Genomic DNA, 57671 nt, shown 5'->3' with positions numbered 1-57671 from the left:
GTACCGGTCACGCATCGCCGAGGTGAGCGACCAGTGGGTCGTGCACGCCCTGCCGTCCAGCAGCCCCGCCTCCCCCAGGACGACCGCACCGCTGCACACGGACGCCACCCGGGCACCCGCGTCGTAGGCCTCACGCACCCAGCGCACGACGGCGGGCGCCACCAGCCGGTCGGATCCGGTCAGCCGGGGGCCCGGCACGAGCACCAGGTCACCGGCTGCCGCCCGGCTCGCGTCCAGCGGCGCCAGCCCCGCCAGCCGCAGGCCCTGGGCGGACCGCAGAGTGTCCGCCTCGGCGACGTACTCCAGCCGGTAACCGCCGCCGAGCTGCGCCGCGGCGTCGAACACCTGCACAGGACCGCCGAGGTCCAGCAGATTCACCTCGGGCAGCACCAGGACCAGCACCCGCCCGGTACACCCGTCCGTCTCCTCGCTCACCCCGCCACGGTAGGCCGCGAGGACCGCCCGCACGAGGTCTCCCGGGGGCGGACGGCGGACGGATCTGGCACTGGACGCGGCGGACGCCGGCCCGGCGCACCGGCCTCAGCACCGGCCGGTCAGGACGGCCGCCCGCCGAACTGCCAGTCGTGCACCTCGATGTCGGCGTACCGCTCCCGGGTCAGGACGGCGCCCGCCGCATCCCGGTCCGACGCCCGGAGCAGCGCGGCCGTGCCCAGCCAGGCGGTGCCGTCGTCGGACAGCAGCGGACCGTAGGCGATCAGCCCGTCCCGGTCGGCCGGCACGGCGAGGTCGACGGCCGGCCCCGAGCCGAGGCCGAGCACCAGGTACCGGTTGCCGCCGGTCCGGCCGCCGGGGAAGTCCCACATGGTGCGCCCCAGCGTGTTACTCCACCGCCGCAGCAGCACGTCCCGGTAGACGCCCGCCTGGTAACCCGGCTCGGCGAAGGCGAACGCCCGGGCCGCGGCGGCATCGGGCAGGTCGATGATGTGCACGCTGCCGGTGGGGGCGTCGCGGTCCTCGGTGAGGGTCGGGCCCCGGGCGATCAACTCCTCCGCGTACCCGTCCATGTACGACCAGTGCTGTTCCAGCAGTTCGCGGCGCAACGTCCCGGAGCCGGGCCGGTCGCGGTGGTAGCAGAAGAACTCCATGCCCGTAGGGTCCCCTGAAGGAGGCGGCCAGGTCCAGGGCCCGCGTCGACGGCGGATTCCGACCGCATGCCTCCGTGACGGCCGCACAAGGGCGGTGGCCCGGGAGGACTTCCTCCCGGGCCACCGCCCTCGGCCCGTCAGGACCGTTCCGGCCTTGTCAGGCTCACTCGCTCACCCCGCCCACCCGGCGCCTGCGCGCCCGGACCAGGAGGGCCAGCACCGAACCGAGACCGGCCAGCGCCGCACCGGTCGCGGCGTAGGGCCGGACCGACGAGCCGGTGTCCGGCAGCGGCCCACCCTCGTGGTGCTGCTGGTGCCCGCCCTGCGGGTGCTCGCCGGGACCGGTGCTGCCGTGCTCCGGCCCCTGGCCGTTGCCGTTCCCATTCCCGTTCCCGTTGCCGTGGCCACTGCCGTTCCCGTTGCCGTTCTCATGGCCGGGCTTGTGCTCGTGGCACTCCTCCTTCTCGCACGGCGGCGTGCACCGGGCGAGCGCGGAGGACGGCGGAGTGGTCACCGGCTCGGTCCCGGGCGGCGAGTTCGGCGGCACGTAGGAGGCGGTGACCGTGTTGACGGTGTCCTCACTGATTAGGCTGGAGCAGTAGAACTTCTTCGTCTGCCCCGCGGCCAGATCGAACGTCCCGGCCGCCACCGTGCAGGACACCTCCTGGCGGTCGTTCAGCGTGATCCCGGTCAGGTCCACCGTGCCGGTGTTGGTCACCGTGATCTGCCAGAACGCCTGGCACTTGTCCGGCGCACACGGCTCCTCGGACGCCCCACCCTTGTGCAGCGTCACCTCCTTGCCCCACGGCCCGGCGCCGCCCTCACCGCAGTCGCCGGACTTGTCCGACTGGCAGACCTCCTTGTCGACGCTCAGCGACGGGATGTTGGTGCCGCTCACGTCCACGCGCGCCTCGGAGGGCGGTGTGGTGATCGGGGTGCCGCCGGGGCCGGGGAAGGACGCCGTGACCGTGTTCGTCGTCGGCTGGGTGACGCCCGGCAGGTTGCAGAAGACCTGCTTGGAGGCACCTGCCGCGAGGTCGAATGTCCCCGCAGCCGTCACGCACGAGGGTGTGACGGAGTCGGTGAGGGTGATGCCGGTCAGGTTGACCGTGCCGTTGTTGGAGACGGTGATCCGCCAGTAGGCGGTGCCGTTCGGGGCGACGGTGGTGGTCTTCGCCCAGGGGCCGGGGCCGCCGTCACCGCAGTCAGCGGCGTTTGCGGAGGTGCAGACCTCCTTGTTGATAGCCAAGGACGGGACGTCGGCACTGGCCTCGGACGGGGGTGTGGTGATCGGGGTGCCGCCGGGGCCAGGGAAGGACGCTGTCACCGTGTTCGTCGTCAACTTGGTGACGCCCGGCAGGTTGCAGAAGACCTGCTTGGAGGCACCTGCCGCCAGATCGAATGTCCCCGCAGCCGTGACACAAGCCGGCGTCACGGAGTCGGCGAGGGTGATGCCGGTCAGGTTCACCGTGCCGTTGTTGGTGACGGTGATGCGCCAGTAGGCGGTGCTGTTCGGCGCGATGGTGGTGGTTTTGGCCCAGGGGCCGGGTCCGCCGTCACCGCAGTCGGCGGCGTTGGCCGAGGTGCAGACCTCCTTGTTGATCGCCAAGGACGGAACGTCAACGCTCGCCTCGGAGGGCGGCGTGGTGATCGGGGTGCCACCAGGGCCAGGGAAGGACGCTGTCACCGTGTTCGTCGTCAACTTGGTGACGCCCGGCAGATTGCAGAACACCTGCTTGGAGGCACCTGCCGCGAGGTCGAACGATCCGGCAGCCGTGACACAAGCCGGTGTGACGGTGTCGGTGAGGGTGATGCCGGTGATGTTGACCGTGCCGTTGTTGGTGACGGTGATCCGCCAGTAGGCGGTGCCGTTCGGCGCGACGGTGGTGGTCTTGGCCCAGGGGCCGGGTCCGCCGTCACCGCAGTCGGCCGGGTTGGTGCTGGTGCAGACCTCCTTGTTGATCGTCAACGAGGGGACGTCGACGCTCGCTTCGGAGGGCGGTGTGGTGATCGGTGTGCCGCCGGGGCCGGGGAAGGACGCCGTCACCGTGTTCGTCGTTGACTGCGTGACGTCCGGCAGGTTGCAGAACACCTGATGGGACGCGCCCGCCGCCAGGTCGAAGGTGCCAGCAGCTGTGACGCACGATGGTGTGACCGTGTCGGTGAGGGTGATGCCGGTCAGGTTGACCGTGCCGTTGTTGGTGACGGTGATCCGCCAGTAGGCGGTGCCGTTCGGCGCGACAGTGGTGGTCTTGGCCCACGGTCCCGCGCCGCCCCCACTGCAGTCAGCGGCGTTCGCGGAGATGCAGACCTCCTTGTTGATCGTCAGCGACGGAACGTCGACGCTCGCTTCGGAGGGCGGTGTGGTGATCGGGGTGCCACCGGGCCCTGGGAAGGAGGCCGTCACCGTGTTCGTCGTCAGCTTGGTGATGTCTGGCAGGTTGCAGAACACCTGATGGGACGCGCCTGCGGCGAGGTCAAAGGAGCCGGCGGCCGTCACGCACGACGGTGTGACGGAGTCGGTGAGGGTGATGCCGGTCAGGTTGACCGTGCCGTTGTTGGAGACGGTGATCCGCCAGTAGGCGGTGCCGTTCGGGGCGACGGTGGTGGTCTTCGCCCAGGGGCCGGGGCCGCCGTCACCGCAGTCGGCGGCGTTTGCGGAGGTGCAGACCTCCTTGTTGATGGCCAGGGACGGAACGTCGGCACTGGCCTCGGACGGGGGCGTGGTGATGGGTGTTCCGCCGGGGCCGGGGAAGGAGGCGGTGACGGTGTTGGTCGTCAGCTTGGTGATGTCTGGCAGGTTGCAGAAGATCTGCTGTGACGCGCCTGCGGCGAGGTCGAAGGTGCCGGCGGCCGTGACGCACGAGGGTGTGACGGCGTCGGTGAGGGTGATGCCGGTCAGGTTCACCATGCCGTTGTTGGTGACGGTGATCCGCCAGTACGCCGTCCCATTCGGCGCCAGGGTGGTGGTCTTCGCCCAGGGGCCGGGTCCGCCGTCACCGCAGTCGGCCGGGTTGGTGCTGGTGCAGACCTCCTTGTTGATCGTCAGCGACGGGACGTCGGCACTGGCTTCGGAGGGCGGTGTGGTGATGGGTGTTCCGCCGGGGCCGGGGAAGGAGGCGGTGACGGTGTTGGTCGTCAGCTTGGTGATGTCTGTCAGGTTGCAGAAGATCTGCTGTGAGGCGCCTGCCGCCAAGTCGAACGACCCGGCGGCCGTCACGCACGAGGGTGTGACGGTGTCGGTGAGGGTGATGCCGGTCAGGTTGACCGGGCCGTTGTTGGTGACGGTGATCCGCCAGTAGGCGGTGCCGTTCGGCGCGACGGTGGTGGTCTTGGCCCAGGGGCCGGGTCCGCCGTCACCGCAGTCGGCCGGGTTGGTGCTGGTGCAGACCTCCTTGTTGATCGTCAGCGAGGGGACGTCGACGCTCGCTTCGGAGGGCGGTGTGGTGATCGGTGTGCCGCCGGGGCCGGGGAAGGACGCCGTCACCGTGTTCGTCGTTGACTGCGTGACGTCCGGCAGGTTGCAGAACACCTGATGGGAGGCGCCCGCCGCCAGGTCGAACATGCCAGCAGCTGTGACGCAGGCCGGTGTGACGGTGTCGGTGAGGGTGATGCCGGTGATGTTGACGGGGCCGTTGTTGGTGACGGTGATGCGCCAGTAGGCGGTGCTGTTCGGGGCGACGGTGGTGGTTTTCGCCCAGGGGCCGGGGCCGCCGTCACCGCAGTCGGCCGGGTTTGTGCTGGTGCAGACCTCCTTGTTGATGGCCAAGGACGGAACATCGACGCTCGCCTCGGACGGGGGTGTGGTGATGGGTGTTCCGCCGGGGCCGGGGAAGGACGCCGTGACGGTGTTCGTCGTTGACTGCGTGACACCCGGCAGGTTGCAGAACACCTGATGGGAGGCGCCTGCCGCCAGGTCGAACGATCCGGCGGCCGTGACGCAGGCCGGTGTGATGGCGTCGGTGAGGGTGATGCCGGTGATGTTGACGGGCCCGTTGTTGGTGACGGTGATCCGCCAGTAGGCGGTGCCGTTCGGCGCGACGGTGGTGGTCTTGGCCCACGGGCCCGCGCCGCCGTCACCGCAGTCGGCCGGGTTGGTGCTGGTGCAGACCTCCTTGTTGATGGCCAGGGAGGGGACGTCGGCACTGGCTTCGGAGGGCGGTGTGGTGATGGGTGTTCCGCCGGGACCGGGGAAGGAAGCGGTGACGGTGTTGGTGGTGGATTGGGTGACGCCGGTCAGGTTGCAGAAGACCTGTGTGGAGGCGCCTGCGGCGAGGTCGAACGTCCCCGCGGCCGTCACGCACGAGGGCGTCACTGAGTCGGCGAGGGTGATGCCGGTGATGTTGACGGGGCCGTTGTTGGTGACGGTGATCCGCCAGTAGGCGGTGCCGTTCGGCGCGACGGTGGTCGTCTTGGCCCACGGGCCTGCGCCTCCGGCGCCGCAGTCGGCGGCGTTGGCGGAGGTGCAGACCTCCTTGTTGATGGCCAGGGACGGGACGTCGACGCTCGCTTCGGACGGGGGCGTGGTGATCGGGGTGCCACCAGGGCCGGGGAAGGACGCCGTGACGGTGTTGGTGGTGGACTGGGTGACGCCTGTCAGGTTGCAGAAGACCTGTGTGGAGGCGCCTGCCGCGAGGTCGAAGGTGCCGGCGGCTGTGACGCAGGCCGGTGTGATCGCGTCGGCGAGGGTGATGCCGGTGATGTTGACCGGGCCGTTGTTGGTGACGGTGATCCGCCAGTACGCGGTGCCGTTCGGCGCGACGGTGGTGGTCTTGGCCCACGGTCCCGCGCCGCCCTCGCCGCAGTCGGCGGCGTTGGTCGAGGTGCAGACCTCCTTGTTGATGGCCAGCGACGGGACGTCGACGCTCGCCTCGGACGGCGGTGTGGTGATCGGTGTTCCGCCAGGGCCGGGGAAGGACGCCGTCACGGTGTTGGTGGTGGACTGGGTGACGCCCGGGAGGTTGCAGAAGACCTGTGTGGAGGCCCCTGCCGCGAGGTCGAACGTCCCCGCGGCTGTGACGCAGGCCGGTGTGATCGCGTCGGCGAGGGTGATGCCGGTGATGTTGACCGGGCCGTTGTTGGTCACCGTGACCCGCCAGTACGCGGTGCCGTTCGGCGCGACGGTGGTGGTCTTGGCCCACGGTCCCGGACCCCCGGTGCCGCAGTCAGCGGCGTTGGCGGAGGTGCAGACCTCCTTGTTGATGGCCAGCGACGGGACGTCGACGCTCGCTTCGGAGGGCGGCGTGGTGATCGGTGTGCCACCAGGCCCCGGGAACGAGGCCGTCACCGTGTTGGTGGTGGACTGGGTGACGCCCGGTAGGTTGCAGAACACCTGCTGGGACGCGCCCGCCGCCAGGTCGAACGTCCCCGCGGCCGTCACGCACGAGGGCGTCACGGTGTCGTTCAGCGTGATGCCGGTGACGTTGACCGTGCCGGTGTTGGTGACGGTGATCCGCCAGTAGGCCGTCCCGTTAGGCGCCACGGTGGTGGTCTTGGCCCACGGGCCCGGTCCCCCGGCGCCGCAGTCGGCGGCGTTGGCCGAGGTGCAGACCTCCTTGTTGATGGCCAGCGAGGGGACGACGGCGCTCGCCTCGGACGGGCCCGTCCTGACCGGTGTGCCGCCGGGGCCGGGGAAGGAGGCGGTCACCGTGTTCGTCGTCGACTGGGTGACGCCCGGCAGGTTGCAGAAGATCTGATGGGAGGCGCCCGCTGCCAGGTCGAACGTCCCGGCGGCTGTCACGCAGGACGGTGTGACGGTGTCGTCCAGGGTGATGCCGGTGATGTTGACCAGGCCGGTGTTGGTCGCGGTGATCCGCCAGTAGGCCGTCCCGCCGGGGGCGAGGGTGGTGGTCTTGGCCCATGGCCCGGGGCCGCCGGGCCCGCAGTCGGCGGCGTTGGTGGAGGTGCAGACCTCCTTGAGGATCTCCAGCTTCGGCGCGCACTCGGCGCCCGGGGTGACCTGGAGGGTGACGGTGTTGGAGGTGACGGGCGGCTGGCCGTTGGTGACGGCGGAGGCCTGGTTGGAGACGGCGGTGACGGAGCAGTCGGTGGAGACGGTGGTCTCGAAGCAGATCTGCGGCGCGTCGCCGACGAAGGTCACCTGCATCTGCGGGTGGTTGCCGGGGGTGAAGGACGACCCGTTGACGAGGGTGAGGTTGGCGATCACCTGGATCGGTGAGTCGCTGGTCGGGACGGACGAGATGTCCGCCGTCTCGGTGGTGGGGTTGAACGGGAAGGTGCCGATGGTGGTGCCGTCGGAGGCCAGGACGGTCACCGAGGACTGGGTGAAGTCGACGGTGGTGGGGTCGAGGCCGAGGAGGCTGACCGTTCCGTACGACCTCACGTGCCCGGTGGCCCCGTCGCAGTAGTACGCGGAGGGGTTGAGGCTGCCCTGGGCCTTGGTCTTCAGGCAGGGGGAGGCGCCGGTGATCGGGTCGATGGAGAACAGGTAGCCGGTGTCGCCGAGGCTGTACTTGCACTGGCCGTCGTAGGCGAAGCCGTACGGTCTGGTGTCGCCGCCGTTGACGTTGGGCGGGCCGTTGACGACGCCGTTGGTGCCGTACTGGGCGCAGGGGGCCTGGGTGTTCCAGTCGTAGCAGAACTCGGAGCTGTTGGAGGTGGGGGAGATGCTGAGGTAGATCCAGAACGGGAACTCGGTTTCGAGGTGTCCGTTGGGGGCGGTGATGGTCAGCGGCACCTGGAAGTTGGATTCGCCGGGGGCGACGTTGGTGCTGAGGAGGGTCTGCAGGCCGGGGGGCGCGGCGATGGGGTTGCCGGCGAAGTCGAAGCAGACGACGGTGCCGACGGGCGGGGTGACGGCCAGTTCGACGCCGCCGACCGCCGTGCAGACGCCGGTGACGGTGCCGGCGGTGTCGTACATCTCGAAGACGTTGTCGGCGCGGGCGGCTTCGGTGCCGGTCGGGGTGACGACGGTCTTGGGGGTGGCCCAGCCGGTGCACGCGGCGTTCGTCGACGGGTCGAAGCAGGACATCACCGTGGGCAGCGGGGCCAGTTGGTTGTCGGTGACGTAGATCTTGCCGTTGATGACCCGCATGATGCCGGCGTAGTCGCCGCTGAAGGCGACCTGGCCCTCGTTGGGCGGCAGGCCGATGGTGAAGGTGCCGCAGGAGGAGTTGCCGACGGGGTCGTAGCAGAGGATCTCGCCGGTGCCGGAGACCGCGTAGATCAGCTGGTTGGGCGCCTGGACGACGCCTCCGATGACCAGGCCGGTGCCGGTCTGGAGCGGGGTGAGGCCGCAGCTGGTCTGGGCCTGGAGGTCGATGCAGCCGACGCCGATGAGTGCTTGCGTGACCCGGCTGATCGCGGCGTAGTACAGCCGGGAGCCGATCTGCACGTAGGTCGGGGTGCGGGTGCTGCCGATGTCGCCGGTGGTCGTGTCGGCGGCGGAGGAGTTCAGCGCCTGGGGCCAGGTGGCGGGGGCTCCGGTCGGGGTCGGGCAGGGGCCGTTGGTGAGCAGGTCGGTGCAGACCACGCTGGCCGTGTTGGAGAAGCCGTGGTGGTAGATGTTCCAGATCTCGGGGGTGGGGACGCCGTTGATCGTGGCGGTGTAGCGGATGGGGGTGAAGCCGTCGCCGCCGGTGGCGGTGTTGATCGGGGTGAACGGCGGCGGGATCTGGACCACTTGGCCGGTCGCCGGGGAGGAGAGCGTCGGGTTGGTGGCCTGGACGACGTTGGTGGCGGCGCCCTGGTCGGTGCCGGAGAAGGTCGTGCCGCCGTCGGTGGACCACTGCTTGGTGAAGCCGGGGGGCACCTGCAGCGAGCCGGGGACGTAGGACTGGGTCTGCGGTGTGCTGCCGGGGCCGCCCTGGATGGCGTCGGTGACGGTGGTGCTGACCGGTGCGCCGTCGGGGTTGGTCGCGGAGACGACCCAGCGGACGGTGTCGCCCTGGGCGGCCTGGGTGGTGCTGCCGGTGGTGGTGTCGGTGCCGGTCTTCGCCAGGGTCACGGGCTGCTGGCGGACGTCGTGGCGGCCGTTCCGCTGGTCGGCGGGGGCGGTCGTCGTGCCGGTGGCGGGGGTGCGGGGGTCACGGCTGGGCGCGTGTGCGACGGCGGGGGCGGCGAAGGAGCCGGAGGCCGTGGCGAACGCGAGGAGGAGGGTGAGCACGGCCCCGACGAGGCGGTCGCGGAGCGTGTCCATCCCGGGTCGGCCTCCGTGTCGGCGGCCGCGTCGACTTCGCTCGTGTCCGCTGGTGGCTGGACAGCGCCTCATGACGATTCCCTTCGGTCGAGCGGTCCGGTGTCACGCGGTGGGCTGCACAGCGGTGGGTTGGACGGCGGTGAGCTGGACGGCGCGGGGTGGATGGCGGTGGTGACGGGCACGGGGACCGTGGAGCGGATGCGGGGTGTTGTTGACCCGATACGGACAGTGACCGTACGGGCGTAGTATGCGTGCCGAAAATCCGATAAACGGCATTAACGTGTCCGGGCGGCGCCACGGTTCACCCGGATGCGTCGGGGAGGCCGCCCAGGTGGCGGGCGGGCTGTGAGGCCCGGGTGAAGGTCGTGGGTAGGGCCGGTGATCGGCCGTTGATCGGGCGTAGACGGCGAGCCTGGAGCATCGGGACCCGGAGGGAACCGGTCCGGAGGCCACAGCCTGATCGCCGGGTCCCGTACGGCCGGACCACGGGCCGTACGGGCGCCCGTGGCTGACGCCGCCACCGGTCCCGACGCCAGGAGGAGTCCGGACCACGAAGGGCAGACGAGGCATGGACGGCGGGCTGTCGGTGCAAGCGGTGAGAACGGCGGCGGGTTTCGGCGAGCTGCTGCGGCTACGGCGCGAGCGGATCGGGCTGACCCAGCAGTGCCTGGCGGATCACGCGACCCTGAGCGTGCGGGCGATCCGGGACATGGAGAGCGGCCGGGTGCGACGGCCCCGCAACGAGACCGTCCGGCTGCTGGCGGACGCGCTGCGGCTGGAGGGCCGCAGCCGGACGGACTTCGAGGAGGCCGCCCGCCGGCAGCAGGCCGCGGACGAGCCGGGGGACGAGCCGGCCGCCCCGCCGGTGGCGCGCGGGGCGATCGTCGGCCGGGAGGCGGAGGCCGAGGTGCTGGCCGACGCCTTCGCCGTGCACGGGGACCGGCTGGTCTCGCTGGTCGGCCTCGGCGGGGTGGGCAAGACCCGGCTCGCCCTGGAGGTGGCCCGCCGGCTGCACCTGGCCGTCCGCTGGTCGGTGCGCTGGGTGGACTGCGGCGGCGGCCCGCACCCGTGGCGCGGGCGGCTGGACGACCTCGTCCGGGACATCGGCGAGCGGCCCGCCCTGCTGGTGCTGGACGGCGCCGACGGCGGGGTGGACGCCGGGCAGCTGGACGGGCTGTTCCGCCACTGCCCCGGACTGCGGGTGCTGATCACCGCCCGGGAGGCCCGGCCGCTGCCCGGCGGCCAGGTCATCCCGCTCGCGCCGCTGCCCGTACCGGACCCCGAACTCGACGCCGAGCCCGAGGCGTTGGCGCAGGTCGGGGCCGTCCGGCTGCTGCTCTCGCACCTGTGCCGGCTGCGGCCCGGCTACACCCTGGAGCGCTCCGAGGCGCCCGCCGTCGCGGAGCTCTGCCGCCGACTGGACGGCCTGCCGGGAGCGTTGGAGCGGGCGGCGGGCTGGGCGCTGGTGCGCTCCACCGCCCAGCTGGTGGCCGGGCTGGCGGCCGTCCCGTTCACGCTGGCGGCGCCGCCGGTGGTGTTCGGCGCGCGCGGTGACCTGCGGGACGACCTGGAGCCGGCGATCCTCCGCCTGACGGACCGTCAGCGCGCCCTGCTGGAAGTGCTGGTGGACGAGCCCGGGGACTGGTCGGGGGAGGACGCGGTGGTCCGCAGCGGCTGGACGCTGCAGACCTGCCTGGCCACGGTGCACGAGCTGCTGTCGCGGGGGCTGATCCGCAGCGTGCCCGCCCGGGACGGCGTGCGCTTCACCGTCCTCAACCTGTGCCGCCGGCTGGTCCGGGAGGAGCCCGGGCCGCGGCTCGCGCCGGCCGGGGACGTCCCGCTGCTGGCGGCCGCCGGCTGACCGGTTCTGCCGCCGGCCGACCCATTCTGCCGCTTAATGCCGCCGGAGCTGCCGCTTGCCGGGCCCGATCGTTCCTAGCGTTCTCCGTGGGGCCGGGCCGCCGCGCAGAACGCGACGGAACGCCATCGAGGATCACTACCGGTGAGGGCGGAGTCGTGGAGCACGGGAATGCCGAACAGAACGGTCCGGGCGGTCTGGACGTCGTCGTGACGACGACGGCCTCGGACTCGCACACCTGGAACCTGGTGTACCTCCAGTTCCTGCTGGAGGAGATGGGCCACCGGGTGACGAACCTGGGCGCGTGCGTCCCGGACGCGCTGCTGCTCTCCGAATGCCGCCGGGCCGAACCGGACCTGATCGTGATCAGCAGCGTCAACGGGCACGGCCACCAGGAGGGCCTGCGGGTGATCGAGGCCCTCCGCGCCTGCCCGGAGCTGCGGAGCACCCCGACCGTCATCGGCGGCAAGCTCGGCATCGCCGGGGCCGACGACCCGGACCGCGAACGCGCGCTGCTGGCGGCCGGGTTCGACGCGGTCTTCGAGGACGGCGCCGCGGTGGCCGGGTTCCGCGCCTTCGTCGGCGGACTGCGCTCCGGGGTGCTGCTGTGACGGCTCCCGCCGGGGCCGGTCCCGCGGCGACCGGTCCCGTGGTGACTGTTCCTGAACGGGCGGGCCCCGCCGGGACGGGCTTCGGCGCGTTCGTGGCGCAGGCCGCCGAGGCCGGCGCGCTGGTGGTCCAGCCCCGGATGGGCATGGCGGAGGCGGCCCCGATGCGGGCGGGCCTGCTCGCCACCCGGGGCGCGGCCGCCGTCACCGTCGGCACCATCACCCTGGACAGCTACACCCGCACCGGCGACCTCGCGGCCGCCCGGCGCGCCCTGGCCGCCGGGGCGGGCCTCAACGGCTACCCGATCGCCACCCACCCCGTCGAGGTCACCCGGGCGGTGCTGCGCGGGGTCGCGGACGCGGGCTTCCCGGTGCAGGTCCGGCACGGCTCGGCCGCGCCGGAGCGGATCGTCGAGGCGCTGCTGGCGGCGGGCCTGGACGCCACCGAGGGCGGACCGGTCTCCTACTGCCTGCCGTACGGCCGCACCCCGCTCCACGAGGCGGTGGCCCGTTGGCGTCGCGGCTGCGAACTGCTGGCCTCCGTCCGGGAGTTCGGCGCCGAGCCGCACCTGGAGACGTTCGGCGGCTGCCTGATGGGCCAGCTCTGCCCGCCCTCGCTGCTGATCGCCGTCAGCGTGCTGGAGGCGCTGTTCTTCCGCCGGCACGGGCTGCGCAGCATCTCGCTCAGCTACGCCCAGCAGGCCGACGCCCGCCAGGACGAGGAGGCGCTGGCCGCGCTCGGCCGGATCGCGGGGGAACTGCTCACCGACGTCGACTGGCACCTGGTGGTGTACGCGTACATGGGTGTGTACCCGCGCTCGCCCGGCGGTGCGCGGCTGCTGCTGGAGGACGCGGCGCGGCTCGCGGTGCGCGGTGGCGCGGCCCGGCTGATCGTCAAGACCACGGCCGAGGCGCACCGCATCCCGACCGTCGCCGAGAACGTCCGGGCGCTGGAGGCCGCCGCCGCGGCCGCCACGGCGGAGCGGGCCCGGCCCCCGGCGTCCGAGCGCCGTCCCGCCGTGCCGCCGGACACCGGGATCGAGGCCGAGGCCAGGGCGCTGATCGGCGCGGTGCTCGACCTGGACACCGACGTCGGGCGGGCCCTGGTACGGGCGTTCGCGGCCGGCTACCTGGACGTGCCGTACTGCCTGCACCCCGACAACGCCGGGCGGACGCGCAGCGCGCTGGGCCCGGACGGGCGGCTGTACTGGTCCTCGGTCGGCTCGATGCCGATCGCCGGGCTGGGCGAGCGCGGCCGCGCGCCGGTCCCCGGCTCGGCCGGGCTGCTCGCCGCGCTCTCCCACGTCCAGCGGAGCTACGACGGCCGGGCCCGGTATGCCGCCGCCTCCGCGTCCGCGTCCGCCGCCCGGGGCCTGCCCGTCGCGCGCTGAGCCGCCGCCCCGCCGAGCCGCCCGCGCTCCAGCCGTCCCGCCCGGCCGGCGCTCCACCACCGACGACCGCCCGCGCCCCCGACGGCGGACCACGGCCCCCCGAGAGAAGAGGACTCCGACCATGCCCGACGCCACCCCCCTGCCCCCGACCGATCCGGGCCGGCACCTGACCGACCCGACCACCCGCAGCGCGCTGCGGATCCAGCAGCACCTGCTGTCCGCCGCCCGCGAGTTCCTGCGCGGCCGGGGCTTCACCGAGCTGCTGCCGCCGATCATCGGCCCGGTCACCGACCCCGGCGCACGCGGCTCCAAGCAGGTGGACATCGACTTCTACGGCCACCGCTACAAGCTGATGACCAGCGCGATCCTGTACAAGCAGGCCTCGCTGCTCGCCTTCGACAAGATCTTCTGCATCGCCCCGAACGTCCGTCTGGAGCCGCTGGAGACCGCCGGGACGAGCCGGCACCTGGCCGAGTTCCACCAGCTGGACGTGGAGGCGGCCGGCGCGAGCCGGGACGACGCCGTCCGGCTGGCCGAGGAGCTGGTGGTGCACATCGTCGGCAGCACGGTGCGCGAGCTGCCCAAGGAGTTCGCCGAACTCGGCCGGGACCCGCAGGCGTTCGCCGACCTGCTGAAGGGCTCCTTCGGCCGGGTCCGGCACGCCGAGGCGGTCGCCGAACTGCGCGGGATCGGGCACCCGCAGAGCCTGGACGCCGAACTCGACTGGGAGGGCGAGGCGTTGCTGTCGGCCCGGCGCGACCGGCCGTTCTTCGTCACCGACTACCCGAAGGGCTCGCGCGGCTTCTACGACCGCGAGCACCCGCAGGACCCGGGCCTGCTGCGGAACTTCGACCTGCTCGCGCCCGAGGGCTACGGCGAGCTGTGCAGCGGCAGCCAGCGCACCAACGACTACGCGGAGATCGTCACCCGGATGCGGGAGACCGGCGAGAACCCGCAGAAGTACCGCTGGTACCTGGACCTGGTGCGCGAGGGCGTGCCGGCCAGCGCGGGCTTCGGCATCGGCGTCGAGCGGCTCACCCGGTACGTCGCCGGGTTGGACGCCGTCTGGCAGGCCAGCGCGTTCCCCAAGGTCGCCGGGGTGGTGTCGCCATGAGCGACCTGACCGCACCGGGGTTCCCGGAGGAGGAGGTCCGACGGCGGGCCCGGGCCGGGGCGGCCGCGGTGTTCCCGCCCGCCGAGGAGTACGGGCGGGTGCTGTTCGGCGCTGGCGCGGCCGAGGAGGCACAGCCGTCCGACGCCCTCGACGCCCTGCGGATCGTCCCGCCGCTGTTCCTGCCGCAGCGGCTCGCCAAGCTGATCGACCTGGGCCGCGAGCCCGACTACCGGGACGTCGAACTCGCCACCACCATCGGCGGGTTCGCCTCCGCGCTGCCGGTGTACGTCTCCGCGACCGGCTCCACCCGGGCGGCCGGCGGCGACCTCGGACTGGCCCTCAGCCGGCAGGCCGGGGCGCTCGGGATCCCGATGGTGATCGGCGAGAACGTGGTGCCGGTCAACGGCTACGGCCGGCTCGGCGAGGCCGCCGACCGCACCCTGCTCGGCCGGCTGCGCGCCTACGGCGAGGAACTCCCGGACGGGCTCGGCGGCGTGGCCGTCCAGCAGAGCACCGAGGACGCCGACGCCGAGGTGTGGAACCTCGTCCACAGCGACCCGGCCGCCCTGCCGCTGCTCGAATCCGGGCGGCTGGCCTTCGAGTTGAAGGTCGGCCAGGGCGCCAAGCCGGGCCTGGGCGGGATGACCGTGCTGGACGCGGAGGCCGCCGCCGCGCTCGGCGACCGCTTCGGGCTCGACCCGCTGTTCGGCGACGGGCGGGTGCTGCGCGCCGCCACCCCGGGCACCTTCACCGCGGAGATCCTGCGCCAGCAGATCCGGCTGATGCGCAACAACTACCCGCGGGTGCGGATCTGGGTGAAGCTCTACCCCGGCCGGGACGTGGCCGAGGCCGCCCGGGTGGCGCACGAGGCCGGGGCGGACGCCGTCGTGGTGGACGGCGCGGAGGGCGGCACCGGCTGGGCGCCGGGGGTGTTCCTGCCGCACGTCGGCCTGCCGCTCGCGGAGTGCCTGCGCCGGCTGGCGGTCGTGCCGCCGCCCTCCCTGCTGGTCTCCGGGCGGATCTGGGAGGGCGCCCGGGCGGTCAAGAGCCTGGCGCTGGGGGCCCGCGCGGTGGGCCTCGGACGGGCGGCGCTGCTCGCCGTCGCGGAGGACCGGGAATCCGGGCTCCGCCGTTTCGCGGAATGCCTGGCGCTGGAACTCCGGCTGCTGATCAGCGCGCTCGGGAAGTACTCCCCGGAGGCCCTGGAAGAGGCGGACGTCTGGTCCCCCGGTAGTTCCGGAATCCCCCTCGGCCGGTAGCCCTGGCCTGCTCGGGAAGCGGCAGAAGGAAACTGCCGACTTCCTTCCGCCCGTCCTGCCGATAGGGCCTTCGTAATCCCCCTATCGCCTTCTTCGCCGATTCCTCTCACGATCTGGGGCTGGATGATGTCCTCTCGCGGTTTTCCCGTCGAATTCACGGCGCCCGCATTCGCGCCGTTCGCCTCCGCCGTCGCGCGCTTCCCGGAGCGGCCGGCCGTCCGGGCCGGGGCCCGGACCGTCGGCTACCGGGAGCTGGACGGACTGAGCGCCGCCCTCGCCGCCCGGCTCGCCCCCGGCCGGACGGTCGCCGTGACCGGCCGTGACCGGCTGGACCACGTGGTCGCGCTGCTGGCGGCGCTGCGGGCGGGTGCCACCTACCTGCCGCTGGACCGGGAGGCGCCCGAGGAGCGCAACCGCTGGATCGTCGAGGACGCCGGGGCCGGGCTCGCCCTCGACGGCGAGGAGCTCACCGAGCTCGGCGACGGGACGGGTGCGGGCGCGGGCGCCGGCTACGTCATCTACACCTCCGGCACCACCGGCCGCCCCAAGGGCGTGCACGTCCCGCTCGCGGCCCTGACCGGCCACCTGGCCGGTGTGGTCGAGGCCCTCGGCCTGACCGAGCGGGACGTGGTGCTGCAGTTCGCCCGTCCGACCGTGGACGTGGCCGTGGAGCAGGTGCTCGGCGCGCTGTCCGCCGGGGCCTGCCTGGTCCTGCCGGAGCAGCGGCTGCTCGCCCCGGCCGCGCTGCTGGAACTGCTGGACGCCGAGGGCGTCACCGTCGCCAACCTGGCCGCGGGCTACTTCCAGGACGTGGTGGCGGCGCTGGGCGGCAGGGTGCCGCGCACCCTGCGGCTGATGGTCTCCGGCAGCGACAAGCTGGAGCCGGCCACCGCCGCCGCCTGGTGGGCGGCGACCGGGGTGCCGCTGCTGAACGCGTACGGTCCGACCGAGACGGTGGTCACCGCCACCGTCCACCGGCTCGACGGCGGGCAGGAGCAGCCGGGCGCCCGGGTGCCGATCGGCACCGCCGTCGGCGGGCGCCTGCTGCACGTGCTCGACGAGCGGCTGCGGCCGGTGCCGCCCGGCGAGGCCGGCGAACTGTACGTCGGCGGGCCGCTGTTGGCCTCCGGCTACCTCGGCCGCCCGGGCCTGACCGCCGGCCGCTTCGTCGCCGACCCGTTCGCGGACCCGGACGGCCCCGGGGGTGCCCGGATGTACCGCACCGGCGACCTGGTGCGCCGAGCCACCGGGGAGGGCCCGCTGGAGTTCCTCGGCCGCACCGACCACCAGGTGAAGATCCGCGGCTTCCGGGTCGAGCCCGGGGAGGTCGAGCAGGTGCTGGCCGGCCACCCCGGCGTCACCGGCTGCGTGGTGGTGGCGCACGAGGGCCGGCTGGCCGCGTACGTCACCGGCGCCGCGCCGGGGTACGCCGAGGCCCGGGCCTGGCTGGCCGAGCGGCTGCCCGAGCACATGGTCCCGGCGACGCTCACCGCGCTGGAGGCCTTCCCGCTGACGGCCGGCGGCAAGGTGGACCGCGCGGCGCTGCCCGAGCCGCGGACCGCGCCGGAGGGCAGGGCGGCCGGCCGCCCGCCGCGCACCCCCGCCGAGCAGCTGATCGCGGCGGTCTGGGCGGACGTGCTCGGGGTGCCGGAGGTCGGCGCCGACGACAACTTCTTCCACCTGGGCGGCGATTCGCTGACCGCCGTCCGGGTGGTGGGCCGGGTCTTCGACGTCTTCGGCATGGTGTCGCCGTACACCATCTTCGACGCGCCGACCCTGGCCGGGTTCGCCGCCGCGGTGACCTCCGCGACCGGCGGCGCGCGCCCGGCCCCGGTGCGCTCGGGCGCCGCCGAGGCCCCGCTGTCGAAGTTCCAGCGCGGCCTGTGGTTCCTCGACCAGTGGAACCCGGACGCGCCGACCTACGTGGTGCCCTGGGTGTTCCGCTTCTCCGGGCCGGTCGACCCCGGGCTGCTGCGGCGGGCGCTGGCGGGGGTGGTGGAGCGGCACGAGAGCCTGCGGACCACCTTCGAGCTCGCCGAGGACGGCCCGCGCCAGGTCGTCCACCCCTCCGTGGAGCTGCCGTTCACGCTCACCGAGACCACCGCCGACCGGGTGGACGAGCTGGTCGCCGAGGCCGCGCTGGAGCCCTTCGACCTGGCGCGGGGACCGCTGGTGCGGGCCCGGGTCTTCCGGGCCGGCGGGGCGACCACGCTGCTGCTGCTCCTCCACCACATCGTCTGGGACGAGGGCTCGCTGCCCGTACTGGAGGCCGAACTCCAGGAGCTGTACGCCGCGCTGGCCGAGGGCCGCCCGGCCGAGCTGCCGGAACTCGCCGTCCAGTACGGCGACTACGCCGCCTGGCAGTACCAGGACGACACCGTGGAGAAGCAACTCGACTACTGGCGCGAGCAGTTGCGCGACGCGCCGACCACCGACGCGCTGGCGCCGGACCGCCCCCGCCCCGAGGAGCAGGCCTTCCGCGGCGCCTTCCACCGCTTCGCCATGCCCGGCCCGGTGGCCGAGGCCGTCCGGGCGCTCGCCCGCAGCGAGGACGCCACCCCGTTCATGGTGCTGCTGGCCGGGCTGGCGCTCACCCTGCACCGCCGCTCCGGCCAGCGCGACCTGGTCCTCGGCTCGCCGGTGAACGCCCGCGGCCGGGCCGAACTCGACGGCCTGATCGGCTACTTCGTCAACCTGCTGCCGCTGCGGCTGAAGCTGGAGGACGGCGCCTCCTTCCGCGAGCTGGTCCGGCACGTGCGCGAGGTGTCGATCGGCGGCTACCGGCACCAGGAGGTGCCCTTCGACGACATCGCGAACGCCGTGCTCGACGAGCGCCCCGAGGACCGCAACCCGCTCTGCCAGGTGCTGCTGGAGCTGCACCCGCTGGACCCCCGGCCGTTCACGGTCGGCGGGCACGCCGTCACCCGCTCCCTGCACTCCAACCCGGTCTCCCGCTTCGACCTGTCCGTCTCGGTGGACGACCTCGGCACCGGCTTCACCGGCCGCTTCGAGTACGACAGCGACCTCTTCGACCCGGCCACCATGGCCGGCCTGTGCGAGGAGTGGCTGGGCACCCTGGCCGCCGCCGTCGAGGTGCCGGTGCACGCCCTGTTCGAGGCGCGGGCCGCCCGCGAGCCGGGCGCCGTCGCCCTGGTGTCCGGCGAACGGACCGTCGGGTACGGCGAGTTGAACGCCGCCGCGAACCGGCTCGCCCGCCACCTGGCGGGCCGGGGCATCGGCCGCGGCGACACCGTCGCCGTGCTGACCGAGCGCGGGCCGGAGCTGGTCACCGCCCTGCTGGCGGCCCTCAAGACCGGCGCCGCGTACACCCTGCTCGACCCGGACTTCCCGGCCGAGCGGCTGGCCGGCGCCGTCGCCGACACCGGCGCCGCCACGGTGGTCACCCACCGGCGCGCCACCGTGCCGTTCGCCGTCCCCGGCCAGGTGGACCTGGACGCCTCGGCCGCCGACCTGGCCCGGTATCCGGCCCACGACCTCGGCCTGCCGGTCGACGGCGCCGACCTCGCCACCGTGATGTTCACCTCCGGCTCCACCGGCCGCCCCAAGGGCGTCGCCGTCCCGCACCGCGCGCTCACCACCACCTACCTCGGCCAGGACTACGCCCGCTTCGGCCCCGACGAGGTCTGGCTGCAGTGCTCGCCGGTCTCCTGGGACGCCTTCGCGCTGGAGCTGTACGGCGCGCTCTGCTTCGGCGGCACCTGCGTCCTCCAGCCCGGCCAGCGCCCCGACCCGCAGACCGTCGCCGAGCTGACCCGCCGCCACGGCGTCACCCAACTCCAGCTCTCCGCCAGCCTGTTCAACTTCCTGCTGGAGGAGTTCCCGGAGACCTACGACGGCCTGAAGCTCGCCTTCACGGCCGGCGAGCGGGCCTCCACCACCCATGTCGCCAAGGCCCTGGAGGCCTACCCGGGGCTGGTCGTCGCCAACGGCTACGGCCCGGTGGAGAGCCTCGGGCTGACCACCTGCCACCGGGTCGGCCCCGCCGACGCGGCCGGCGGCTCCATCCCGATCGGCGTCGCGCTGCACGGCAAGGGCGTCCTCGTCCTGGACGAGCGGCTGCGCCCCGTCGCGCCCGGGGTGACCGGCGAGCTGTACGCCACCGGCGGCGGCCTCGCCCACGGCTACCTCGGCCGGCCCGGCCTGACCGCCGAACGCTTCGTCGCCTCCCCGTACGGCGCCCCCGGCGAGCGCCTCTACCGCACCGGCGACCTCGGCCACCGCACCGCCGAGGGCCTGCTGGAGGTCACCGGCCGGATCGACGACCAGGTCAAGATCCGGGGCTTCCGGGTCGAACCCGGCGAGATCGAGGACGCGCTCACCCGCCACCCGGCCGTCCGGGAGGCCGCCGTCGCCGTCCACGAGCCCGCCCCCGGCGACCGCCGGCTCGCCGCCTACGTCACCGTCGCCGCCGGCGCCCCCGGCCCGGACGCCCTGCTCGACCACCTGGCCGGCCTGCTGCCCGAGCACATGCTGCCCGCGACCCTGGACGTCCTGGACGCGCTGCCGCTCAACCACAACGGCAAGGTGGACCGCAAGGCGCTGCCCACCCCCGCCGGGCGCCCGGCCGCCTCCGACGAGGACGCGACGGCGGACGAGGCCGCCGACCCGCTGACCGAGGCCGAACGCCTGGTCGCCGAGGCGGTGCGCGAGGTGCTCGACCTCGCCGAGGTCGGCCGCGAGGACAACTTCTTCCGGATCGGCGGCAACTCGCTGGCCGCCGTCCGGGTCGCGATGCGGCTGTCCCGGGAGACCGGCAGCCGCGTCCCCCCGCAACTGGTGTTCCGGGCCCGGACCGTGAGCGCCATCGCCGAACGGCTGGCCGCCCGGTGACCGGCCGCACCGCACACGAAGGGAACGAGGCCGTGAGCCCGTCCGACCACCCGGCGCGCACCGCGCCCGTCTCCGGGCTGCAACGCGGCCTCTGGTTCCTCGACCGCCTCGACCCGAAGGCCGTCACCTACTGCACCCCCTGGACCCTCGACGTCACCGGCCCGCTCGACCTCGCGCTGCTCCGACGGGCGCTGGACGCCGTCACCGCCCGGCACGAGACCCTGCGCACCACCTTCGCGCTGCACCCCGACGGCCCCCGCCAGCACGTGCACCACCGGCTCGCCGTGCCGCTCGCGGAGACCGATCTGCGGGACCTCCCCGACCGGGCCGCGCGCCTGGAGGAGCTGCTCGCCGCCCGCTGCGCCGAGCCCTTCGACCTGGCGGCCGGCCCGCTGCTGCGCGCCGAGGCCTTCCGGCTCGAGGACGAGCGCACCACCGTGCTGTTCACCGTTCACCACATCGTCTGGGACGGCTGGTCCGCCGAGGTCTTCGAGCGCGAACTCGCCGAGCTGTACGACGCGGCGCTGCGCGGCCGGGAGCCCGAACTGCCCGAGCTGACCGTGCAGTACGCCGACCGCGCCGAGGAGGAGCTCGGCACCTCCTACGAGGAGCACCTGACCTACTGGAAGGAGCAGCTGGACGGCGCCCCCGCGCTGCTGGAGCTGCCCACCGACCGGCCCCGGCCCGCCGAGCGCGGCGCGGCCGGCCGCACCGAGGGGTTCGACCTCGCCCCGGGGGCGGCGGCGCGGGTCCGCGCCCTGGCCGAGACCGAGGGCGTCACCCCGTTCACCGTCCAACTGGCCGCCTTCGCCCTGCTGCTGAACCGCTGGACCGGCGCCGACGACCTGGTGGTCGGCACCCCGGTCACCACCCGCGACCGGCCCGAACTGGAGCACCTGCTCGGCTACTTCGTCAACCTGCTGCCGCTGCGCCTGCGGCTCGCGCCCGCGCTGAGCTTCCGGGACCTGCTGGAGCACGTCCAGGACGTCGCCTTCGAGGCGTACGGCTACCTCGACCTGCCCTTCGACCAGATCGTCGACCGGCTCGGCGCCGCCCGCAGCGCCCAGCACCCGCCGCTGGTCCAGGTGGTGTTCGGCGCCCACGGCGAGGACCGCACCCCGCTGGCGCTCGGCCCGGCGGCCACCGCCCGCAGCCGGGTGCGCTCCAACGGCACCAGCAAGTTCGACCTCACCTGGTCCGTCTTCGACGGGGGAGACGGCGGAGAGCTGCGCGGCGAGGCCGAGTACCGCAGCGAACTGTTCGACCCGCAGACCGTCCGCCGGCTGGCCGCCGAGTTCGACGCCCTGCTCGCCGCGGCCCTGGACGACCCCGACGCCACCGTGCTGCGGCTGACCACCCGCCCCGCCGAGGGGGCCGCGGCCACCGACACCCCCGGCCACTGCCTGCACCACCTGTTCGAACGGGCCGCCGACGCCCACCCCGACCGGCCCGCCGTCAGCGACCCCGACCGCACCCTGGGCTACGCCGAACTCGACCGCCGGGCCAACCGCCTCGCGCACGCCCTGCGCGCCCGCGGCGCCGGCCCCGGCGACCGCGTCGGCATGCTGCTGGACCGCACCGCCGACGTCCTGGTCACCGTCCTCGGCGTGCTCAAGACCGGCGCCGCCTACGTGCCCGTCGACCTGGCCGCCCCCGCCGACCGCGCCGCGCTGGTCTTCGGCGACACCGGCGTCGCCCTGGTCGTCACCGACCGCCCGGACCTGGTGCCCGAAGGCCCCTGGCAGGCCTACGACCTGACCGCCGAGGCCGCCGACCTGGCCGCCCGCCCCGACACCCGCCCGCCGGCCGCCGGCCGCCCCGGCGACGTCGCCTACGTCATCTTCACCTCCGGCTCCACCGGCCGTCCCAAGGGCGTCGCCGTCGCCCACGAGCACGTCAGCCGGCTGATGGCGGACGGCGAGCGGCACTTCGGCTTCGGCCCCCAGGAGACCTGGACGCTCTTCCACAGCTACGCCTTCGACTGGACGGTCTGGGAGATGTGGGGCGCCCTGCTGCACGGCGCCCGCCTGGTCGTCGTCCCGTACGTGACCAGCCGCTCGCCGGAGGAGTTCGCCGAGCTGCTGGCGGAGGAGGAGGTCTCGTACCTCTGCCTGACCCCCTCGGCGCTGCGCCAGCTGGAGCCGGTGCTGCGGCGCAGCCCGCGCGCCCTGCCCGCACTGAAGTGGATCATGCTGGGCGGGGAGGCGCTGGACCCGGCCGTCGTCCAGCGCTGGTTCGAACTCGACCCGCCGCCCCCGGCCCGGCTGTGCAACCTGTACGGCATCACCGAGACCACCGTCCACGTCACCACCCACGACCTGGCCGGCAGCGCCGGCTTCGAGCGCAGCCTGATCGGCACGCCGATGCCGCACCTGAGCGCCCAGGTCCTGGACGACTGGCTCCGGCCGGTGCCGCCCGGCGCGGCCGGCGAGCTGTACATCGGCGGCGGCAGCCTCGCCCACGGCTACTGGGGCCGCCCCGGCCTCACCGCCGGGCGCTTCGTCGCCGACCCGTACGGCCCGCCCGGGGCCCGGCTCTACCGCACCGGCGACGTCGCCCGGCGGCTGCCCGGCGGCGGGCTGGAGTACATCGGGCGCGCCGACTTCCAGGTCAAGCTGCGCGGCTTCCGGATCGAGCTCGGCGAGATCGAGAACGCGCTCGCCGCCCACCCGGACGTGGACGCCTGCGTCGTCACCGTGCACGAGGACCGCCTCGCCGCGTACGTCACCGGACGCGAGCCCGCCGACGTCCGCGCCTTCCTCGGCCGCTCGCTGCCCCCGTACATGGTCCCGGCGAGCTTCACCGTGCTGGAGTCGCTGCCGCTGACCGTCAACGGCAAGGTGGACCGCGCCGCGCTGCCCGCCCCCGGCCAGCGCGCCACCGCCACCGGAGGCCGGCACGTCGAGCCGCGCACCCCGGAGGAGGAGGCCTTCGCCGCCGTCTGGACGGAGGTCCTCGGGGTGGACGGCATCGGCGTCCACGACGACTTCTTCCACCTCGGCGGCGACTCCATCCGGGCCGTCCAGCTGGCCGGCGCGCTGCACGAGCGCGGCTGGGGGCTGAGCCTGCGGGACGTCTTCAACGCCCCCACCGTCGCCGCCCTGCTGCCGCTCGCCGAGCCCGTCACGCAGGGCCCGGACGCCCACGAGCCCTTCGCCCTGGTCACCCCCGAGGACCGCGCCGACCTGCCGCCCGGCCTGGTCGACGCCTACCCGATGGTGTCCATGCAGCTCTCCATGGTCTTCCACATGGAGATCGCCGGCGGCACCGACAGCTACCACAACGTCAACTCCTACAAGATCTCCGGCGACCTCGACGAGCAGGCCTTCCGCCGCTCCGTCGCCGAGGCCATGGACCGCCACGCCGTGCTGCGCACCGGCCTGGACCTGTCCGGCTACGGCGAACCGCTGCAGCTCGTCCACGGCCGGCTGCCCGCCCCCGTCGAGTTCGCCGACCTGCGCGGCGCCGCCGAGGAGGACCAGGACACCGCGATCCGCGAGGTGTTCGACACCCACCGGTGGACGCCCTTCGACCTCACCGCGCCGCCGCTGTTCCGGATCACCGTGCAGCGCCTCGCCGAGGACGCCTTCCAGCTCACCGTCTCCGAGCACCACGCGATCCTCGACGGCTGGAGCTTCACCTCGCTGCTCACCGAGATCCTGGAACGCCACACCGCGCTCGCCGAGGACCCGCTCGGCGCGCCCGCCCCGCCGCCGCGCACCGCCTTCCGCGACTTCGTGGCCGTCGAACGGCAGGCCGCCGGGGACGAGCGCTCACTCGCCTACTGGCGCGAGCGGCTGGACGGCGTCAGCGGCCAGTCCTTCCCCGGCAGCGAGTCCGTGCACGAGGCGCCGCGCACCGTCGAACGGGTGCTGCCGGAGGCGCCCGGGCAGTTGCGCGACGTCGCCGACGCGCTCGGCGTGCCGGTCAAGTCGGTGGCGCTCGCCGCCCACCTGCACGCCCTCGCCGCCGTCACCGGGCGTCGGCGCGTCACCACCGGCCTGGCCGTCAACGGCCGGCTGGAACGGCTCGGCGGCACCGAGGTGTACGGGCTGTTCCTCAACACCGTCCCGCTGAGCTGCGAACCCACCGACGACCTGCTCGCCCTGGTCCGCGAGGTCCACCGCGAGGAGCTGGACATGATGCCGCACCGCCGGGTGCCCTTCGCCCGCCTCGCCCGGCTGATGACCGACACCGCGCTGGACAGCCAGTTCGGCTACCTGCGCTTCCACGCCCTCGGCCGGCTCAGCTCGGCCCGCATCGTGGACGGCCGGATCGGCACCGAGCCGACCCTGCGCCACGAACCCAACAGCTTCGCCTTCGGCGCCTCGGTCATCCAGGACCCGGTCACGCAGCGGGTGCTGCTCGCCGTGGACCACCAGCGCTCGCTGGTCGCCGACCACACCGCCGAGCAGTTCATCGACACCTACGCCGCCGCCCTGCACACCATGGCCGCCGCCGCCCGAGAGTCCTGAGGAGCCGTCATGACCGATCTGCTGGACCGCCTGCGCGACACCGTCGCCGCCCACCCCGGGCGCACCGCCGTCCTGGCCGGCGCCGACCGCCTGGACTTCGCCGAACTCGACCGCCGCACCGCCGCCCTGGCCCGCGCTCTGCGCGAGCGCGGCGTCGGCCGCGGCGACCGGGTCGGCGTCCACCTCGCCCGCACCGCCGACCTGCCGGTCGCCCTGCTCGCCGTCTGGCGGGCCGGCGCTGCCTACGTCCCGCTCGACCCGGCCTACCCCGCCGAGCGGCTCGCCCACATGGCCGCCGACGCCCGCCTCGCGGCCCTGATCAGCGCCGACGGCCTCCCGGCGGCCGACGGGGTGCCGGTGCTGCGCCCGGACGCCGCCGCCGACGGGCCCGAACTGCCCGAGCACGCCCACCCGCTGGACCCGGCGTACGTCATCTACACCTCCGGCTCCACCGGCCGCCCCAAGGGCGTCGAGGTGCCGCGCGGCGCCGTCGCCGCCCTGGTCACGGCCCTGGAGGCGAGCGGCGCCTACCGCGCCGAGCCCGGCGTGGTCGGCTGGAACGCCAGCGTCTCCTTCGACGCCTCCGTCCAGCAGTGGGCCCGGATCTGCCGCGGCGACACCGTCCTGGTGATCGGCGAGGAGCACCGCGCCGACCCGGCCCGGGTGGCCGCCCTGCTGGCCGAGCACGCCGTCACCGACCTCGACCTGACCCCCTCGCACTGGGAGCTGCTGCGCGAGCCGCTGGCCGGCGCCCGGGTGCCGCGGCTGTTCATGGGCGGCGAGGCCGTCCCCGAGCGCACCTGGCGCGAGCTGGCCGACGGCGGCGTCGACGCGCTCAACCTGTACGGGCCCACCGAGTGCACCGTCGACGCCGTCACCGCGCCGATCAGCGGCCCCGGACCGCACCTGGGCGCGCCGCTGCCCGGGGTGCGCCTGCACCTGCTGGACGAGAAGCTCGCCCCCGTCCCCGACGGCGTCGTCGGCGAGCTCTACCTGGCCGGTCCCGGCCTCGCCCACGGCTACCTCGGCCGGCCCGGACTGACCGCCGAACGCTTCGTCGCCGACCCGGTCGCCGCGGGGGAGAGGATGTACCGCACCGGCGACCAGGCCCGGCGCGGCGAGGGCGGCCGGCTGGAGTACGTCGGCCGGGTGGACCGCCAGGTCAAGCTGCGCGGCTACCGGGTCGAGCTCGGCGAGGTCGAGCACGCCCTGGCCCGGCTGGCGGGCGTCCGGGCCGCCGCCGTCACCGTCCACGAGCCCGCCCCCGGCGACCGCCGGCTGGCCGGCTACGTCACCGGCGCCGTCACCGCCGCCGAGCTGACCGAGCGGCTGCGGGCCACCGTGCCCGCCCACCTGGTGCCCTCGGTGATCACCGTGCTGGACGCCCTGCCGCTCACCCCGAACGGCAAGGTCGACCTGGCGGCGCTGCCCGCCCCCGCTCCCGCCCCCGCCGCCTCCGCCTCCGCCGCGGAGTCGGGCGCCGGCGGACTGGCCGGGCAGGTCGCCGAGGTCTGGGGCACCGTGCTCGGCGTCACCGGCCTCCGGCCCACCGACGACTTCTTCTCGCTCGGCGGCCACTCCATCGCCGCACTGCGGGTCGTCCACCTGCTGCGCCGCCGCCTCGGCATCGAACTCCAGCTGCGCCACCTGCTCGACTCGGCCGACCTGGCCGCCTTCACCGCCACCGTCGAACAGGCCGTCGCGGCCGGCACCGCCGCCCCCCGGCCCGCCCTGACCGCCCGTGCCCGGGCGGCCGGCGCATGACCACCGCCCTGCGGGTGCGGCCCCGCGTCGAAGGGGACTGGCTGTTCGTCCCCGTGCCCCAACCGCGGAGCCCGTACCGGCTGTTCTGCTTCCCGCACGCCGGGGGCGACGCCACCGCCTACACCCCGCTGGCCCGCGCCCTCGCCCCGGTGGCCGAGGTCTGGGCGGTGCGCCCGCCGGCCCGCGGCGGCCGGCTCGGCCACCCGATGCCCGCGAGCTTCGACCTGCTGGTCGACGCCGTCCTGGAGGCCCTCGGCCCGCACCTGACCGGGCGGTTCGGCTTCTACGGGCAGAGCTTCGGCGCCCTGCTCGGCTACGAGGCCGCCCGGGCGCTGCCGGCCGGGCGGCGGCCCGAACTGGTCGTCGCCGCCTCCGCCTCGCCGCCCGCCGCCTGGGCCGGGGCGGACCGCCCCCAGTACACCGCCGACGAGCTGCTGCGCCTCGCCGGAATGGGACAACTCGTCGAAGGAGAAGCCGAGTTGAAGGAGCACGCGCTGCGCGGCATCCGCACCGACCTGGACGTGGTCGACACCTACCGGCCCCGTCCGCACCCGCCGATCGGCTCCGCCCTGCACACCGTCGTCGGCGCCGAGGACCCGCTCCTGGCCGTCGGCGGCCTCGAAGGCTGGGCCGCCCACACCAGTGGCGGCTCCGGCCACCACGTCGTCCCCGGCGGCCACCTGCTCGCCACCGTCGACGGGCCCGGCCCGGTCGACCTGCTGACCTCCCTCATCGCGCGGCCCGGTGCCGCGCACCTGTCCCGGACGGAGCACTGATGCCCACCACCACCGCGGTCGACCTCACCGACCCCGACCTCTGGGCCCGGCCCGACACCCCCGCGCTGGTCGCGGAGCTGCGCCGGGAGTCCGCCGTCCACCGCACCGACACCGTCGACGACGGGCCGGTCTGGTCGGTGCTCTCCTACCGGCACTCCGCCGAGGTGCTGCGCAACGCTGCCGTCTACAGCTCCGAGCAGGGCTCGCTGCTAGGCGCCGGCGAGGGCAACGTCCCGGTCGGCTCCGGCCGGATGATGGCCCTCACCGACCCGCCCCGGCACCGCGAACTGCGCGCCCCCGCCAACCCGTTCTTCTCGCCCGGCGCCGTGCGCGGGGCCGCCCGGGGCATCGCCGGACTCGCCGCCTCGATCGTCGACCGGGCCGTCGAACTGGGCGAGGTGGACCTCGTCGACGCGGTCTCCGCGCTGCCGCTGTCCGTCATGTGCGACCTGCTGGACGTCCCCGAGGGCGACCGCGAGATGGTCGAGCGGGTCTGCGACGTCGCGTTCCTCGGCCGCACCCCCGAGGAGCGCCGGGCCGGCCACCAGCAGCTCATCCCGTACCTGCTGCACCAGGTGATGCTGCGACGCAGCGACCCGCGCGACGACCTGATCAGCATGATGGCCACCTACCGGGTCGGCGGGAGGCTGCTGCCGATCGAGGACGTCGTCCTCAACCTGGACAACATCGTGGTCGGCGGCGTCCAGACCGTCCGCCACACCGCCGCGATGGGCCTGTACACCCTGGTCCGGCACCCCGAGCTGTGGCGGAGGCTCCAGCGCGGCGAGGTCGGCATGGACTCGGCGCTGGACGAACTCCTGCGCTGGACCTCGGTCGGGCTGCACACCCTGCGCACCGCGAGCCGGGACACCGAGCTCGACGGGCGCACCATCCGGCGCGGCGACCGGGTCGCGGTCTGGGTCTGGTCCGCCAACCGGGACCCGGAGGCCTTCGACCGGCCCGAGGAGATCCTGCTCGACCGCGCCCCCAACAAGCACCTCGCGCTCGGCCTCGGCGCCCACTACTGCGTCGGCGCGCCGCTGGCCAAGGCCGAACTCGGCGGCCTGTTCACGGCGCTGCTGGAGCGCGTCGCCGTGATCGAGCAGACCGGGCCGGTCGTCCACAACCGCTCGATCATCAACTTCGGCCTGGACCGCTTCCCGGTCCGCCTCACCCCGCGCTGAACCGCCGGGTGCCGAGTCGGGTGTCGAGCCGGCAGGCGGGACGGCGGGCGGGGCGGCAGGCGGCAGGGCCCAACTGCCGCGTTCCTGCCGCGACTCCTGCCCTTCCGCCCCGCGGCCCGCCCCTACCTTCGAAGCAACCCGAGCGAAGCAAGCCGAGCTTCGAAGAAACCCGAAGAGGACACCATGAGCAACCCGTTCGAGGACGACAGCGCCGGCTACCTGGTCCTGGCCAACGACGAGAACCAGCACTCGCTGTGGCCGGTCTGGATCGACGTGCCGGCCGGCTGGACCACCGTCCACGGCGAGGACACCCGTCAGGGCTGCCTCGACTACATCGAGGCCAACTGGACGGACATCAGGCCCGCCAGCCTGGTCGCCGCCCTCTCCGCCCCCGCCGACCGGTGACCGCCGCCATGCCGACCTGGGAACTGAACCCCGGCCGCCCGGCCCTCGCCCACGCGCCGCGCACCGCGGACATGGGCGAGGCCTGCGAGTGGCTGCGCGAGAACGAGAGCGCGCTCACCGACGCCCTGCACCGGTACGGCACCATCTTCCTGCGCGGCCTGCCGGTCACCGGCACCGAGGACGTCGCCGCCGTGCGCGACGTCCTCATCCCCGAGCGCACCCCCTACCGGGAGAAGGCCACCCCGCGCAGCGACTACGGCAACGGCGTCTACTCGTCCACCGACCTGCCGCCGGTCCAGCCGATCCGGATGCACAACGAGAACAGCTACACCCTGACCTTCCCCGGCCGGCTGCTCTTCGCCTGCCTGACCGCCCCCGACGAGGGCGGGGCCACCCCCACCGCGGACTGCCGCCAGGTGCTCGCGCAGCTGCCCGCCCACCTGGTGGAGCGGATGCGGACCGGCGGCTGGACGCTCACCCGCAACTACTCGGACTACATCTCGCTCGGCTGGCGCACCGCCTTCGCGACCGAGGACCGCGCCGAGGTCGAGGCCTACTGCAAGGAGAACGGCATCTCCTGCGAGTGGCTGGCGGACGGCAACCTGCGCACCACCCAGGTGCGCCCCGGCACCATCCGCCACCCGCGGACCGGCGAGCAGGTCTGGTTCAACCACCTCGCCTTCTGGAACGCGTGGTCGCTCGACCCGGACATCCGGGAGGCGATGACCGAGGAGTTCGGGCCGGACGGACTGCCGTTCAACACCGGCTTCGGCGACGGCGAGCCGCTGGAGCGCGCCGACGTCGACGCCCTCAACGAGGCCTACCACGCCGCCACCGTGCGGGAGCGCTGGCAGGTCGGCGACGTGATGCTGGTCGACAACGTGCTCTGCGCCCACGGCCGGGACCCGTACCGGGGCGGGCGCAAGATCGCCGTCTCGATGGGGCAGCCCCTGGAGATCCAGGACTGCCGGCCCACCGCGGGGCTCACCGTCTGACCGCCGTCCGTCCCCTCGACCAGCCCGTGCCGTCAGTAGACCCGAGTAGAGGAAGCACCGTGATCCCGGTTTCGTACGCCCAACAGCGGCTCTGGCTGATCGACCAGATCGAGGGGCCGACCGCGCTGTACAACCTGCCGTTCGCCCTGCGCCTGCGCGGCGCGCTCGACACCGCCGCGCTGCGTGCCGCGACGGCGGACGTGGTCGCCCGGCACGAGGCCCTGCGCACGGTGTTCCCGGTGGCCGGGGGAGTCCCGGTGCAGCGGATCCTGCCGGCCGAGGAGGCGCGACCGCGCTTCCTGGCCGAGGACTGCGCACCGGCCGACTACCCGGTCCGCCGGGACGCCGCGGCCGCCGAGACCTTCGACCTGAGCCGCGAACTGCCCATCCGGGTCACGGTGTTCACCCTCTCCCCGACCGAGCACGTGCTGCTCGTGGTGCTCCACCACATCGCCGGCGACGGCTGGTCGCTCGGCCCGCTGCTGCGCGACCTCGCCGAGGCCTACCGGGCCCGGCTGGCCGGCGGCGCCCCCGACTGGGAGCCGCTGCCGATCCAGTACGCCGACTACGCGCTCTGGCAGCGCGACCTGCTCGGCGACGAGCACGACCCCGAGAGCCTGCTCGCCCGCCAACTCGCCCACTGGCGCGAAGCGTTGGTCGGGCTGCCGGAGGAACTGGAACTGCCGACGGACCGCCCCCGGCCGCCCGCCCCCACCGGCGCCGCCGACTCCGTCGACCTCGCCTGGGACGCCGGCCTGCACACCGCCCTGCTCGACCTCGCCCACACCCACCGCACCACCCTGTTCACCGTCCTCCAGGCCGGCCTGGCCGCCCTGTTCACCCGGCTCGGCGCCGGCACCGACATCCCGCTCGGCACCGGCCTCGCCGGACGCGCCGACGAGGCCCTGGACGACCTGGTCGGCTTCTTCGTCAACTCCCTGGTCCTGAGGGCGGACACCTCCGGCGACCCGGGCTTCGCCGAGCTGCTCGGCCGGGTCCGGGAGGCCCAGCTCGACGCCTTCGCGAACCAGGACCTCCCCTTCGAGCGCCTCGTCGAGGAGCTCAACCCGCCCCGCGCGCTCGGCCGCCACCCGCTGTTCCAGACCCTGCTGGTGCTCCAGAACCACGGCCAGGACGCCGAACTCGCCCTGCCCGGACTGGAGTCCGCCCCCGAACCGATCGGCCTGCGGGTCGCCAAGTTCGACCTCAACATCGGCATCGCCGAACAGCACGGCCCCGACGGCGCCCCCGCCGGGCTCACCGGCTCGATCGAGTACGCCGCCGACCTCTACGACCGCGCCACCGTCACCGCCCTCGCCGAGCGGCTCGGCCGGCTGCTGGCCGGTGCCGCCGCCGACCCCCACGCCCCCATCGGCACCCTGGAGCTGCTCGCCCCCGAGGAGCGCACCCGCGTCCTCACCGAGTGGAACGCCACCGACACGCCCCGGTGGAGCGGCACCCTCGCCGAGTCCTTCGAGCGCCAGGCCGACCGCACCCCGCACGCCACCGCCCTCGTCCACGACGGCGGCACCCTCGACTACGCCGCACTCGACGCCCGCGCCAACCGCCTCGCCCACCACCTGACCGCCCTCGGCGTCGGCCCCGAGACCCCCGTCGCGATGCTGATGGAGCGCTCCGCCGACGTCGTCGTCGCCACCCTCGCCGTCCTCAAGGCCGGCGGCTGCTACGTCCCCATGCACCCCGGCCTGCCGCCCGAGCGGATGGCCGACGTGCTCGCCGACACCGGCGCCCCCGTCCTGCTCACCGACCGCGCCGACCCCGGCTTCCCGCACGGCGCCGCCGTGGTCCGCCCCGGCGACGAGGCCGGCGCCCCCGACCACCGCCCCGCCCTGCCCGTCCACCCGGACCGGCTCGCCTACGTGATGTACACCTCCGGCTCCACCGGCCGCCCCAAGGGCGTGGCCGTGCGCCACCGCGACGTCGTCGACCTCGCCGCCGACCGGCGCTGGCAGGACGGCCGCCACCAGCGGGTCCTGCTGCACTCCCCGCACGCCTTCGACGCCGCCACCTACGAGATCTGGACGCCCCTGCTGGCCGGCGGCACCGTCGTGGTCGCCCCGCCCGGCGCCCTCGACGCCACCGCCCTGCACGCCGTCACCGTCCGCCACGGCGTCACCGCCGTCTTCCTCACCAAGGCCCTGTTCGACCTCGTCGCCGAGCAGGCCCCGGAGACCTTCGCCGCCCTGCGCGTCGTCTGCACCGGCGGCGAGGCCGCCTCCGGCACCCTGCTGCGGCGCGTCCTGGACGCCTGCCCCGACCTGCTGCTCGCCCACGTCTACGGGCCCACCGAGACCACCACCTTCGCCACCCACCACCCGCTCGCCCCCGCCGACCTCGACGGCCCCCGGGTGCCGATCGGCGGCCCGCTGGACAACATGCGCGGCTACGTCCTGGACGCCCGGCTGCGCCCCGTGCCGCCCGGCGTCCCCGGCGAGCTGTACCTCGCCGGCGCCGGTCTGGCCCGCGGCTACCTCAACCGGCCCGGCCTGACCGCCGAACGCTTCGTCGCCTGCCCGTACCTGCCGGGCGAGCGGATGTACCGCACCGGGGACCTGGTCCGCCGGCGCGCCGACGGCGCCGTGGAGTTCCTCGGCCGGATCGACGGCCAGGTCAAGCTGCGCGGCTTCCGGATCGAGCTCGGCGAGATCGAGGCGGCGCTGTCCCGCCACCCCGCCGTCCGCCAGGTCATCGTGATCGCCCGCGAGGACCGCCCCGGCGACCTGCGGCTGGTCGCCTACTGCACCGCCGAGCCCGGGCTCACCCCGGACGGGCTGCGCTCCTTCGCCGGCACCGTGCTGCCCGGCTACATGGTCCCCGCCGCGGCCGTCCTGCTGGACGCCCTGCCGCTCAACGCCAACGGCAAGGTCGACCGCCGCGCCCTGCCCGCCCCCGACCTCGCCGCCGACGACACCGGGCGCGCCCCCCGCGACGAGCGCGAACGGGTGCTCTGCGAGCTCTACGGCGAACTCCTCGGCATCGACGACATCACCATCGACGACGACTTCTTCGCCCTCGGCGGCCACTCCCTGCTCGCCACCCGCCTGGTCGGCCGGGCGCGCACCGAACTCGGCGTCGAACTCGCCATCGGCGACCTCTTCCAGGCGCCCACCGTCGCCGGGCTCGCCGAGCGGATCGCCGAGCGCGCCGCCGGCGCCCCCGCCCAGGCCCGCCCGGCGCTGCGGCCCGCCGTCCGGCCCGAGCGGGTGCCGCTCTCCTTCGCCCAGCGCCGCCTCTGGTTCCTCGCCCAGGCCGAGGGCCCCACCGCCACCTACAACATCACCCTCGCGCTGCGGCTGCGCGGCCCGCTCGACCCCGCCGCCCTGGCGGACGCCCTCGGCGACACCGTCCGGCGGCACGAGGCGCTGCGCACCGTCTTCGCCGAGCACGACGGCACCCCGTACCAGCGCATCCTGGCCGGGCCCGTGGCCCCGCTGCTCACCACCACCGACCGCCCGGTGGACGAACTCGCCCGGCACGGCTTCGACCTGGCCGCCGACCTGCCCGTGCACGCCTACCTGCGGCCCGAGGGCCCGGACGAGCATGTCCTGGTCCTGGTCCTGCACCACATCGCCGGGGACGGCGCCTCGCTCGGCCCGCTCTACCGCGACCTCACCGACGCCTACCGGGCCCGCCAGGCCGGCCACGCCCCCGACTGGGAGCCGCTGCCCGTCCAGTACGCCGACCACGCGCTGTGGCAGCACGGACTGCTCGGCGACGAGGACGACCCGCAGAGCCTGGCCGCCCGCCAACTCGCCCACTGGCGCGAGGCGTTGGCCGGTCTGCCGGAGGAGCTGGCACTGCCCGCGGACCGCCCCCGGCCGCCGGTCGCCAGCCACCGCGGCGCCGTCGTCCCGCTGGAGCTCGACGCGGACCTGCACGCCCGGCTCGCCGACCTCGCCGCCGAGCACGGCGCGACGCTCTTCATGGTCCTCCAGGCCGCCTACGCCACCCTGCTGCACCGCTTCGGCGCCGGCACCGACCTGCCGATCGGCACCCCGGTGGCCGGGCGCCTCGACGAGGCCGCCACCGACCTGGTCGGCTACTTCGCCAACACCCTGGTGCTGCGCACCGACCTCTCCGGCCGGCCGAGCTTCGCCGAACTGCTGCGCCGCGTCCGGGAGACCGACCTCGCCGCGTACGAGCACCAGGACACGCCGTTCGAGCGCCTGGTCGAGGAGTTCAACCCGGTCCGCTCGCTGGCCCGGCACCCGCTGTTCCAGGTGATGCTGACCTTCGCCGCCGCCGCCGAGGGCGGCCCCGCCTTCCCCGGCGTGACGGCGGCCGAGGAGCCGGTGGAGTACGGCACCGCCAAGTTCGACCTCAAGCTGGCGCTGACCGAGCGCCACCGCGCCGACGGCACCCCGGACGGGCTCGCGGGCGGGCTGGAGTACGCCACCGACCTGTTCGACCCGGAGACCGCGCAGCGGCTGGCCGACGTGCTGGCCCTGATCCTGCGGCAGGCCGCCGCCGACCCGGAGCTCAGCGTCGCGGCGGCCGGGCTGACGCCCACGGGCGGGGCGGCCGAACTCCGCCACTCCGCAGGGCCGTTGGCATCGGTGGTGCCGCTGCTTCCGGCGGTGTTCGAGGAGCAGGCGGCGGCCACGCCGGAAGCGGTGGCGCTGGTGTGCGGTGACGAGGTGCTGACGTACCGGGAGTTGGACGCGCGGGCCTCCCGGCTCGCGGGCCGGCTGGTCGGTGCGGGGGTGACGCCGGGCGCGATGGTGGCGCTGGCGCTGCCGCGCTCGGTGGAGTCCGTGGTCGGGCTGCTCGCGGTGCTCAAGGCGGGCGGGGTGTACCTGCCGCTGGACGCCGAGTACCCGGCGGACCGCACCGCCTACACCCTGACGAACGCCGGGCCCGCGCTGGTGCTGACCGACGGCCGCTGGCCGCTGCCTGAACTGCTCGCCGAATTCCAGGTGCTGGACGTCACCGACGCGCCGGGTCCGGTGGAGTTCACCAGGCCTGTCCTGGGCGGGGCGGACGCGGCGTACGTGATCCACACCTCCGGCTCGACGGGCCGTCCGAAGGGTGTGGTGGTCTCGCACGGGAGCATCGCCGCCCTGCTGGCCGGCCACCGGGCGACGCTGGTCGCGGACGCGGAGGCGGCGCACGGCAGGCTGCGGGTGGCGTTGACGGCTTCGCTCTGCTTCGACGCCTCGTTGGAGGTGGTGCTGTGGATGGTCGCCGGGCACGAGCTGCACCTGATCGGTGACGAGGTGCGCCGGGACGCGCGGCAGCTGGTCCGCCACGTCCACGCGGTCGGGCTGGACGCGCTGCACGTCACTCCGTCGTACGCCGAGCAGTTGGTCGAGGAGGGGCTGCTGGAGGAGCCCGCGCCGAAGCTGTTGCTGCTCGGTGGCGAGGCGATCGGGCAGGGCCTGTGGAGCAGGCTGTGCGCGGCGCCGCTGACCGCCGGCCACACCATGTACGGGCCGACCGAGTCGACCGTGCACGCCCTCACCCGGCCGTTCGACGGTGCGGACCGGCCGGTGCTCGGCCAGACCGTCGCCGGGACCACCGGGTACGTGCTGGACGAGAACCTGAACCAGGCGCCGGTCGGCGTCCCCGGGGAGCTCTACCTGGCCGGCGCCGGACTGGCCCGGGGGTACCTGGGCCAGTCCGCTCTCACGGCCGAGCGGTTCGTCGCCAGCCCGTTCGTCGCGGGCGAGCGGATGTACCGCACCGGGGACCTGGTGCGCCGCGCCCGCGACGGTGAGCTGGAGTACCTCGGCCGCACCGACAACCAGGTGAAGATCCGCGGCTTCCGGATCGAACCCGGCGAGATCGAGGCCGTGCTGGCCGGCCACCCGGCCGTGCGCCAGGCCGCCGTGCTGCCCGACGACAGCGGCCGGCGCCTGGTCGCCTACCTGGTCGCCGACGGCCCCCTCGACGCGGCCGCCCTGCGCGCCTTCGCCGCCGAGTCGCTGCCCGGCTACATGGTCCCGGCCGCCTTCGTGGAGCTCGACGCCCTGCCGCTGACCGCCAACGGCAAGCTGGACCGCGCCGCGCTCCCGGCCCCCGACTTCGCCGCGCTGGCCGGCGGCCGGGCCGCCCGCACCCCGCAGGAGGAGATCCTCTGCGGCCTGTTCCGCGAGGTGCTCGGCCTCGACGTGGTCGGCGCCGACGACGACTTCTTCGAGCTCGGCGGCCACTCGCTGCTCGCCATCCGGCTGCTCAGCCGGGTCCGCGCGACGCTGGGCGCGGAACTCGGCATCCGGGACGTCTTCGAGGCGCCGACACCGGCCGGGCTCGCCGCCTGCCTCGGATCGGGGGCGGAGCGTCTCGCGCTGACCGCCTACGTCGAGCGGCCGGAGCGGGTGCCGCTCTCCTTCGCGCAGCAGCGGCTCTGGCTGATCGACCGGATCGAGGGGCCGAGCGCCCTCTACAACTCGCCGCTGGCGCTGCGCCTGACCGGCGAGCTGGACCGGGCGGCGCTGGAACGCGCCCTCGGCGACCTGGTCGCCCGGCACGAGGTCCTGCGCACGCTGATGGTGGAGACCGACGGCGAACCGCACCAGCTGATCCTGCCGGTCGGGGTGGCCTCGGTGCCCTTCGAGGTCCGGGACTGCCCGGCCGAGGAGGTCGGCGAGTCCGTCGACGCGGCCTCCCGCCGGCCCTTCGACCTGGCGGCCGAACTCCCGGTCCGTGCCCTGCTGTTGCGGGTCGACGCCGAGGAGCACGTGCTGGTCCTGGTACTGCACCACATCGCGAGCGACGGCTGGTCGACCCGCAAGCTGGTGCGCGACCTCGCCGCCGCCTACGCGGCGCGGACGGCCGGAACCGCGCCGCGACAGGCGCCGCTGCCCGTCCAGTACGCCGACTACGCGCTCTGGCAGCGCGACCTGCTCGGCGACGAGGCCGACGAGGAGAGCCTCTTCTCCCGCCAACTCGCCTACTGGAACGAGACCCTGGCCGGAATGCCGGAGGAACTCGCACTCCCGGCGGACCGCCCCAGGAGCGCCGCCGCCAGCCACCAGGGCGACCGGGTGGCACAGCTGCTCGACGTCGAACTCCACCGTGCGCTGCGGACCCTGGCGCGCGAGCAGCGGGTGACGATGTTCATGGCCATCCAGGCCGCCTTCGCCGCCCTGCTCACCCGGCTCGGCGCGGGCACCGACGTGCCGATCGGCTCCGTGGTCGCCGGGCGCTCCGACGAGGCGCTGGACGAACTGGTCGGCTTCTTCGTCAACACCCTGGTGCTGCGCACCGACACCTCGGGCAACCCGAGCTTCACCGAGCTGCTGGCCCGGGTCCGGGAGACCGACCTCGGCGCCTACGCCCACCAGGACGTGCCGTTCGAGCGCCTGGTCGAGGAGCTGAATCCGACCCGCTCGCTGGCCCGGCACCCGCTCTTCCAGGTCGCGATGGTGCTCCAGAACAACGAGCAGGCCGACGCCTCCTCGTCCGGCCTGTGGAACGGGGTGCTGCCGGCCGCCACCGGGGTCGCCAAGTTCGACCTCAACGTGACCGCCCAGGAGCTCTTCGGCCCGGACGGTGAGCCCGCCGGGATCGACTTCGCGCTCGACTACGCGACGGACCTGTTCGACCAGGAGACGGCCGAGGCGATCGTCCGCCACTTCGCCGGCCTGCTGGCGGCGGCCGTCGAGCGGCCGGACACCCGGATCGGGGCACTGCCGTTGGTGAGTCCGGAGGAGCTGGCCGAACTGCTGGGCGGTGCCACGCCGTTGGCTTCGGAGGTGCCGCTGCTTCCGGCGGTGTTCGAGGAGCAGGCGGCGGCCACGCCGGAGGCGGTGGCGCTGGTGTGCGGTGAGGAGGTGCTGACGTACCGGGAGTTGGATGCGCGGGCCGGACGGCTTGCGGGTCGGCTGGTCGGTGCCGGGGTGACGCCGGGCGCGATGGTGGCGTTGGCGCTGCCGCGCTCGGTGGAGTCGATGGTCGGGCTGCTCGCGGTGCTGAAGGCGGGCGGGGTGTACCTGCCGCTGGACGCCGAGTACCCGGCGGAGCGTACCGGGCACATCCTGGCGGACGCTGAGCCGGCGCTGGTGCTGACGGACAGCCGCTGGCCACTGCCCGAGGTGTTGGCCGAGCTGCCGGTGTTGGACGTCACGGACGTTCCCGGTCCGGCGGAGTTCGCCAGGCCTGTCCTGGGCGGGTCGGACGCGGCGTACGTGATCCACACGTCCGGCTCGACCGGTCGTCCGAAGGGTGTGGTGGTCTCGCACGGGAGCCTCGCCGCCCTGCTGGCGGGCCATCGGGCGACGCTGGTCGCGGACGCGGAGGCGGCGCACGGTCGGCTGCGGGTGGCGTTGACGGCTTCGCTCTGCTTCGACGCCTCGTTGGAGGTGGTGCTGTGGATGGTCGCCGGGCACGAGCTGCACCTGATCGGTGACGAGGTGCGTCGGGACGCCCGGCAGTTGGTCCGCCACGTCCGCGAGGTCGGGCTGGACGCGTTGCACGTCACTCCGTCGTACGCCGAGCAGTTGGTCGAGGAGGGGCTGCTGGAGGAGCCGGCGCCGAAGCTGCTGCTGCTCGGTGGCGAGGCCATCGGGCAGGGCCTGTGGAGCAGGCTGTGCGCGGCTCCGCTGACCGCAGGCCACACCATGTACGGCCCGACCGAGTCCACCGTGCACGCCCTCACCCGGCCGCTCGACGGCGTGGACCGGCCGGTGCTCGGCCGGGCCGTCGCGGGGACGGCCGGGTATGTGCTGGACGAGCACCTGAACCTGGTCCCGCGTGGGGTGGCGGGCGAGTTGTACCTGGCGGGTGCCGGACTGGCCCGGGGGTACCTGGGCCGCGCCGCGCTGACGGCGGAGCGGTTCGTCGCCAGCCCGTTCGTCGCGGGCGAGCGGATGTACCGCACCGGTGACCTGGTGCGCCGAGCCCGTGACGGTGAGCTGGAGTACCTGGGCCGTACCGACGACCAGGTGAAGATCCGCGGCTTCCGGATCGAACTCGGTGAGATCGAGGCGGTGTTGGCGGCCCACCCGGCTGTCCGTCAGGCCGTGGTGACCGTTCGGGAGAGCGAGGACGGGGACCGTCGGCTGATCGCCTACTGCGCGGTGGCCGAGGACGCCGGCCCCGAGCTCGGCAACGCGCTGCGCCGGTTCACGGCCGAGTCACTGCCCGGCTACATGGTCCCGGCCGCGGTGGTGACGCTCGATGCCCTGCCGCTGACCGCCAACGGCAAGCTGGACCGGGCCGCGCTCCCGGCCCCCGACTTCGCCGCGCTGGCCGGCGGTCGGGCCGCCCGCACCCCGCAGGAGGAGATCCTGTGCGGCCTGTTCGCCGAGGTGCTCGGCCTGGACGCGGTCGGGGTGGAGGACGACTTCTTCGCGCTGGGCGGGCACTCGTTGCTCGCGACCCGGCTGCTCAGCCGGGTGCGCTCGACGCTGGCCGCCGAGTTGGCGGTCCGGGACGTGTTCGAGGCGCCGACGCCGGCCGGGCTGGCGGCCCGCCTGGGTTCGGGGGCGGAGCGTCTCGCGCTGACCGCTCACACCGAGCGGCCGGAGCGGGTGCCGCTCTCCTTCGCGCAGCAGCGCCTCTGGCTGATCGACCGGATGGAGGGGCCCAGCGCGGTGTACAACCTGCCGCTGGTGCTCCGCGTGGCGGGCGAGCTGGACACCGACGCCCTCGGCTCCGCCCTCGGCGACCTGGTCGCCCGGCACGAGGCCCTGCGCACGCTGGTGGTGGAGACCGACGGCGAACCGCACCAGCTGATCCTGCCGGTCGGGGCGGCATCGGTGCCCTTCGAGGTCCGGGACTGCCCGGCCGACGAGGTCGGCGAGTCCGTCGACGCGGCCTCCCGCCGGCCCTTCGACCTGGCGGCCGAACTCCCGGTGCGGGCCCTGCTGTTGCGGGTCTCCTCGGAAGATCACGTGCTGGTCCTGGTGCTGCACCACATCGCCGGTGACGGGTGGTCGATGGGTCCGCTGCTGCGTGACCTCGCCGCCGCCTATGCGGCGCGGACGGCGGGTACCGCGCCCGGCTGGTCGCCGCTGCCCGTCCAGTACGCCGACTACGCGCTCTGGCAGCGCGACCTGCTCGGCGACGAGGCCGACGAGGAGAGCCTCATCTCCCGCCAACTCGGCTACTGGAACGAGGCCCTGGCCGGAATGCCGGAGGAGCTGGCGCTGCCGGCGGACCGTCCGCGGGGTGCCGTCGCCAGTCACCAGGGCGGCCGGGTGGTGCTTCCGTTGGGTGCCGAACTGCACCGTGCGCTGGTGACGTTGGCGCGCGATCAGCGGGTGACGATGTTCATGGCCGCGCAGGCGGCGCTCGCCGCTCTGCTGACCCGGCTCGGTGCCGGAACGGATATCCCGATCGGATCGGTGACGGCGGGGCGCTCGGACGAGGCGGTGGACCAGCTGGTCGGCTTCTTCGTCAACACGTTGGTGCTGCGGACCGACACCTCGGGCAATCCGAGTTTCACGGAGCTGCTGGCCCGGGTCCGGGAGACCCAGCTCGATGCCCATGCCCATCAGGACGTGCCGTTCGAGCGTCTGGTCGAGGAGCTCAACCCGACTCGTTCGCTGGCCCGGCATCCGCTGTTCCAGGTGATGCTGGTCCTTCAGGGCGGCGGTGACACGGCGCCGCTGGACGCGACCGGGCTGGACGTCTCGGTCGAGCCGTCCGGTCGCGCGGTCGCCAAGTTCGACCTGAGTGTCGGTATCGGCGAGTCCTTCGGTCCCGACGGCGCACCGGCCGGCCTGGAGTGCGTGGTCGACTTCGCGACGGACCTGTTCGACCGTGAGACGGTCGAGGCGATCGCCGTCCGGTTCGGCCGGCTGCTGGCAGCCGTCGCGGCCGGTCCGGACCTGCCGATCGGCAGGGCGGAGCTGCTGTCCTCGGCGGAGCGGGCCGAACTGCTGGGCGGTGCAGCGCCGTTGGCTTCGGAGGTGCCGCTGCTTCCGGCGGTGTTCGAGGAGCAGGTGGCGGCCACGCCGGAGGCGGTGGCGCTGGTGTGCGGCGAGGAGGTGCTGACGTACCGGGAGTTGGATGCGCGGGCCGGACGGCTTGCGGGTCGGCTGGTCGGTGCCGGGGTGACGCCGGGGGCGGTGGTGGCGATCGCCTTGCCGCGCTCGGTGGAGTCGGTGGTCGGGTTGCTCGCGGTGCTGAAGGCGGGCGGGGTGTACCTGCCGCTGGACGCCGGGTACCCGGCGGAGCGCACGGCCTACACCCTGGCGGACGCCGAGCCCGCGCTGGTGCTGACCGACGACCGGTGGCCGCTGCCCGAACTGCTGGCAGAACTCCCGGTGTTGGACGTCACGGACGCGCCGGGATCGGCACAGGGTCCCCTGATCGCTCTGGGCGCAGCGGACGCGGCGTACGTGATCTACACCTCCGGTTCCACCGGCCGCCCGAAGGGTGTGGTGGTTTCGCACGGCAGTCTCGCCGCTCTGCTGGCCGGCCACCGGGCGGGCATGATGGCGGGGGAGGAGAACCGGAAGTTTGCGCTGACGGCCTCGCTCTGCTTCGACGCCTCCTGGGAGGGCCTGCTGTGGATGGTGGTCGGGCATGAACTGCACCTGATCGACGACGAGGTCCGCCGGGACGCCGGGCAACTGGTCCGCCATGTGCGCGAGTCGGCGATCGACGTGGTGAACGCCACGCCGTCCTTCCTGGTCCAACTGGTCGAGGAGGGCCTGCTGGAGGCGCCGGCGCCGAGCGTCGTGCTGGTGGGTGGTGAGGCCGTCGGCCAGGCACTGTGGACGCGACTGCGGGAGACCCCGGGACTGCGGGCGTACAACCTGTACGGCCCGACCGAGTCCACCGTGGAGGCGCTGGAGCAGCCGCTCGACGACTCGGACCGGCCGGTGCTCGGCCGGGCCGTCGCGGGGACGGCCGGGTATGTGCTGGACGAGCACCTGAACCCGGTGCCGGCCGGCATCCCGGGGGAGCTGTACCTGGCGGGCGCCGGACTGGCCCGGGGGTACCTGGGCCGCGCCGCGCTCACGGCGGAGCGGTTCGTCGCCAGCCCGTTCGTGGCGGGTGAGCGGATGTACCGCACCGGGGACCTGGTGCGCCGGGCCCGGGACGGCGAGCTGGAGTACCTCGGCCGGACCGACGACCAGGTGAAGATCCGCGGCTTCCGGATCGAACTCGGCGAGATCGAGGCCGTGTTGGCCGGCCACCCGGCCGTCCGTCAGGCCGTGGTGACCGTTCGGGAGAGCGAGGACGGGGACCGTCGGCTGATCGCCTACTGCGCGGTGGCCGAGGATGCCATCTCCGAACTCGGTGGCGCGCTGCGCCGGTTCGCCGCCGAGTCGCTGCCCGGCTACATGGTCCCGGCCGCCGTGGTGACGCTCGATGCCCTGCCGCTGACCGGCAGCGGCAAGGTCGACCACCGTGCCCTGCCCGAACCCGACCTGGCAGCATTCGCGCCGGCCGGTGGCCGGGCGGCCCGTACGCCGCAGGAGGAGATCCTGTGCGGTCTGTTCGCGGAGGTGCTCGGGCTGGAAGCGGTCGGGGTGGAGGACGACTTCTTCGCGCTGGGCGGGCACTCGTTGCTCGCGACCCGGCTGCTCAGCCGGGTCCGTTCGACGCTGGCCGCCGAGTTGGCCGTTCGGGACGTGTTCGAAGCGCCGACGCCGGCTGGGCTGGCGGCCCGCCTCGGTTCGGGGGCGGAGCGTCTCGCGCTGACCGCTCACGCCGAGCGGCCGGAGCGGGTGCCGCTGTCCTTCGCGCAGCAGCGGCTCTGGCTGATCGACCGGATGGAGGGGCCGAGTGCGGTGTACAACCTGCCGCTGGTGCTCCGTGTGACGGGTGAGCTGGACGCCGACGCCCTCGGTTCGGCCCTGGGCGACCTGGTCGCCCGGCACGAGGTCCTGCGCACGCTGATCGAGGAGGAGGACGGCACCCCGTACCAGCGCGTCCTGCCGGCCTGGGCGGCCCGGGTGCCCGTCGAGCTGCTGCCCGAGGGCACCGCGCCGGAGGCCTGCACCGGGCGCCCGTTCGACCTGGCTGCCGACCTGCCGATCCGGGCCCACCTGATCCCGGCCGGGCAGGCCGAGTACCTGCTGGTCCTGGTGCTGCACCACATCGCCGGTGATGGCTGGTCGATGGGTCCGCTGCTGCGTGACCTCGCCGCCGCCTACGCGGCGCGGACGGCGGGTACGGTGCCCGGGTGGGCGCCGCTGCCCGTCCAGTACGCCGACTACGCGCTCTGGCAGCGCGAGCTGCTCGACGAAGCGGACCAGGACGGCCCGATGGCACGCCAACTCGGCTACTGGCGCGAGGCGCTGGCCGATCTTCCGGAGGAGCTGGCGCTGCCGGCGGACCGCCCGCGGGGTGCCGTGGCCAGTCACCGGGGTGACCGGGTGGTGCTTCCGTTGGGTGCCGAACTGCACCGTGCGCTGGTGACGTTGGCGCGTGAGCAGCGGGTGACGATGTTCATGACCGCGCAGGCGGCGCTTGCCGCTCTGCTGACCCGGCTCGGTGCCGGGACGGACATCCCGATCGGTTCGGTGACGGCGGGGCGTTCGGACGAGGCGGTGGACCAGCTGGTCGGCTTCTTCGTCAACACCCTGGTGTTGCGCACGGATACGTCGGGCAATCCGAGCTTCACCGAGCTGTTGGCCCGGGTCCGGGAGACCCAGCTCGATGCCCATGCCCATCAGGACGTGCCGTTCGAGCGCCTGGTCGAGGAGGTCAACCCGACTCGTTCGCTGGCCCGGCATCCGCTGTTCCAGGTGATGCTGGTCCTTCAGGGCGGTGGTGACACGGCGCCGCTGGACGCGGCCGGGCTGGACGTCTCCGTGGAATCGTCCGGTCGTGCGGTCGCCAAGTTCGACCTGAGTGTCGGCATCGGTGAGTCCTTCGGTCCGGACGGCGCGCCGGCCGGTCTGGAGTGCGTGCTCGACTTCGCGACGGACCTCTTCGACCGGGAGACGGCCGAGGCGATGGTCCGCCACTTCGCCGGCCTGCTGACGGCGGCTGTCGAGCGGCCGGACACCCGGATCGGGGCACTGCCGTTGGTGAGTCCGGAGGAGCGGGCCGAACTGCTCGGTGCTGCGCGGCCGTTGGCTTCGGAGGTGCCGCTGCTTCCGGCGGTGTTCGAGGAGCAGGTGGCGGCCACGCCGGAGGCGGTGGCGCTGGTGTGCGGCGATGAGGTGCTGACGTACCGGGAGTTGGACGCACGGGCCGGACGGCTCGCGGGTCGGCTGATCGGTGCGGGGGTGACGCCCGGGGCGGTGGTGGCGTTGGCGCTGCCGCGCTCGGTGGAGTCGGTGGTCGGGCTGCTCGCGGTGCTGAAGGCGGGCGGGGTTTACCTGCCGCTGGATGCCGGGTACCCGGCGGAGCGCACGGCCTACACCCTGGCGGACGCCGAGCCCGCGCTGGTGCTGACCGACGACCGGTGGCCGCTGCCCGAACTGCTGGCAGAACTCCCGGTGTTGGACGTCACGGACGTGCCCGGACCGGCGGAGTTCACCAGGCCCGTCCTGGACGGAGCGGACGCTGCCTACGTGATCTACACCTCCGGCTCGACCGGCCGCCCGAAGGGTGTGGTGGTCTCGCACGGGAGCCTCGCCGCTCTGCTGGCCGGCCACCGGGCGGGCATGATGGCGGGGGAGGAGAACCGGAAGTTCGCGCTGACGGCCTCGCTCTGCTTCGACGCCTCCTGGGAGGGCCTGCTGTGGATGGTCTCCGGGCATGAACTGCACCTGATCGGCGAGGACCTGCGCCTCGACGCGGCCGCGCTGGTCCGCCACGTCGGCTCGCACGGCATCGACGTGGTGAACGCCACCCCGTCCTTCGTGGCCCAACTCGTCGAGGAGGGCCTGCTGGAGGCGCCTGCGCCGGGCGTCGTGCTGGTGGGCGGCGAGGCCGTCGGCCAGGCGCTGTGGACGCGGCTGCGGGAGACCCCGGGGCTTCGGGCGTACAACCTGTACGGCCCGACCGAGTCCACCGTGGAGGCGCTGGAGCAGCCGCTCGACGGCTCGGACCGGCCGGTGCTCGGCCGGGCCGTCGCCGGGACTGTCGGGTACGTGCTGGACGAGCACCTGAACCCGGTGCCCGTCGGCATCCCCGGGGAGCTGTACCTGGCGGGCGCCGGATTGGCCCGGGGCTACCTCAACCGGCCCGGCCTGACCGCCGAGCGGTTCGTCGCCAGCCCGTTCGTCGCGGGTGAGCGGATGTACCGCACCGGGGACCTGGTGCGCCGCTCCCGGGACGGTGAGCTGGAGTACCTCGGCCGTACCGACGACCAGGTGAAGATCCGCGGCTTCCGGATCGAACTCGGCGAGATCGAGCAGGTGTTGACGACTCACCCCGAGGTCGCCGCGGCCGTCGTCCGGCCGGACGACAGCGGCACCCGACTGGTCGCCTACCTGGTCACCGACCGCCCGCTCGACCCGGCCGGACTGCGGGCCTTCACCGCCGAGCGGCTGCCCGCCCACATGGTGCCCGCCGCTTTCGTCGCGCTGCCCGCCCTGCCACTGACCGGCAGCGGAAAGGTCGACCACCGCGCCCTGCCCGCACCGGAGTTCGCCGCCCACCCGGCCGGCCGCCCGGCCCGCACCCCGCGCGAGCAGCTGCTCTGCACCCTGTTCGCCGAAACCCTCGGCCTGGAGCGCGTCGGCATCGACGACGACTTCTTCGATCTGGGCGGGCACTCCCTGCTCGCCATGAAACTGCTCTCGCGCGTCCGCACCGCCCTCGGTGTCGATCTCGGCATGCGGGCGCTGTTCGAGGCGCCCACGGTGGCCGGGCTGGACGGCCGGCTCGACCAGGGCCCGGCGGCCGACGCCCTGGACGTGCTGCTGCCCCTGCGCACCGGGGGCGACCGGCCCCCGCTGTTCTGCGTCCACCCGGCGGCCGGCATCAGCTGGGTCTACTCCGGGCTGCTGCGCCACCTCGATCCCGGGCAGCCGGTGTACGGCCTCCAGGCCCGCGGCCTGCGCGGCGGGGCGCCGGCCAGCGTCGCCGAGATCGCCGAGGACTACGTACGGCAGATCCGCGCCGTCCACCCGTCCGGCCCGTACCACCTGCTGGGCTGGTCGTTCGGTGCGGTGGTCGCCCAGGAGATGGCCGTCCGGCTCCAGGCCGAGGGCGCGCCGGTCGGGCTGCTGGCCCTGCTGGACGGCGGCCCGGCGGTCCGCACCGATGCCGCCCCGCCGTCCGAACCCGCCGACACGGTGGACGAGTTGCTGCGCTCGCTGGGCTACGACCCGGCGGACGGCAGCGGCCAGGCCGATCTGGCGGCGGTGCTCGGTGAGGCCGCGCACGTCCTGCCCGAGGTGTTCGACCGGCACCGCAAACTGATGGCCGAGCACCGGCCCCAGCACTACCGGGGCGATGCCGTCTTCTTCGGCGCCACCCTCGGCAAGCCGGCCGACTGGCCGTACGAGGAGGCCTGGCGGCCTCACCTGGACGGGCTGATCGAGGGCCACCGGCTGCCGTTCGGCCACGGCGACCTGGCCCGGCCGGAGCCGCTCGCCCGGATCGCCGCCGTCCTCGCCGACAAGCTGCGGCCCGAGAGCGCCGGCACCACCGGCAACGCAGGCACCACCGACAGCGCAGGCACCACCGACAGCGCCGGCACCACCGACAACGCCGAGAAGTCCCAGAACACCGAGAAGTCCGGAGCGTGAGCCGCGATGACCACCACCGTCCCGATCGAGTCACCGGCACCGCCGGACCGGCCGCGCAGCAGGTGGGGCCTGTGGGCCCACGGGGACTTCCGCCGGCTCTGGATCGGTGAGACCACCAGCAACTTCGGTACGGCCGTCGGGAGCGTGGCGCTGTCCCTGGTGGCCGTGGTCACCCTGGGCGCCAGCCCCCTCGCGGTGGGCGTGATCAACGCGGCCGCCTGGCTGCCCTGGCTGTTCCTCGGCCTGCTGGCCGGCGCCTGGGTGGACCGCTGGCCCCGGCTGCGGGTGATGCTGGTCTGCGACCTGCTGCTGCTCCTCCTTTTCGGCAGCGTGCCGGTGGCCAGTTGGCTGGGGGTGCTGTCGCTGGCCCACCTGGTGGTGGTGGCCCTGCTGACCGGGGCGGTGAAGGTGTTCTTCTCCACCGCCTACGGCGCGGTGCTGCCCACCCTGGTCGGCAAGGCCGACCTGCTGGAGGCCAACGTCAAGCTGCGCTCCGGCGCCTCGGCGGCCGAGATCGCCGGCCCTGGCGCGGCCGGTCTGCTCTCCCAGGCGTTCGGCGCCGCCAGCGGGATGTTCGCGGACTCGCTCACCTACCTGGTGTCGGCGGTGTTCCTGCGGCGGATCAGGACGGAGGAGCGCCCCCCGCCGGTGTCCGAGCGGCGCGGCATCCCGCGCGAGATCGGCGAGGGCGTCCGGTTCCTGCTGCGCGACCCGTACCTGCGGACGTTCGCCTGCTTCGCGGCGGTCGGCAACCTGGGGCTGAACGGCATCCAGGCGGTGCAGACGGTCTTCCTGGTGCGCAGTGTGGGGCTCGAACCGGGCGCGGTGGGCGGGGTGTTCGCGCTGGTGAGCGTCGGCGGACTGGCCGGCGCGATGCTGGCCGGACGGGTCGCCCGCAAGCTGGGCAGCGCGCGTGGGCTGCTGGTCTGCGAACTGGTGGTCGCGCCCTTCATCCTGCTGCTGCCGCTGGCGGGCGACCGGCTGCCGCTGGTGGTCAGCGCGCTCGCCTGGGCGGTCGCGGTCTGCGGGGTGGTGGCGGGCAACGTCCTCGCCGGCAGCTTCTCCCAGGGCTACTGCCCGCCCGCGATGATCGGCCGGATCCGGGCCAGCTCCGCGACCCTCAACTACAGCGCGATCCCGGTGGGCGCCCTGCTCGGCGGCTACCTCGGCGAGGCGATCGGCGCCCGCAGCACGATCTGGCTGATGGCGGGCGTGCTGCTGTCGGCGGGCGCGGTGCTGCTGGCCAGCCCGCTGCGCGGCCTGCGCGACTTCCCGACCCGGCCGCCGGCCCCCACGGCCTGACCGGCCCCCGCCCGTATCGCTCGCACCGCCCGTACCGCCCCTGCCGCCCGTACCCGACTTCCGAGGAGCTTCCGATGGCCCGCACCGCCCGCCCGCGCCACTACCTGATGTGCCGTCCGACCCACTTCGACGTCACCTACGCGATCAACCCCTGGATGGACCCGGCGAAGCCGGTGGACACCGACCTGGCCGTCGCCCAGTGGGAGCGGCTGCACGCCCTGTACGGCGAGCTCGGCCACCGGGTCGACCTGATCGACCCGCTGCCCGGCCTGCCCGACATGGTCTACGCGGCCAACGGCGCCACCGTGGTGGACGGCAGGGTGCTCGGGGCGCGCTTCCGCAACACCGAGCGGGCCGCGGAGGGCCCGGCCTACCTGGAGTGGTTCCGCGCCCGGGGCTTCGAGACCCGCGACCCGGAGTACGTCAACGAGGGCGAGGGGGACCTGCTGACGACCGCGAGCTACGTGCTGGCCGGGCGGGGCTTCCGCAGCGTGGCCGACGGACACGCGGAGGCGCAGGAGTTCTTCGGCCGCCCGGTGGTCGGCCTGGAGCTGGTCGACCCGCGCTTCTACCACCTGGACACCGCGCTCGCCGTGCTGGACGGCGACGAGATCATGTACAACCCGGAGGCCTTCTCGGCCGGCAGCCGTGCCGTGCTGCGGCGGCTGTTCCCGGACGCGCTGCTGGCGGACCGGGCCGACGCGGAGGTGTTCGGCCTCAACGCGATCAGCGACGGCCTGCACGTGGTGCTGCCGGAGGCGGCCGTGGGACTGGCCTCGCGACTGCGCGAGCGCGGCTTCCGGCCGATCGGGATGGACCTCAGCGAGCTGCTCAAGGGCGGCGGCAGCGTGAAGTGCTGCACCCTGGAGATCCGCGCGGCGGCCTGAGCGGGCGGCCTGAGCGGGCGGCCCACGGAGCACCGGTGATCATTGGTGATCACCGGTGCTCGACTGTAGATCGACCGTTGAACGCTCCCGGCCAGACTGGTGCCACACCACGACGGAACCCCTTCCCAGCAGGGAAGCGAGCCGAGGAGTACCAGAGATGACGCAGCGTCCGGCCACCACCATCCGCACCCGCCTCCGGCTGTTCACGGTCGGCCTCGGGGTGACCGTCGCCCTGGGCGCCGGCCTCTCGGTGACGGTCGCCGGGGCGGCGGCCGACGCCGGGGTGGCGACGGTGGTGAGCGGCGGCGGCGCGACGCCGACGCCCACCCCGACCCCCACCCCGACCGGCGGCAACGGCGACTGGAACAGCACCGGCTCCTGAACGCACCGGCTCCTGAGCACACCGGTTCCTGCGCACCAGTTCCTGAACGCACCGGAACCGCCAGCAGGATCGATTCCTCAGCAGCCCGAGGAGAGCCGGTCGGCGGCCCGCCGGACCGCCCGGCCCGACGGGGTCGACGGATCCGGACCCTCGGCCCGGGGCAGCAGCCCCGCCACCTCCGCCGCCTCCGGCAGCCCCAGCCGGACGAAGATCCGGTGCGCCTCCCGCAGCCGTCCGTACGCCTCGGCCTCCCGCCCGAGGTCGGCCAGCGTCCGGCCCAGCACCAGCAGCGCGTGGCCCTGGTCCCGCTCGGCACCCAGCTCCTCGCACAGCTCCAGCGCCTGCCCGGCGTGCTCCAGCGCCTCCTCCGTCCGGCCGAGCGAGCGCAGACTGTCCGCCATCCGGTAGCGGGCGTGCCCGGCCCGGGCCCGCAGACCGGACGCCGAGGCCACCGCCAGGCACTCGCCGAACCAGGTGACCGCCTCCTCGTGCCGCCCCAGCCCGTGCAGCGCCAGCCCCAGCACGTACAGCGTGTACGCCCGGCCCGGATCGTCGTTCCGGGTCCGCAGCTCGGCCAGCGCCTCGTGGCAGATCGGCACCGCCTCGGCGGCCCGCCCGCTGCGCACCCGGGCCAGCGCCGCGTTCACCGTCGTCACCAGCGCCCCGGAGCGGTGGCCGAGTTCGCGGGCCAGCAGCAGCGCCTCGTCGTAGTGCCCGACGGCCTCGTCGTAGCGGCTGAGGAACTGGCAGACCAGGCCGAGGTCGTTCAGCGCCTGGCGCAGGATCACCGTGTCGCCCGCCGCGCGGGAGGCGGCCACCGCCAGCCGGGAGGCCTCCTCCGCCTCCTCCAGCCGGGTGGCGGCCAGGGCGACGTTGCCGCGCAGGAAGTGCGCCCGACCAGCTGCCCGGTGGTCGGCGCGGTGGACCGCGGCGGCGGCCAGGGCCTCCGCGGTGGTGGCCAGCTGGCGGCTGGGCGGGGCGAGGACGAACGGCGTGAGCGCGATCAGCAGGTCGATCGCGGCGCGCAGCGGGTCCGTGGTCGGTCCGTCGGAGGGGTCCGGTGCCGGGCCGTCGGAAGGCCCGCCGGTCGGGCCGTCGGTGTCGTCCGCGACGCTCCAGCCCGCCACCTGCGCGGCCAGCGCGATCGCCCCGGAACCCTCCGCCTCGGCCCAGGCCCGCGCCCCGTCCGGCCCGTCCAGCGGGACGCCCGCGCTACGGGCCGGCCCGAGCGCGCCGGCCGCCGGATCCCCGGGGACGGCGTGCTGGAAGGCCGAGCACGCGGTGGCCAGCAGGTGGTCCAGCATCCGGTCGCGGGCCGCCACGGCCGCGCCGGGATCGTCCGGACGGCGCCGGGCGAACGCGCGCAGCAGGTCGTGGAAGCGGTAGCGGCCGGGGAAGGGCGACTCCATCATCGCCACGTCCACCAGGGCCTCCAGCAGGTCCTCGGCGTCGTACTCGTCCAGGTCCAGCAGGGCGGCCGCGGCCTGCAGCCCGAGGTCCGGCCCGTCCACCGAGGCGGCCAGCCGGAACGCCCGGGCCTGGGCGGGCGTCAACTGGCGGTAGCTCAGCTCGAAGGCCGCCGCCACCTCCAGGTCGCCGATCCGCAGCTCGTCGATCCGCCGCCGCTCGACCGCCAGCCGGCGGCCCAGCGTCTGCACCGTCCAGCTCGGCCGGGCCGCCAGCCGGGCCGCCACGATCCGGACCGCGAGCGGGAGGTGGCCGCAGACGAGCAGCAGCTCCCGGGCGGCCTGCGCCTCGGCGGCCAGCCGCTCGGCGCCGATGGTGCGGCCCAGCAGTTCGAGCGCCTCCTCGGGTTCGAAGACGCCGAGGTCGGCCTGGACGGTCGCGGGCAGGCCGGACAGCCGGGTCCGGCTGGTGGTGAGCACGGCGCAGCCGACCGCACCCGGTAGCAACGGTCTGATCTGCGCGGTGTCGTGGACGTTGTCGAGCACCAGCAGCAGCCGCCGGCCGTCCACCGCCGAGCGGAACAGCGCCGAGCGGGCGTCCAGCCCCTCCGGCACCGCGTCGGCCGGCACGCCGAGCGCCACCAGGAAGCCGCTGAGCACCGCCTCCGGATCGGCCGGGGTGGCGTCGGCGCCCCGCAGGTCGACGTAGAGCTGCCCGTCCGGGTAGGCCTCGCGCACCCGGTGGGCGACGTGCAGGGCCAGCGCGGTCTTGCCGACTCCGCCCATGCCGACCACGGTCGCGATCACCAGCGCCTGCTGGCCCGGTGCGCCGGGGTTTCTGTCGGGCGCCCCTCCGTGCGCCCCGCCGAGAGCCTTGCCCAGCCGTTCGACCAGGACCGATCGGCCGGTGAAGTCGGCAGCGTCGGGCGGCAGTTGGGCCGGTCTGGGGGTCGGTGAGCTGCTCCCGGCCGGGGCGGTGTTCCCGGCCGGTGCGGTGGCGGGGGCGTTCGGCGCCGCCGGTCCGGTGGGCGGGTCCGGTGCCTCGGCCCCGGGCGCGGCCGGCTCCGCCGGACCGGCGGCGGCCGGGCCCGGGACGAGCGCGACGGGGACGAGCGCGACGGAGGGTGCCGGGGCGGCGAGCGACGGGTCCCCCTCCAGGATCCGCTGGTGCAGCAGGTCCAGCTCCGCCCCGGGCGCCACCCCCAGTTCGGCCAGGAACAGCTGACGCGCGCCCCGGAACACGGCCAGCGCGTCCGCCTGCCGCCCGGCCTGGTACAGCGCCCGCATCAGCAGCCCGTACGCCCGCTCGTGCAGCGGGTGCTCGGTGGTCAGCGAGGTCAGTTCCGGGATGCATCGGGAGTAGCGCCCCAGCGCCAGGTCCAGGGCGATCCGCTCCTCCAGCAGGGTCAGCCGCAGCTCCTGGAGCCGCTGGCGCTGCCGCTGCGCGAACGGCCCGGGGATGCCGGCCAGCGGCTCGCCCTGCCACAGCTCCAGGGCCTGGTTCAGCAGGTCGCGCGCCTGCTGCGGCTCCCCGGCGGCCGCCGTGCGCTCGGCCTGCGCCGCCAGCTCCTCCGCCTGCGCCGCGTCCACCGCGTGCTTGGGCAGCACCAGCCGGTAGCCGTCCCCGACCGAGGTCAGCACGGTCGGCGCGTCCGGCGCCTCGCCGTGCAGGACCTTGCGCCACCGCCAGGCGTAGGTGCGCACCGTCGTCATCGCGGTGCCCGGCGGCTCCTCGCCCCACAGGGCGTCGATCAGGTCGGTGGCGCTCGCGCCGTGGCCGGGCCGGAGCAGCAGCACCGCCAGCATCGCCTGCTGCTGGGGGCTGCCCACCTTCAGTACGGTCGCGCCGCGCTGCGCCCGCATCAAGCCCAGCACCGAGAACCGGAAATCATCCATGCCTGCACCTGCCCGCTTCATGTGCTCGCCCCCGCCCGCACGTGCCACCCCCGAATTGGTGAGTCCCTATCAACCCACGGGACCTGGCGGGATGTCGAGAGATCGTCGACCCGGTGGTGATCCGGTGTTGATCGGCCGTCGCCACAATCGGTGATGTGGCGCCCGCAGTCGGCCCGGCCCCTCACCGCCGGACCCGCCACGTCCCCGGTCGCCCGGCCGCCGACCGGCGACCCCCACGGCTCTCGGAGGCGGACGCCCATGAACACGGACCGGAACAGCGACCTGAGTACCGGCCGGAAAGCGGATCCGAACGCGGACCGGAACACGGAACCGAGTACGGCGTCGAGCACCGACCGGGTCACGGACCGGCACGGCGGCCTGGACACCGACCTGCTCCACCGCCTGCTCGACGTCGACCCGGCCTGCGGACCCGTCGAACTGCTCCACCGCGCCCGGGGCGAGCGCCACCTCCCGTACCTGGTGCTCGCCGCGCTCGCCCGGGAGGACGTCCGGATGGGCGCGCACGCCCGGGACGAGCTGCGGCGCGCCCGCGACCGGGTCGAGTGTTACGCCCGGGTCGCCCGCGACCTCGCCGACGCCACCGGGGTCCGCCCCATCCGCGACCTGCCGCTGGCCGGCTACTACCCGCCCGACCTGCCCCGGCCGCTGGCCGAGCTCAGCCTCGTCAGCCCCACCGAGGCCTCGCTCTGGCAGGCCGTCAACCGGCTGGTCACCGACCACCCGGTGGAGTCCGTGGAGGTCACCCTGCTCGGCGAGCGCCCCCGGCACACCGCCGTCACCCTGCGCTGGCCGGCCGGGGACCCGCTGCTCGACCCGTGGTACCAGGTGCGGGTCGCGACCGCCGCGCTCCCCGGCGACCTCGCCACCGTCCCGGTCCGCCCCTACCTGGCCGCCGACGACCACGTCGAATGCCTGATCGCCCTCGCCGAGGAAGGGCTCGGGCGCACCTTCCTCGCGGGCGACGTGATCGACGTGGCCCGGCTCGCCGGGCAGCCCTTCGAGCCCGTCGAGACCGCCGCGGTGGTCGCCGCCTACCGGCTCGCCCCGGAGGCCGCCGCCCTCCTCGACCTCGCCGCCGAGCACGTGCCGCTCGGCGCCCTGCGGGACGTCCGCACCGTCCTGGAGGCCGAGGTCGCCCCCGAACTCCGCCGCCGGACCTCTGCCGGCACCCCGCCGTGCCACGGCACCTCGCCGCGCCACGGCACGCTGCTGCGCCGCACCGTCATCCGGCACCAGTGGGACGAGGCGCTGCTGCTCCCGGCCGGCGACGCCACCCTGCTGCTCACCCCGGTCGCCGACTACCTGCTCGGCCCCGAGGGCACCCGGCCCACGGACCGCGAGCGCACCGCCGCCCTCGCCGCCCTGCACGCCTGGGACGCGACCCTCCCCGGCAGCCCGGACGGGGCCCCGTGCACCGGCCTGTCGGGGCCGCGCCACCGCTGAGCCGGCCCCGCGGGGCGTGGTCGAGGGCGGGTCGAGGGCGGGGGGACTTGCCGACCCGCCCCGGATGTCTTGTATCGTTCCTGGCGAATCATCCAGAGGGGTGGAGGGACCGGCCCTACGAAGCCCCGGCAACTCCCCGTTCGACCCGGCGTCCGAAGTACGCGCCGTGTTGGCGGGGGCAGTGCCAACTCCGGCCTGTCGCCACTGTGGCGCGGGAAAGATGAGGAGACACGGTGCTCTCTGTGCTGTCCTTCGCCCGGGCGCTTCCCGCCCCGGTCCTTTCGCGTACCCGTCTCGTGCCCGGCGCAGGCAATCGGCCGACTTCTCCGGCCTGTCCTCGCTGACCACACCCCCCGGCTCCCCGCCAGGAGCCGCCGTGAGCAGCGCGGACCCGCTGCTCCCGGGCCTTGAGACTGGAGTACCCATCCCATGGAGAACACGAGCGGCGTCGGCGTGCTCGACAAGGTCACCTCGATCCTCGGCACCCTGGAGGCCGGGCCCGCCACCCTGGGCGGCCTCGTCGCCGCCACCGGCATGGCGCGGCCCACCGCCCACCGGCTGGCCGTCGCACTCGAACACCACCGCCTGGTCAGCCGGGACGTCCAGGGCCGGTTCATGCTCGGCCCCCGCCTCGGCGAGCTCTCGGCGGCCGCCGGCGAGGACCGGCTGCTGGCCGCGGCCGGCTCGGTCCTCGCCCAGCTGCGGGACGCCACCGGCGAGAGCGCCCAGCTCTACCGGCGGCAGGGCGAGGTCCGGATCTGCGTGGCCGCCGCCGAGCGGCTCACCGGCCTGCGCGACACCGTTCCGGTGGGGGTCACCCTCCCCATGAAGGTCGGCTCCGCCGCCCAGATCCTGCTCGCCTGGGAGGAGCCCGAGCGCCTCCACCGCGGCCTGCAAGGGGCCCGCTTCACCGCCACCGCGCTGAGCGGCGTGCGGCGCCGCGGCTGGGCCCAGTCCGTCGGCGAGCGCGAGGTCGGGGTCGCCTCCGTGGCCGCGCCCGTCCGCGGCCAGTCCAACCGGGTGGTGGCCGCCGTCACGGTCTCCGGGCCGATCGAACGGCTCAGCCGCCACCCCGGTGCCCAGCTCTCCCAGGCCGTCGTCGAGGCGGCCCACCGGCTCACCGAGGCCCTGCGCCAGCCCTGACGGGGGTTCCGAGGCTCTCGGATTCCGAGGTTCCGGGGTTCCCTGGTCATGGGTTCCGAACCTCGGGTTCCGAGACTCCGGGCTCCGGGGCGCACCTCCGCGCGCCCCGGGGCCCGGTTCCGGCCCGTACCGGTCCCGGGTCCGGCTTGGCTCGGGCCCGGCTCGGGCCTGGTTCCGACCGGCTCAGGCCCGGTGCGGCAGGCCGGTGAGGCTGGGACGGGGGATCCGGCTGATCACCGCGCCGATCAGTGTGCCGATCGACACCCCGAAGACCGCCGAGACGGCCGCCAGCAGCGACTGCGCCCCGTTGCCGACCTCGATCTGCGCGGTGTTCAGCAGACCGAAGGAGCCCGGCACGACGATCCAGAACGCCGGGAGGTAGAGCACCTGCCAGAGCGGACCGCCCGGCAGCCAGTGCACCAGGGTGGCCGCGACCGCGGCGGCTACGGCCCCGGCCAGGCCGCCGATCGCCGCGCCGTGCACCGACCCCACCGCCACCTGGGCGGTGACGCTCACCGCGATCACCGCGACGATCCACGGGATGGCCGAGGGCGGGGTGTGGACGTTGACCACCACCCCGGCCACCGCGATCGCCAGCCCCAGCGCGATCACCCACCAGCTCGGCTTGGCCACCTGCACGTTGGCCAGCGCGGTGGACGGCATGCCGATCGCGGTCGCGGCCGCGGCCACCCCGGCGAGGAACAGCGTCAGCTGCACGGCGCCGGAGACCAGCCGGGCGGTGCCCGCGTTGGCCGCGCCGGCGGCGATCTCGGACAGCCCGGTGACCAGCAGCCCGCCCGGCAGCAGGATCGCCAGGGTGGCCACGATCGTCCGCAGCGGCCCGTCCAGCAGCGAGGCCCGCGCGAGCGCCAGGACCAGCAGCGCGACGAGGAAGCCGGCCGTGACGGGCAGCAGCGGCCGCAGGTGCGGCCGCCGCCGGGCGAGCACGGTCAGGCCCACCACGATCAGCGAGCCGAGCCCGGCGGCCAGCACGTTCGCCACCACCGGCTGCAGGAAGATGCAGACCCCGACCCCGACCGGCAGCGCCCCGAAGTCCGCCACCCACGCGGGCCAGCGGGCGGGCGCCCGCCGGATCCGGTCCAGCTCGGCGCGCGCCCGGGGCCCGTCGAGTTCGCCCGCCCGCAGCCGGTGCACCAGGTGGAGGACGTCGGCCGTCTGCTCGAACCGCAGGGTGCCGCCGAGCGGCTGGAACCTGGTGGCGCCGTCCGGGTGCAGGGCCACGAACAGCCCGTTGGTCAGCGCGGCGACCTGGACCTCCGGGGCGCCCAACGCCCGCCCCAGTCCACGGAGTTCGTCCTCGACCTCATGGACGGGCAGGCCGCCGCCCAGCAGGGCTTCGCCCAGGTCGAGCAGGAGACGGCAGAGCGGGTCGGGCGGGGCGTCGGCGTCCCGGACCGATGGAGACTTGCTAGGCATGGCAGGTATCGTCCCACCCTGCCCGATTCGGTCTGAATCTGCCCCGGTCTGTTCGCTTCCCGAGCGCCTGCTGCCCCCGGGGTCCGGGTGACCGCTACGGGCGGACGGTGAGGACCAGCTTGCCCGTGACCCGGCCGGTCTCGCCCTCGGCGTGGGCCTTCGCGGCCTCCGCGAGCGGGTAGGTGGCGGAGACGTGCGGGCGCAGCTGCCCGGCTTCGACGAGGGCGGCGATCGCGGCCATGCCCGCCCGGTCGTGCTCGACCAGCAGGGCCTTCGCCGTCACGCCCAGCTCGGCGGCGCGCTCGGCCACCTCGTCGATCCCCTGGGGCAGGATCGACACCAGGACGCCGCCGGGCCGGAGGGTCTCCAGGGAGCGCAGCCGGTCGTCGCCGCCGAGCGGGTCGAGGACCACGTCGATGTCGCGGGCCTCCGCCACGAAGTCGGCCGTCCGGTAGTCGATGACCTCGTCCGCGCCCAGGCCCCGGACGAAGTCGTGCTTGGCGGCGGACGCCGTGCCGATGACGTACGCGCCGCGCGCCTTGGCGATCTGCACGGCGACGTGCCCGACGCCGCCGCCCGCCGCGTGCACCAGGACCCGCTGCCCCGGCCGCAGCCCCGCCGTGTCGACGAGCGCCTGCCAGGCGGTGAGCGCCACCAGCGGAAGCGCCCCGGCCTCGACGTGGCTCAGTACGGCGGGCTTGGGCACGAAGGCCCGGGCGGGGCCGACGACGTACTCGGCGTGCGCGCCGGCGCCGTACGGGTAGGGCAGCATGCCGAACACCTCGTCGCCCGGGGTGAAGAGCGAGACGCCGACGCCGACCGCCTCGACGGTGCCGGAGACGTCCCAGCCGAGCGTGAACGGCGGCTGCCCGAGGAAGTAGCCGCGGCTGCGGTGCTTCCAGTCGGTGGGGTTGACCCCGGCGGCGTGGACGGCGACGAGGACCTGGCCGACGCCGGGCACGGGCCGCTCGACCTCGGCCTCGTGGAGGACGTCCGGGGTGCCGAGGGCGGTCTGGGTGATGGCCCGCATCGTGTTCGTGCTCATCGTGTTCGTGCTCATGGAGTTCGTGGTCATGGATCCAGCCTGCGGCCGCGCCCCTGGCCAGCGAAATGGCAAGATTGCCAAAGACCGATAGGATCGTGCCATGGTGCGTCCTGAAAGCTGGTCCAGGCTCGCGGGTGGAAGTCCCGTCCGGGTAGACACCGGAGTGCCCGGTAGCAGGTCCCGGTTCGTCGTGG

The 57671-nt window shown here is 74.4% G+C and carries 24 protein-coding genes and 1 riboswitch (1 of these 25 running past the window's edge); of the genes, 18 read left to right on the top strand and 6 right to left on the bottom strand.

Translation table 11 applies throughout. The features are described from left to right. From ACFCY1_RS20245 to ACFCY1_RS20235, 3 genes are all read right to left on the bottom strand, one after another. Positions 1 to 435 carry the start of a GlxA family transcriptional regulator gene (locus tag ACFCY1_RS20245; protein WP_375875445.1) on the bottom strand. It extends 546 nt beyond the left edge of the window, so the window shows 435 of its 981 coding nt (coding positions 1-435); the start codon lies at positions 433 to 435; its stop codon lies beyond the left edge, outside the window. Positions 436 to 554: 119 nt separating this feature from the next. Then, positions 555 to 1106 (bottom strand): YciI family protein, encoded by a 552-nt coding sequence (locus ACFCY1_RS20240; RefSeq protein ID WP_375875444.1) that lies wholly within the window; start codon positions 1104 to 1106, stop codon positions 555 to 557. 163 nt (positions 1107 to 1269) lie between these two features. Beyond that, on the bottom strand, positions 1270 to 9264 hold the full coding sequence (locus tag ACFCY1_RS20235) for a hypothetical protein (protein ID WP_375875443.1): 7995 nt from the start codon (positions 9262 to 9264) through the stop codon (positions 1270 to 1272). Positions 9265 to 9832: 568 nt separating this feature from the next. Between ACFCY1_RS20235 and ACFCY1_RS20230 the strand changes: the two genes are divergently transcribed. The 16 genes from ACFCY1_RS20230 to ACFCY1_RS20155 all read left to right on the top strand — a co-directional run bounded on the left by ACFCY1_RS20230 (position 9833) and on the right by ACFCY1_RS20155 (position 49086). After that, positions 9833 to 11125 carry a helix-turn-helix domain-containing protein gene (locus ACFCY1_RS20230; RefSeq protein WP_117486798.1) on the top strand — a complete coding sequence of 431 codons (1293 nt, stop codon included), beginning with the start codon at positions 9833 to 9835 and terminating at the stop codon, positions 11123 to 11125. Between the two features lie 155 nt (positions 11126 to 11280). Beyond that, positions 11281 to 11733: a cobalamin B12-binding domain-containing protein gene (locus tag ACFCY1_RS20225; protein WP_049658201.1), complete on the top strand. Its 453-nt coding sequence runs from the start codon at positions 11281 to 11283 to the stop codon at positions 11731 to 11733. A gap of 41 nt (positions 11734 to 11774) precedes the next feature. Then, positions 11775 to 13121 (top strand): methylaspartate mutase, encoded by a 1347-nt coding sequence (locus tag ACFCY1_RS20220; protein WP_375875441.1) that lies wholly within the window; start codon positions 11775 to 11777, stop codon positions 13119 to 13121. A gap of 121 nt (positions 13122 to 13242) precedes the next feature. Beyond that, a complete protein-coding gene (locus ACFCY1_RS20215) occupies positions 13243 to 14235 on the top strand; it encodes an asparagine synthetase A (RefSeq protein WP_074006450.1) in 993 nt (330 codons plus the stop codon). Then, positions 14232 to 15494, top strand: a complete 1263-nt coding sequence (locus ACFCY1_RS20210) for a glutamate synthase-related protein (protein ID WP_375875440.1) — start codon at positions 14232 to 14234, stop codon at positions 15492 to 15494. The genes ACFCY1_RS20215 and ACFCY1_RS20210 overlap by 4 nt, the downstream gene beginning before the upstream one ends. A gap of 123 nt (positions 15495 to 15617) precedes the next feature. Beyond that, a complete protein-coding gene (locus tag ACFCY1_RS20205; RefSeq protein ID WP_375875439.1) occupies positions 15618 to 20345 on the top strand; it encodes an amino acid adenylation domain-containing protein in 4728 nt (1575 codons plus the stop codon). A gap of 32 nt (positions 20346 to 20377) precedes the next feature. Beyond that, positions 20378 to 24820, top strand: a complete 4443-nt coding sequence (locus tag ACFCY1_RS20200) for an amino acid adenylation domain-containing protein (protein ID WP_375875438.1) — start codon at positions 20378 to 20380, stop codon at positions 24818 to 24820. 9 nt (positions 24821 to 24829) lie between these two features. Next, complete coding sequence (locus tag ACFCY1_RS20195) at positions 24830 to 26584, top strand: non-ribosomal peptide synthetase (protein ID WP_375875437.1); 1755 nt, start codon at positions 24830 to 24832, stop codon at positions 26582 to 26584. Further along, a complete protein-coding gene (locus ACFCY1_RS20190) occupies positions 26581 to 27360 on the top strand; it encodes a thioesterase II family protein (RefSeq protein ID WP_241853240.1) in 780 nt (259 codons plus the stop codon). The genes ACFCY1_RS20195 and ACFCY1_RS20190 overlap by 4 nt, the downstream gene beginning before the upstream one ends. Further along, positions 27360 to 28544: a cytochrome P450 gene (locus ACFCY1_RS20185; RefSeq protein ID WP_074006452.1), complete on the top strand. Its 1185-nt coding sequence runs from the start codon at positions 27360 to 27362 to the stop codon at positions 28542 to 28544. The genes ACFCY1_RS20190 and ACFCY1_RS20185 overlap by 1 nt, the downstream gene beginning before the upstream one ends. A gap of 183 nt (positions 28545 to 28727) precedes the next feature. Continuing rightward, positions 28728 to 28949 (top strand): MbtH family protein, encoded by a 222-nt coding sequence (locus ACFCY1_RS20180; protein ID WP_049650867.1) that lies wholly within the window; start codon positions 28728 to 28730, stop codon positions 28947 to 28949. Between the two features lie 8 nt (positions 28950 to 28957). Further along, positions 28958 to 29944 carry a TauD/TfdA family dioxygenase gene (locus ACFCY1_RS20175; RefSeq protein WP_049650871.1) on the top strand — a complete coding sequence of 329 codons (987 nt, stop codon included), beginning with the start codon at positions 28958 to 28960 and terminating at the stop codon, positions 29942 to 29944. 59 nt (positions 29945 to 30003) lie between these two features. After that, positions 30004 to 46515 (top strand): amino acid adenylation domain-containing protein, encoded by a 16512-nt coding sequence (locus ACFCY1_RS20170; RefSeq protein WP_375875436.1) that lies wholly within the window; start codon positions 30004 to 30006, stop codon positions 46513 to 46515. 6 nt (positions 46516 to 46521) lie between these two features. Beyond that, positions 46522 to 47817, top strand: a complete 1296-nt coding sequence (locus ACFCY1_RS20165; protein WP_049650866.1) for an MFS transporter — start codon at positions 46522 to 46524, stop codon at positions 47815 to 47817. A 74-nt stretch (positions 47818 to 47891) separates the two neighbouring features. Further along, positions 47892 to 48704, top strand: a complete 813-nt coding sequence (gene ddaH / locus ACFCY1_RS20160) for a dimethylargininase (RefSeq protein ID WP_375875435.1) — start codon at positions 47892 to 47894, stop codon at positions 48702 to 48704. Positions 48705 to 48861: 157 nt separating this feature from the next. Then, a complete protein-coding gene (locus ACFCY1_RS20155; protein WP_117486792.1) occupies positions 48862 to 49086 on the top strand; it encodes a hypothetical protein in 225 nt (74 codons plus the stop codon). 77 nt (positions 49087 to 49163) lie between these two features. Here ACFCY1_RS20155 and ACFCY1_RS20150 read toward each other — a convergent pair whose 3' ends face one another. Then, positions 49164 to 52388 (bottom strand): BTAD domain-containing putative transcriptional regulator, encoded by a 3225-nt coding sequence (locus ACFCY1_RS20150; protein WP_375875434.1) that lies wholly within the window; start codon positions 52386 to 52388, stop codon positions 49164 to 49166. Positions 52389 to 52646: 258 nt separating this feature from the next. On the opposite strand from ACFCY1_RS20150, the gene ACFCY1_RS20145 reads away from it, so the two are divergent. Next, positions 52647 to 53852, top strand: a complete 1206-nt coding sequence (locus ACFCY1_RS20145) for a hypothetical protein (RefSeq protein WP_375875433.1) — start codon at positions 52647 to 52649, stop codon at positions 53850 to 53852. Between the two features lie 85 nt (positions 53853 to 53937). Next, positions 53938 to 54079, top strand: a riboswitch (SAM riboswitch). 202 nt (positions 54080 to 54281) lie between these two features. Beyond that, positions 54282 to 54995, top strand: coding sequence for an IclR family transcriptional regulator (locus tag ACFCY1_RS20140; protein ID WP_049657219.1), 714 nt, complete (start codon positions 54282 to 54284; stop codon positions 54993 to 54995). Between the two features lie 183 nt (positions 54996 to 55178). Here ACFCY1_RS20140 and ACFCY1_RS20135 read toward each other — a convergent pair whose 3' ends face one another. Both ACFCY1_RS20135 and ACFCY1_RS20130 read right to left on the bottom strand, forming a co-directional pair. Beyond that, positions 55179 to 56432 (bottom strand): threonine/serine exporter family protein, encoded by a 1254-nt coding sequence (locus tag ACFCY1_RS20135; RefSeq protein WP_375875432.1) that lies wholly within the window; start codon positions 56430 to 56432, stop codon positions 55179 to 55181. 94 nt (positions 56433 to 56526) lie between these two features. Further along, on the bottom strand, positions 56527 to 57507 hold the full coding sequence (locus ACFCY1_RS20130; RefSeq protein ID WP_375875431.1) for an NADP-dependent oxidoreductase: 981 nt from the start codon (positions 57505 to 57507) through the stop codon (positions 56527 to 56529). Positions 57508 to 57671: the final 164 nt, after the last annotated feature.

The sequence above is a fragment of the Kitasatospora sp. NPDC056273 genome, from assembly GCF_042268845.1.
Taxonomy (GTDB): domain Bacteria; phylum Actinomycetota; class Actinomycetes; order Streptomycetales; family Streptomycetaceae; genus Kitasatospora.
Note: the sequence above shows the minus strand (reverse complement) of the source record. Positions and strands in the feature narration are given on the sequence as shown.

Excerpts from the sequence above, each read along its gene's own strand:
- ACFCY1_RS20240 (WP_375875444.1), bottom strand. The coding sequence starts at position 1,106 with ATGGAGTTCTTCTGCTACCACCGCGACCGGCCCGGCTCCGGGACGTTG.
- ACFCY1_RS20235 (WP_375875443.1), bottom strand. The coding sequence starts at position 9,264 with ATGGACACGCTCCGCGACCGCCTCGTCGGGGCCGTGCTCACCCTCCTC.
- ACFCY1_RS20230 (WP_117486798.1), top strand. The coding sequence starts at position 9,833 with ATGGACGGCGGGCTGTCGGTGCAAGCGGTGAGAACGGCGGCGGGTTTC.
- ACFCY1_RS20215 (WP_074006450.1), top strand. The coding sequence starts at position 13,243 with ATGCCCGACGCCACCCCCCTGCCCCCGACCGATCCGGGCCGGCACCTG.
- ACFCY1_RS20210 (WP_375875440.1), top strand. The coding sequence starts at position 14,232 with ATGAGCGACCTGACCGCACCGGGGTTCCCGGAGGAGGAGGTCCGACGG.
- ACFCY1_RS20205 (WP_375875439.1), top strand. The coding sequence starts at position 15,618 with ATGATGTCCTCTCGCGGTTTTCCCGTCGAATTCACGGCGCCCGCATTC.
- ACFCY1_RS20195 (WP_375875437.1), top strand. The coding sequence starts at position 24,830 with ATGACCGATCTGCTGGACCGCCTGCGCGACACCGTCGCCGCCCACCCC.
- ACFCY1_RS20190 (WP_241853240.1), top strand. The coding sequence starts at position 26,581 with ATGACCACCGCCCTGCGGGTGCGGCCCCGCGTCGAAGGGGACTGGCTG.
- ACFCY1_RS20185 (WP_074006452.1), top strand. The coding sequence starts at position 27,360 with ATGCCCACCACCACCGCGGTCGACCTCACCGACCCCGACCTCTGGGCC.
- ACFCY1_RS20180 (WP_049650867.1), top strand. The coding sequence starts at position 28,728 with ATGAGCAACCCGTTCGAGGACGACAGCGCCGGCTACCTGGTCCTGGCC.
- ACFCY1_RS20175 (WP_049650871.1), top strand. The coding sequence starts at position 28,958 with ATGCCGACCTGGGAACTGAACCCCGGCCGCCCGGCCCTCGCCCACGCG.
- ACFCY1_RS20165 (WP_049650866.1), top strand. The coding sequence starts at position 46,522 with ATGACCACCACCGTCCCGATCGAGTCACCGGCACCGCCGGACCGGCCG.
- ddaH (WP_375875435.1), top strand. The coding sequence starts at position 47,892 with ATGGCCCGCACCGCCCGCCCGCGCCACTACCTGATGTGCCGTCCGACC.
- ACFCY1_RS20155 (WP_117486792.1), top strand. The coding sequence starts at position 48,862 with ATGACGCAGCGTCCGGCCACCACCATCCGCACCCGCCTCCGGCTGTTC.
- ACFCY1_RS20150 (WP_375875434.1), bottom strand. The coding sequence starts at position 52,388 with ATGGATGATTTCCGGTTCTCGGTGCTGGGCTTGATGCGGGCGCAGCGC.
- ACFCY1_RS20145 (WP_375875433.1), top strand. The coding sequence starts at position 52,647 with ATGAACACGGACCGGAACAGCGACCTGAGTACCGGCCGGAAAGCGGAT.
- ACFCY1_RS20140 (WP_049657219.1), top strand. The coding sequence starts at position 54,282 with ATGGAGAACACGAGCGGCGTCGGCGTGCTCGACAAGGTCACCTCGATC.
- ACFCY1_RS20135 (WP_375875432.1), bottom strand. The coding sequence starts at position 56,432 with ATGCCTAGCAAGTCTCCATCGGTCCGGGACGCCGACGCCCCGCCCGAC.
- ACFCY1_RS20130 (WP_375875431.1), bottom strand. The coding sequence starts at position 57,507 with ATGACCACGAACTCCATGAGCACGAACACGATGAGCACGAACACGATG.